57 protein-coding genes are annotated in these 56,345 nt (G+C 60.5%); 22 read left to right on the top strand and 35 right to left on the bottom strand.

Annotated elements, in window-relative coordinates:
- The first annotated feature begins 89 nt into the window (after positions 1-89).
- From AC1D06_RS13530 to AC1D06_RS13520, 3 genes are all read left to right on the top strand, one after another.
- Positions 90-1,343 (top strand): aromatic ring-hydroxylating oxygenase subunit alpha, encoded by a 1,254-nt coding sequence (locus AC1D06_RS13530; protein WP_477986608.1) that lies wholly within the window; start codon positions 90-92, stop codon positions 1,341-1,343.
- Entirely contained in the window at positions 1,333-2,415 is a 1,083-nt protein-coding gene (locus AC1D06_RS13525; protein WP_477986606.1) for an FAD-binding oxidoreductase, read from the top strand. The genes AC1D06_RS13530 and AC1D06_RS13525 overlap by 11 nt, the downstream gene beginning before the upstream one ends.
- Before the next feature lie 94 nt (positions 2,416-2,509).
- A complete protein-coding gene (locus AC1D06_RS13520) occupies positions 2,510-2,677 on the top strand; it encodes a hypothetical protein (RefSeq protein ID WP_477986605.1) in 168 nt (55 codons plus the stop codon).
- 129 nt (positions 2,678-2,806) lie between these two features.
- Here the strand turns inward: AC1D06_RS13520 and AC1D06_RS13515 are convergent, their stop codons facing one another.
- The 6 genes from AC1D06_RS13515 to AC1D06_RS13490 form a co-directional block, all read right to left on the bottom strand.
- Positions 2,807-5,713, bottom strand: a complete 2,907-nt coding sequence (locus AC1D06_RS13515; RefSeq protein WP_477986604.1) for a M10 family metallopeptidase C-terminal domain-containing protein — start codon at positions 5,711-5,713, stop codon at positions 2,807-2,809.
- 311 nt (positions 5,714-6,024) lie between these two features.
- Positions 6,025-9,273 carry an efflux RND transporter permease subunit gene (locus AC1D06_RS13510; protein ID WP_477986660.1) on the bottom strand — a complete coding sequence of 1,083 codons (3,249 nt, stop codon included), beginning with the start codon at positions 9,271-9,273 and terminating at the stop codon, positions 6,025-6,027.
- Between the two features lie 17 nt (positions 9,274-9,290).
- On the bottom strand, positions 9,291-10,262 hold the full coding sequence (locus AC1D06_RS13505; protein ID WP_477879223.1) for an efflux RND transporter periplasmic adaptor subunit: 972 nt from the start codon (positions 10,260-10,262) through the stop codon (positions 9,291-9,293).
- A gap of 96 nt (positions 10,263-10,358) precedes the next feature.
- Positions 10,359-10,559, bottom strand: coding sequence for a YgaP family membrane protein (locus tag AC1D06_RS13500; protein WP_477879222.1), 201 nt, complete (start codon positions 10,557-10,559; stop codon positions 10,359-10,361).
- 136 nt (positions 10,560-10,695) lie between these two features.
- Complete coding sequence (locus AC1D06_RS13495) at positions 10,696-11,013, bottom strand: ArsR/SmtB family transcription factor (protein WP_477986603.1); 318 nt, start codon at positions 11,011-11,013, stop codon at positions 10,696-10,698.
- A 170-nt stretch (positions 11,014-11,183) separates the two neighbouring features.
- Complete coding sequence (locus AC1D06_RS13490; protein WP_477879220.1) at positions 11,184-11,381, bottom strand: hypothetical protein; 198 nt, start codon at positions 11,379-11,381, stop codon at positions 11,184-11,186.
- A gap of 222 nt (positions 11,382-11,603) precedes the next feature.
- Between AC1D06_RS13490 and AC1D06_RS13485 the strand changes: the two genes are divergently transcribed.
- From AC1D06_RS13485 to AC1D06_RS13470, 4 genes are all read left to right on the top strand, one after another.
- Complete coding sequence (locus AC1D06_RS13485) at positions 11,604-11,810, top strand: hypothetical protein (RefSeq protein WP_477879219.1); 207 nt, start codon at positions 11,604-11,606, stop codon at positions 11,808-11,810.
- A 296-nt stretch (positions 11,811-12,106) separates the two neighbouring features.
- The gene (locus AC1D06_RS13480; RefSeq protein ID WP_477879218.1) at positions 12,107-12,604 is read left to right on the top strand and encodes a metallophosphoesterase family protein; all 498 of its coding nucleotides are present in this window, start codon (positions 12,107-12,109) and stop codon (positions 12,602-12,604) included.
- A gap of 167 nt (positions 12,605-12,771) precedes the next feature.
- Positions 12,772-12,957 carry a hypothetical protein gene (locus tag AC1D06_RS13475; RefSeq protein ID WP_477879217.1) on the top strand — a complete coding sequence of 62 codons (186 nt, stop codon included), beginning with the start codon at positions 12,772-12,774 and terminating at the stop codon, positions 12,955-12,957.
- A 293-nt stretch (positions 12,958-13,250) separates the two neighbouring features.
- Positions 13,251-14,516, top strand: a complete 1,266-nt coding sequence (locus tag AC1D06_RS13470) for a D-arabinono-1,4-lactone oxidase (RefSeq protein ID WP_477986602.1) — start codon at positions 13,251-13,253, stop codon at positions 14,514-14,516.
- 16 nt (positions 14,517-14,532) lie between these two features.
- On the opposite strand, the gene AC1D06_RS13465 is transcribed toward AC1D06_RS13470, so the two are convergent.
- The 8 genes from AC1D06_RS13465 to AC1D06_RS13430 all read right to left on the bottom strand — a co-directional run bounded on the left by AC1D06_RS13465 (position 14,533) and on the right by AC1D06_RS13430 (position 20,695).
- A complete protein-coding gene (locus AC1D06_RS13465; protein ID WP_477879215.1) occupies positions 14,533-14,751 on the bottom strand; it encodes a hypothetical protein in 219 nt (72 codons plus the stop codon).
- A gap of 163 nt (positions 14,752-14,914) precedes the next feature.
- Positions 14,915-15,175, bottom strand: a complete 261-nt coding sequence (locus AC1D06_RS13460; protein ID WP_477879214.1) for a hypothetical protein — start codon at positions 15,173-15,175, stop codon at positions 14,915-14,917.
- A gap of 190 nt (positions 15,176-15,365) precedes the next feature.
- Positions 15,366-15,608: a hypothetical protein gene (locus AC1D06_RS13455; RefSeq protein ID WP_477879213.1), complete on the bottom strand. Its 243-nt coding sequence runs from the start codon at positions 15,606-15,608 to the stop codon at positions 15,366-15,368.
- 88 nt (positions 15,609-15,696) lie between these two features.
- Complete coding sequence (locus AC1D06_RS13450; RefSeq protein WP_477879212.1) at positions 15,697-16,845, bottom strand: hypothetical protein; 1,149 nt, start codon at positions 16,843-16,845, stop codon at positions 15,697-15,699.
- Between the two features lie 157 nt (positions 16,846-17,002).
- Complete coding sequence (locus AC1D06_RS13445) at positions 17,003-18,196, bottom strand: alpha-D-ribose 1-methylphosphonate 5-triphosphate diphosphatase (RefSeq protein WP_477986601.1); 1,194 nt, start codon at positions 18,194-18,196, stop codon at positions 17,003-17,005.
- 118 nt (positions 18,197-18,314) lie between these two features.
- Positions 18,315-18,722: a (R)-mandelonitrile lyase gene (locus tag AC1D06_RS13440; RefSeq protein ID WP_477879210.1), complete on the bottom strand. Its 408-nt coding sequence runs from the start codon at positions 18,720-18,722 to the stop codon at positions 18,315-18,317.
- Positions 18,723-18,753: 31 nt separating this feature from the next.
- The gene (locus AC1D06_RS13435) at positions 18,754-19,572 is read right to left on the bottom strand and encodes an alpha/beta hydrolase (protein ID WP_477986599.1); all 819 of its coding nucleotides are present in this window, start codon (positions 19,570-19,572) and stop codon (positions 18,754-18,756) included.
- A 160-nt stretch (positions 19,573-19,732) separates the two neighbouring features.
- Positions 19,733-20,695: a flagellin N-terminal helical domain-containing protein gene (locus AC1D06_RS13430; protein WP_477986597.1), complete on the bottom strand. Its 963-nt coding sequence runs from the start codon at positions 20,693-20,695 to the stop codon at positions 19,733-19,735.
- A gap of 925 nt (positions 20,696-21,620) precedes the next feature.
- Here AC1D06_RS13430 and mgtE point away from each other — a divergent pair.
- Positions 21,621-22,991: a magnesium transporter gene (gene mgtE / locus AC1D06_RS13425; protein WP_477986596.1), complete on the top strand. Its 1,371-nt coding sequence runs from the start codon at positions 21,621-21,623 to the stop codon at positions 22,989-22,991.
- Positions 22,992-23,022: 31 nt separating this feature from the next.
- Here mgtE and AC1D06_RS13420 read toward each other — a convergent pair whose 3' ends face one another.
- Positions 23,023-24,270: a class I SAM-dependent methyltransferase gene (locus AC1D06_RS13420; protein WP_477986595.1), complete on the bottom strand. Its 1,248-nt coding sequence runs from the start codon at positions 24,268-24,270 to the stop codon at positions 23,023-23,025.
- A 161-nt stretch (positions 24,271-24,431) separates the two neighbouring features.
- On the opposite strand from AC1D06_RS13420, the gene AC1D06_RS13415 reads away from it, so the two are divergent.
- The 4 genes from AC1D06_RS13415 (at position 24,432) to AC1D06_RS13400 (ending at position 27,894) form a co-directional block, all read left to right on the top strand.
- Complete coding sequence (locus AC1D06_RS13415) at positions 24,432-24,713, top strand: hypothetical protein (protein WP_477879205.1); 282 nt, start codon at positions 24,432-24,434, stop codon at positions 24,711-24,713.
- A 53-nt stretch (positions 24,714-24,766) separates the two neighbouring features.
- Positions 24,767-26,026, top strand: a complete 1,260-nt coding sequence (locus AC1D06_RS13410; protein WP_477986594.1) for a TIGR03862 family flavoprotein — start codon at positions 24,767-24,769, stop codon at positions 26,024-26,026.
- 65 nt (positions 26,027-26,091) lie between these two features.
- A complete protein-coding gene (locus AC1D06_RS13405; protein ID WP_477986593.1) occupies positions 26,092-27,177 on the top strand; it encodes an LLM class flavin-dependent oxidoreductase in 1,086 nt (361 codons plus the stop codon).
- Between the two features lie 72 nt (positions 27,178-27,249).
- Positions 27,250-27,894: a GntR family transcriptional regulator gene (locus AC1D06_RS13400; protein ID WP_477986659.1), complete on the top strand. Its 645-nt coding sequence runs from the start codon at positions 27,250-27,252 to the stop codon at positions 27,892-27,894.
- A 34-nt stretch (positions 27,895-27,928) separates the two neighbouring features.
- Here AC1D06_RS13400 and AC1D06_RS13395 read toward each other — a convergent pair whose 3' ends face one another.
- Positions 27,929-28,414 carry a hypothetical protein gene (locus AC1D06_RS13395; protein ID WP_477986592.1) on the bottom strand — a complete coding sequence of 162 codons (486 nt, stop codon included), beginning with the start codon at positions 28,412-28,414 and terminating at the stop codon, positions 27,929-27,931.
- Positions 28,415-28,744: 330 nt separating this feature from the next.
- Between AC1D06_RS13395 and AC1D06_RS13390 the strand changes: the two genes are divergently transcribed.
- The 4 genes from AC1D06_RS13390 to AC1D06_RS13375 all read left to right on the top strand — a co-directional run bounded on the left by AC1D06_RS13390 (position 28,745) and on the right by AC1D06_RS13375 (position 32,455).
- Positions 28,745-30,040: a cysteine desulfurase-like protein gene (locus tag AC1D06_RS13390; RefSeq protein ID WP_477986591.1), complete on the top strand. Its 1,296-nt coding sequence runs from the start codon at positions 28,745-28,747 to the stop codon at positions 30,038-30,040.
- A 191-nt stretch (positions 30,041-30,231) separates the two neighbouring features.
- Positions 30,232-31,029, top strand: coding sequence for an ABC transporter substrate-binding protein (locus tag AC1D06_RS13385; RefSeq protein ID WP_477879199.1), 798 nt, complete (start codon positions 30,232-30,234; stop codon positions 31,027-31,029).
- 291 nt (positions 31,030-31,320) lie between these two features.
- The gene (locus tag AC1D06_RS13380) at positions 31,321-31,995 is read left to right on the top strand and encodes an amino acid ABC transporter permease (RefSeq protein ID WP_477986590.1); all 675 of its coding nucleotides are present in this window, start codon (positions 31,321-31,323) and stop codon (positions 31,993-31,995) included.
- Between the two features lie 253 nt (positions 31,996-32,248).
- The gene (locus tag AC1D06_RS13375; protein WP_477879197.1) at positions 32,249-32,455 is read left to right on the top strand and encodes a hypothetical protein; all 207 of its coding nucleotides are present in this window, start codon (positions 32,249-32,251) and stop codon (positions 32,453-32,455) included.
- Here AC1D06_RS13375 and AC1D06_RS13370 read toward each other — a convergent pair.
- A complete protein-coding gene (locus AC1D06_RS13370; RefSeq protein WP_477879196.1) occupies positions 32,452-32,832 on the bottom strand; it encodes a DUF427 domain-containing protein in 381 nt (126 codons plus the stop codon). The genes AC1D06_RS13375 and AC1D06_RS13370 overlap by 4 nt on opposite strands.
- Positions 32,833-32,962: 130 nt before the next feature.
- On the opposite strand from AC1D06_RS13370, the gene ggt reads away from it, so the two are divergent.
- A complete protein-coding gene (gene ggt / locus AC1D06_RS13365; RefSeq protein WP_477986589.1) occupies positions 32,963-34,705 on the top strand; it encodes a gamma-glutamyltransferase in 1,743 nt (580 codons plus the stop codon).
- Positions 34,706-34,744: 39 nt separating this feature from the next.
- Here the strand turns inward: ggt and AC1D06_RS13360 are convergent, their stop codons facing one another.
- The 4 genes from AC1D06_RS13360 to AC1D06_RS13345 form a co-directional block, all read right to left on the bottom strand.
- A complete protein-coding gene (locus AC1D06_RS13360) occupies positions 34,745-34,969 on the bottom strand; it encodes a hypothetical protein (protein WP_477879194.1) in 225 nt (74 codons plus the stop codon).
- Positions 34,970-35,350: 381 nt separating this feature from the next.
- Complete coding sequence (locus AC1D06_RS13355; protein WP_477986658.1) at positions 35,351-36,139, bottom strand: ATP-binding cassette domain-containing protein; 789 nt, start codon at positions 36,137-36,139, stop codon at positions 35,351-35,353.
- Between the two features lie 21 nt (positions 36,140-36,160).
- The gene (locus AC1D06_RS13350; RefSeq protein ID WP_477879193.1) at positions 36,161-37,477 is read right to left on the bottom strand and encodes a sugar ABC transporter permease; all 1,317 of its coding nucleotides are present in this window, start codon (positions 37,475-37,477) and stop codon (positions 36,161-36,163) included.
- 199 nt (positions 37,478-37,676) lie between these two features.
- Positions 37,677-38,717, bottom strand: coding sequence for a substrate-binding domain-containing protein (locus AC1D06_RS13345; protein ID WP_477879192.1), 1,041 nt, complete (start codon positions 38,715-38,717; stop codon positions 37,677-37,679).
- Positions 38,718-38,967: 250 nt separating this feature from the next.
- On the opposite strand from AC1D06_RS13345, the gene AC1D06_RS13340 reads away from it, so the two are divergent.
- Both AC1D06_RS13340 and AC1D06_RS13335 read left to right on the top strand, forming a co-directional pair.
- Positions 38,968-40,206, top strand: a complete 1,239-nt coding sequence (locus AC1D06_RS13340) for an ROK family transcriptional regulator (RefSeq protein ID WP_477879191.1) — start codon at positions 38,968-38,970, stop codon at positions 40,204-40,206.
- Positions 40,207-40,216: 10 nt separating this feature from the next.
- Entirely contained in the window at positions 40,217-40,927 is a 711-nt protein-coding gene (locus AC1D06_RS13335) for an MBL fold metallo-hydrolase (RefSeq protein ID WP_477879190.1), read from the top strand.
- Between the two features lie 184 nt (positions 40,928-41,111).
- On the opposite strand, the gene araD is transcribed toward AC1D06_RS13335, so the two are convergent.
- The 5 genes from araD to chvE all read right to left on the bottom strand — a co-directional run bounded on the left by araD (position 41,112) and on the right by chvE (position 47,903).
- A complete protein-coding gene (gene araD / locus AC1D06_RS13330) occupies positions 41,112-42,851 on the bottom strand; it encodes an L-arabinonate dehydratase (protein ID WP_477986587.1) in 1,740 nt (579 codons plus the stop codon).
- A 39-nt stretch (positions 42,852-42,890) separates the two neighbouring features.
- The gene (gene araD1 / locus AC1D06_RS13325; protein WP_477986586.1) at positions 42,891-43,892 is read right to left on the bottom strand and encodes an AraD1 family protein; all 1,002 of its coding nucleotides are present in this window, start codon (positions 43,890-43,892) and stop codon (positions 42,891-42,893) included.
- Between the two features lie 84 nt (positions 43,893-43,976).
- A complete protein-coding gene (mmsB, locus tag AC1D06_RS13320) occupies positions 43,977-45,179 on the bottom strand; it encodes a multiple monosaccharide ABC transporter permease (RefSeq protein WP_477879187.1) in 1,203 nt (400 codons plus the stop codon).
- The gene (mmsA, locus tag AC1D06_RS13315; protein WP_477986585.1) at positions 45,179-46,714 is read right to left on the bottom strand and encodes a multiple monosaccharide ABC transporter ATP-binding protein; all 1,536 of its coding nucleotides are present in this window, start codon (positions 46,712-46,714) and stop codon (positions 45,179-45,181) included. Before mmsA ends, mmsB begins: the two co-directional genes overlap by 1 nt.
- Before the next feature lie 118 nt (positions 46,715-46,832).
- On the bottom strand, positions 46,833-47,903 hold the full coding sequence (gene chvE, locus AC1D06_RS13310) for a multiple monosaccharide ABC transporter substrate-binding protein (RefSeq protein ID WP_477879185.1): 1,071 nt from the start codon (positions 47,901-47,903) through the stop codon (positions 46,833-46,835).
- A 245-nt stretch (positions 47,904-48,148) separates the two neighbouring features.
- On the opposite strand from chvE, the gene AC1D06_RS13305 reads away from it, so the two are divergent.
- Positions 48,149-49,162: a LysR substrate-binding domain-containing protein gene (locus tag AC1D06_RS13305; RefSeq protein ID WP_477879184.1), complete on the top strand. Its 1,014-nt coding sequence runs from the start codon at positions 48,149-48,151 to the stop codon at positions 49,160-49,162.
- An 87-nt stretch (positions 49,163-49,249) separates the two neighbouring features.
- Entirely contained in the window at positions 49,250-49,681 is a 432-nt protein-coding gene (locus tag AC1D06_RS13300; RefSeq protein ID WP_477879183.1) for a hypothetical protein, read from the top strand.
- On the opposite strand, the gene AC1D06_RS13295 is transcribed toward AC1D06_RS13300, so the two are convergent.
- Positions 49,678-49,998: a hypothetical protein gene (locus tag AC1D06_RS13295; RefSeq protein ID WP_477986584.1), complete on the bottom strand. Its 321-nt coding sequence runs from the start codon at positions 49,996-49,998 to the stop codon at positions 49,678-49,680. The genes AC1D06_RS13300 and AC1D06_RS13295 overlap by 4 nt on opposite strands.
- A 212-nt stretch (positions 49,999-50,210) precedes the next feature.
- Between AC1D06_RS13295 and iolG the strand changes: the two genes are divergently transcribed.
- Positions 50,211-51,200 (top strand): inositol 2-dehydrogenase, encoded by a 990-nt coding sequence (gene iolG, locus AC1D06_RS13290; RefSeq protein WP_477879181.1) that lies wholly within the window; start codon positions 50,211-50,213, stop codon positions 51,198-51,200.
- A gap of 48 nt (positions 51,201-51,248) precedes the next feature.
- On the opposite strand, the gene AC1D06_RS13285 is transcribed toward iolG, so the two are convergent.
- From AC1D06_RS13285 to AC1D06_RS13250, 8 genes are all read right to left on the bottom strand, one after another.
- Complete coding sequence (locus tag AC1D06_RS13285; protein ID WP_477986657.1) at positions 51,249-52,148, bottom strand: metallophosphoesterase; 900 nt, start codon at positions 52,146-52,148, stop codon at positions 51,249-51,251.
- 135 nt (positions 52,149-52,283) lie between these two features.
- Positions 52,284-53,153 (bottom strand): metallophosphoesterase, encoded by an 870-nt coding sequence (locus AC1D06_RS13280; protein WP_477986583.1) that lies wholly within the window; start codon positions 53,151-53,153, stop codon positions 52,284-52,286.
- The gene (gene ruvB, locus AC1D06_RS13275) at positions 53,154-54,194 is read right to left on the bottom strand and encodes a Holliday junction branch migration DNA helicase RuvB (protein WP_477986582.1); all 1,041 of its coding nucleotides are present in this window, start codon (positions 54,192-54,194) and stop codon (positions 53,154-53,156) included.
- Complete coding sequence (locus AC1D06_RS13270) at positions 54,191-54,589, bottom strand: PIN domain-containing protein (protein ID WP_477879178.1); 399 nt, start codon at positions 54,587-54,589, stop codon at positions 54,191-54,193. The genes ruvB and AC1D06_RS13270 overlap by 4 nt, the downstream gene beginning before the upstream one ends.
- Positions 54,586-54,870, bottom strand: a complete 285-nt coding sequence (locus tag AC1D06_RS13265; protein WP_477879177.1) for an AbrB/MazE/SpoVT family DNA-binding domain-containing protein — start codon at positions 54,868-54,870, stop codon at positions 54,586-54,588. Before AC1D06_RS13265 ends, AC1D06_RS13270 begins: the two co-directional genes overlap by 4 nt.
- A 61-nt stretch (positions 54,871-54,931) precedes the next feature.
- Positions 54,932-55,549 carry a Holliday junction branch migration protein RuvA gene (gene ruvA / locus AC1D06_RS13260; RefSeq protein WP_477986581.1) on the bottom strand — a complete coding sequence of 206 codons (618 nt, stop codon included), beginning with the start codon at positions 55,547-55,549 and terminating at the stop codon, positions 54,932-54,934.
- A gap of 10 nt (positions 55,550-55,559) precedes the next feature.
- The gene (locus tag AC1D06_RS13255) at positions 55,560-55,967 is read right to left on the bottom strand and encodes a type II toxin-antitoxin system VapC family toxin (RefSeq protein ID WP_477879175.1); all 408 of its coding nucleotides are present in this window, start codon (positions 55,965-55,967) and stop codon (positions 55,560-55,562) included.
- A 3-nt stretch (positions 55,968-55,970) separates the two neighbouring features.
- A complete protein-coding gene (locus tag AC1D06_RS13250; RefSeq protein ID WP_477879174.1) occupies positions 55,971-56,222 on the bottom strand; it encodes an AbrB/MazE/SpoVT family DNA-binding domain-containing protein in 252 nt (83 codons plus the stop codon).
- Positions 56,223-56,345: the final 123 nt, after the last annotated feature.

Genomic DNA, 56,345 nt, shown 5'->3' with positions numbered 1-56,345 from the left:
TTGTAATGCCAATGAGTATAATTTATGCCGTTGAAAGGAATGGAATTTCCGAGCATGCTCCGGCAGAACGCATAATCTATGGTGCCGTCATGCTCAACAAGCTCCAGTCATCCATCACCTCGCTGCTCGACTCCCGGCTGGAGGGCCATTCCCTGCCGGCCGGCCTTTACACCCGCGAAGACGTGCTGCAGGCGGACCTGGATGTCATGTTCGCCAGGCATTGGATCCAGGTGGGCCTGGAATGCGACGTGCCGGAGCCGGGCGATGCGGTGGTCATCGATATCGGCAAAACCAGCCTCATCCTTCTGCGCGACGACGACAGCCAGATTCGCGTCGTGCACAATGTCTGCCGCCATCGCGGTTCGCGCCTGGTCGATTCCGGCCCCACGGTTCTTTCCAAACTGGTATGCCCCTACCATCAGTGGACTTACGAGCTGTCGGGCGAACTCAGCTACGCGCCCCACATGGGCAAGGACTTCGACAAGGGCTGCAAGAACCTCAAGCCGGTGCATTTCAGGTCGATCGGCGGCCTGATCTTCGTCTGTCTCTCAGACAACCCGCCGAAGGATATTGCCACGCTCGCAGAGGTGATGGAGCCGCGCCTCGCGCCTTATGGCCTGCGCGACGCCAAGGTCGCGCATCAGGTCGATGTCGTCGAGAAGGGCAATTGGAAGCTCGCCGTCGAAAACAATCGTGAATGCTACCACTGCTCGGCAAACCATCCCGAACTCTGCGTCTCCTTCGTCGATCTCGACTTCGGCTATGATCCGGAAAATCTCAGCGAAGAAGACCGGCAGGAAGCCGAACGGCATTTCGCCATGTACAGCGATCGCACCGAAAAGTGGGAGGCCGAAGGCTATCCCTCGGCCACGATCCAGCACACGCGCGATTGCGTCACGAATTTCAGGACGCAGCGCCTGATCATCGCCGGCGCGGGAGAGTCCCAGACCGAAGACGCCACCGCGGCGTGCTCGAAACTGCTCGGCACGATGACCCGCAAGGACCTCGGCGACATGCATCTCTGGGGACACAATGCCTGGAGCCATTTCATGGGCGACCATGCCGTCGTCTCCACGATCATTCCGCTGTCGCCCGACACCACGCTGGTGCGCACCAAATGGCTGGTGCACAAGGATGCCATCGAAGGCGTCCACTATGACCTGGAAAAGCTGACCAGCGTCTGGATCGCGACCACCGACCAGGATTCCGAACTGGTCGGCCGTTCGCATGCCGGCATCCAGGATCCGGCATATGAACCCGGCCCCTATTCGCGTTTCACCGAAGGCGCGCTGGACGATTTCGCAACCTGGTATGTCGAAAGGATGCGTGCACATGGCTACTGAATTGCTCGACAGGCCGGCACGGTCCGCAGCAGGCGGTTTCTGGAATCCGGAGACCGACGACCAGCTTGTCTGCGTCGACGTCCATGACGAAACCCATGATGTCAAAAGCCTGACATTCGTTTCGCCGGAGCGGAAAAACATCGCCTTCAGCGCCGGGCAGTATTTCATGTTCGAACTGGGCGTCGACGGCGAGGCGGACGGGCGCTGCTACAGCATTTCGTCCTCGCCGTTCCGCACCAACGCCATCACCATCACGGTCAAGCGCGTTGCCGGAGGCAAGGTCTCGAACTGGCTTCATGACAATCTCAGGCCCGGCATGACGGTGAAGGCATCCGGCCCGCTGGGCGCATTTGCGCGGCCGGCGGCGAAGAAATACCTCTTCCTCTCCGGCGGCAGCGGCATCACGCCGGTCATGTCGATGGCGCGGGAACTGGCGGATGCCGGCGAAGCCGCCGACGTGGTTTTCCTGCATGCGGGACGCAGCCCCGGGGATCTGATCTTCCGCGCCGAGCTGGCCAACATCGCCAACCGCCTCAAGGGTTTCCGGCTGCATATGCTGCCGGAGGATGTCTCGACCGAACGCTCATGGCCGGGCATTTCCGGCAGGATATCGAAAGAGTTTCTGGCACTGGCCGTGCCTGACATCGCCGAACGCGTGGTGATGTGCTGCGGGCCTGCGCCGTTCATGGCGGCAGCACGCAGGCTCAGCGCCGAAATGGGTGTTCCGGCCGGACACTATCTCGAGGAGAGTTTTGACGCTGCCGTCATCGAAGACGCGCCGGCTCCGGCGACGGAGGCGGTCGAAGCGAAATCCTTCAGCGTTCAGTTTGCCAAACAGGCAAAGTCGATCAACGTGCGCGCCGACCAGACCGTGCTGTCCTGCGCCAAGAAATCCGGCGTCAGGCTCCCATCGTCATGCGCCAGCGRCATCTGCGGCACATGCAAATCAAAGCTCGTCAGCGGCAGCGTCGACATGAAGCATGGCGGCGGGATCAGGCAGCGTGAGATCGATGCCGGCTTCTTCCTGCCATGCTGTTCGAAGCCTTTGAGCGACCTGGTGGTGGATCGCTGAACGCGACAGGCCTCCGACTTCGCCGTGGAACATTAACGAAACGGGTGCGTTTCCTTCCGGTCGCTCGACCATGTTCCAGACGACGGAAAGCAAGATGCAAGACCTCGATAGCGAACCCGCTGTGAAAGCGCCCCGTCCCGACGAGCGCCGTGAAATCACCGACGCCGCGTTCCGGCAGATCAGGYAAGCCCAGACGGAGGCACGTCAGGCGAAATCCGAGCGCCTGCGCCAAGCAAGAATGGCGGCGGCAGTCGATTCGTGACGCCGTGTCGGATCATTTATTCGATGGCAGGCGAATGCCTGAAGCCACGATGGTGATGGCGGATGCCGCAGTTCCGGCTAAGCAAAGGACTCCAAGCGGATGGTTCGTTGGCTTGCCGCCGAAAGTCCGCTAGCCGACGATGGAAAAACTGGCCGCTGTGAGCGCAAGGTTCTGGCTGATCGTGGCGAACAGGACCTGTGCCTGGCCGCCGGTGCCGTCGGCATCATAATAAATCCTGCCGGTCGACGCGTCATAGATCACACGGTCGTCGCCATCATGCGCAGCGGTTCCGGCGAAGAAAGCCGAACCGGCGAGCGCACCGACTTGGCCGGCTGCGGTGAAGACAGTCTTGTCCAGCCCGATCGTATCGTCGGCGATGGCGAAGTCGGTGATCCCGTCGGCATTGGCAATGTCGAGCACCGCGTTGAAGACGAAAAGATCCTTGCCGTCTCCCCCATGCAGCTCGTCCGTTCCTCCGCCGCCGATCAGCTTGTCGTCGCCGGATTTGCCGTAGAGGCGGTTGTTGCCGGAATTACCGATCAGCGTATTGTTGTCGATACTGCCGAAGAGATCGAAATTGATGCTGCCCAACAGCACGCCGATCTCGACATTGCTTGGCATGATATAGCTGTCCGGCGCGCCGTCGACATGGAGCGTCGTTATCTCGATCCTGTCCTTGTTGCCGCCGCCGGCGTCTTCCGAAAGCAGATCGTAGGCGCCGCCCGACGAACGGTCTATCAGTTGGTATGTGTCGTTGCCGGCGCCGCCGAACAGGAAATCCTGGCCATTGCCGCCATTGAGCGTGTCGTTGCCGTCTTCCCCGAACAGCGAGTTGTCGCCGAAATCGTCGAACATCAGGTTGTTCATGCTGTTGCCATGCAGCGAAAAGCCCGATGCATCATGGCCGATGATGGCGCCGCGCTCGACATTGTCCGTCATCGTATAGTCGCGCACGTCGCCGTGGGTGTCCCGCACCAGGACGATATCGTCGCCGGCATTCTTGTTCTCCAGCACGGTGTCGTAGGCGCCGTTCGTCACGTCGAAGAGATTGTAGACGTCATTGCCGGATCTGCCGTCGAGCGTATCGTTGCCAGTGCTTCCATAGAGCGTGTCATTGCCGCTCCAGCCGATGATCAGGTTGTCGAGCTCATTGCCGTTGCCGGTGAAGTCGGAGAAATTGTTGGGGCCGACAAAGTTCAGTTCCTCGATGCCGGCGCCAAGCGTATAGCTGGTCAGCGCCACATTGATGCGGTCGGCACCACCGCCGCTGTCTATGACCACGTCGCCGGGATTGTCGACCCGGTAGGTGTCGTTGCCGCGCTTGCCGATCATCGTGTCTGCGCCGCCGAGGCCATCGATGACGTCGTCGCCGTTCCAGCCCAGGATGGTGTTGTCGAGATCGTTGCCTGTGCCGGTGAAGCCGGATGTCGACGGACCTTGGTAATAGAGATTCTCGACATTGGCCGACAATGTATAGCGCGCCAGCGTCACCTCGACCGTGTCCTTGATATTGTCCAAGGTGGCGCTTGCGACCTCCTTGACGATGTCGTCGGCACTGTCGACGAAATAGGTATCATTGCCGGTGCCGCCAACCATCCGGTCCGCGCCCTTGCCGCCGTCGATAACGTCGTCCAGGTTGCTGCCGTAGATCGTGTCGTCGCCGCTGCCGCCGACCGCTCTATCGAGGTCGCAGGCAAGGAAGATGTTGTTGGTCAGGCCATCGGCGCTGGAAAAGGTGCCGGTGACCATGCTGATCGTCGACGGCGTGTTCCAGCCCGAAAGGTCCAACGTGTTGTTGCTTCCGGTGCCCCAGATCGTCACCACCGGGTCTTTGTTGATGTCGAAATTGAAGAACAGGCCGACATCGCCGGTGATATTGCAGTTGAAGCCATAGACATGGTTGCCGCCGACCAGCGGTCCCGTGGTCGGCGCCCCGTAAAGGCGCTGGATCGCYAGGATGTCGAGCAACATCGGCGTGGTGGGTGCCACGACATAATCAGTGTTGTCGACCGCATCGTGACGAGTGCCCCATTGCGTGTCAGTCACCGGATAATCATCGAAGAAAAATGCGCTTTCATCATCCGGCTGGACATAGGACATAATGCTCCAGAGCCGGCTGTCGAGCCGGCCGAACTGCTGCTTGGCCGGGTCGTCGTTCTTGAGGGAGGCATCGTAGGGACCGGTATGGCCGAGTCCGATCAGGTGACCCATTTCATGAATGATCGTATCAGCGCCATAGCCGGCGTCGCGCTGGAACAATGCGCCTGATCCGGGGTCGCCAAAAAAGCCGAAACCACCGCCCCTGGTGAAGTGCATGACACCGTCGGTCGCCTGGGGAAGGTCGAACGATCCGACGGTTGCCGAGGAATCGGCATGGACGGTCGTATTGCTCTTGCCGTCATTGCCACGCTCGATCGTGACGTCAGCGGAGGAGGCGTGTCTGGTCCGGGTGAAACTGATATTCGCCTCCGCGCTCCACAGCGCAAAGCATGCAGTGAAGGCATGCCGCTCCCCGGCAGTCCACTTGGCCGCCGGGGCGAAGTAGTAACGCACGGTCCCGCCGCCATCAGGCGTTTGGTGGCTACCCCATTTGAGCGCCCCCGTATGCTCCGCGTCATAGGTTGCGGGCTTGTCGAAGTGCCAGCCTCCATAGCTGATCGGAATCACTTTCTGAGCGAAATCGATCCCGCAGATGAAGCTGATTTCGTCCCGGTCGGAATCGGTGAAGTCCACCGGTGTGGGTGCGGTAGGCGCGGCCGCCGCGATCACGCCGCCGGCGGATGCGCCAGTTTTCACCAGACCCGGCTGCATCCCACCCTCGTCAATCCTCGACCCAGCCTCACCAAGCGCGAGGTCGATCAGACCGGGATAGAACGCCGGTTCGGCAGTCCATGATTGCGATTGCGGCAGAGCCGCGAACGCCCATCGTTCAGCCGAGCCCCCAAGACGAACATCACCCCAGGCACTGTCGAGAGGGTCAAGCCATCCGATATCGAGACCATCCAGGTTTCCTCGGGAATCCGACTGAATGCGCATCATCCGCCTCCCATCCGATAAGGGCAAACAATTGGCGTGGCCGGTCGCTGTCTTGCGCCCGAACCGAAGCCAAAGAATACGGCGATACTGCTGTTTGTATTATTAGTTAATAATATGCTGCATATTGGAAACCGATGCAACGCCGATTTACATGGGCGCGCGATTTGCCAGCCTGCATGAGAGCCCGGAAACGCTCCAGGTTGCAGTCAGGGTTCGTAATTAGACTACGGGTAACTATCGCTACATCGCCGTATGCTCGATGACCCGATCCGGACGTGAGCACATGTTCCGCCGTCTCGTCGATCATCCCGTCATGTCCTCAGCACCCGGTAGATGGCCGGGATGACCAGCACGGTGAGCAGGGTCGAAGAGATCAGACCGAACAGCAGCGAGATCGCCAGCCCCTGGAAGATCGGATCGGTGAGGATCACAGCGGCGCCAATGATTGCCGCCAGTGCGGTCAGCAGGATCGGCTTGAAGCGGATCGCACCCGCCTCGATCAGCACGTCGGTGAACGGCCGGCCGGCCCTGTCAGCATGACGAATGAAGTCCACGAGCAGGATCGAATTGCGCACGATGATGCCGGCAAGCGCGATGAAGCCGATCATCGATGTCGCCGAAAACGGCGCGCCGAACAACCAGTGGCCCAGGAGAATGCCGATGAAGGTCAGCGGCACCGGCGTCAGGATGACGAGCGGCAGCTTGAACGAGCCGAACTGGGCGACGACCAGGATATAGATGCCGACGAGCGCGATCATGAAGGCGGCGCCCATGTCTCGGAAAGTCACCCAGGTCACCTCCCATTCACCGTCCCAGAGCAGGGTCGTATGCCGCTGGTCATCCGGCTGTCCGTGCAGCGCGATGACGGGCTTCTGCAGCCCCGTCCAATCCTGCCTGTCGATTGCCTGCTGGACGGCGAGCATGCCGTAGAGCGGCGCTTCATAGCTGCCGGCCAGTTCGGCGGTCACCATTTCGGCCGCATTGCCATTGTGCCGGAAGATCGGAAAAGACGTCTTTTCGTCGCTGACATGCACGACATCGCCGAGTTCGACGACACCGTTTGCGCCGGGCAGCACGTTGGCCGGGATCGGCGTCGTCAGAAAGCGTTCGTCCAGCGTCTTCTCGCCCTTCGCCCGTTCGAGGCGGATCGGGATGGGCGGACGGCCCATGCCGCGATGCGAATAACCAATGGTCTTGCCGTTTGAAAGCACCGCGATCGTATCGAAGACGTCGCTTTCCTCGACCTTGAAATAGTCCGCATCGTCGGTGGAGATGGTCAGCCGCTTTCGCGGCGCCTGCGTGCCATAGGAGTTATCGACATCGACGATGAAGGGCACGGAGCGGAAGGCAGCCTCGACCTTGTCGGCGACCTTGCGCCGCGTCTCGGCGTCGGGGCCATAGATTTCGGCAAGCAGCGTCGCCATGACCGGCGGTCCGGGTGGCGGCTCGACCACCTTGAGGCTGGTCCCGGCCGGGATCTTCACGGCCGCCAGCCGCTTGCGGATGTCGAGCGCGATCGCGTGGCTGCTGCGGCTACGCTCGCCCTTGGGCGTCAGATTGATCGCCACGTCGCCCATGTAGGGCGAGGCGCGAAGATAGGAATGGCGCACCAGGCCGTTGAAGTTGAAGGGTGCAGCCGTTCCGGCATCGGTCTGCACCGAGACGACTTCGGGCATGGCGAGCACGATGCGGGCGATCGATTGCGCCACCGCATCGGTCGCCTCGATGGATGCGCCTTCCGGCAAGTCGATCGTCACGGACAGCTCCGACTTGTTGTCGAACGGCAGCAATTTGACCGTGACGTCCTTGGTGTAGAACAGGCTGAGCGAGCCGAGCGTCAGCGCACCGACGACAAGCAGAAAAGTCCAGCTCGCCGCCTTTGACGAGAGGATCGGCCGGGCAACCGCTGAATAGACGCGGCCGAGCATGCCGCCCCCATGGCCGTCGTCATGAGCATGGGCGGGTGCCCTGCCCGCAACCTTCAGCATCAGCCAGGGCGTCACCATCACGGCGACGAAGAACGAGAAGATCATCGCCGCCGAGGCATTGGCCGGAATAGGGCTCATATAGGGTCCCATCATGCCGGAGACGAACAGCATCGGCAGCAGTGCCGCGACGACGGTCAGCGTCGCCACGATGGTCGGATTGCCGACTTCGGCGACGGCCTCGATAGCGGTGCGCCGGCGTGACTTGCCCTCGCTCATACCCCAGTGGCGGGCAATGTTCTCGATCACCACGATCGCGTCATCGACGAGAATGCCGATCGAGAAGATCAGCGCGAAAAGCGAAACGCGGTTGAGCGTATAGCCCATCAGCCGCGAGGCGAACAGCGTCAGCAGGATCGTCACCGGGATGACGACGGCAACGACGAAGGCCTCGCGCCGGCCGATGGCGATCCAGACGAGCGCGATGATGGAGAGCGTCGCAAGCCCGAGATGGTAGAGCAGCTCGTTGGCTTTCTCATTGGCCGTTTCGCCATAGTTACGCGTCACTTCGACCTGGATATCGGCAGGAATGAGATTGCCTTTCAGCATCTCGACGCGGTGCAGGATCGTCTCGGCAACGGTGACGGCATTGGAGCCGGCCCGTTTGGCGATCGCCAGCGTCACCGACGGCACGCGCTCCACGGAGGCGCCGCTCTTGCGAACGGTCGCCACCAGCGCATCATTCGTGTCCGTCGCGAAGGACACGTCTGCGACATCGCGGACATAGACCGGACGGCCGTCGCGCGACGTCAGCAACAGATTGCCGATGGCGTCGGGCGATGAAAGGGTCTCGCCCGCCATGACGTCGATCTGGTTGCCTTGGTCGCGCACCGTACCGGCCGGGACCGCGCTGTTGGCGCCCTGGACCTTGGCGGCCAATTGCTGCAGCGTGATGCCATAGAGCGCCAGTTTTTCCGGCTGCGGCGAAATCCGGATGATCTCATCGGTTTCGCCGACGAGATAGGTCAGGCCGACATCGTCGACTTTGGCCATTTCCGTGCGCAGTTCACGGACGACGCGCGTCAGGTCGTTGGCGGTGATGCGGCTCGCGGCGGTCGGCTTAGGCGACAATGTCAGGGAGACGATCGCGACATCGTCGATCCCCCTGCCGACGATCATCGGCTCGGCTATGCCGACCGGGATGCGGTCCATATTGGCGAGCACCTTGTCGCGCACCCTGAGAATGGCCGCATCCGCCGACGTGCCCACCATGAACCGGGCCGTGACCATGACGCGGTTGTCCGCCGACTGCGAATAGATATGCTCGACGCCGCCAATGCTCTTGACGATGGTTTCGAGCGGCTCGGTGACAAGCTTCACCGCATCGTCCGCCCTCAACCCTGGAGCCTGCACGATGATGTCGACCATCGGCACGGAAATCTGCGGCTCTTCCTCGCGCGGCAGCGTCAACAGCGCCACGAGGCCAAAGGCGAAGGCCGCCAGGAGGAAGAGCGGCGTCAGCGGCGATTTGATGAAAATGCGCGTCAGGTTGCCGGCTATGCCCAGATTGGTCAGCCCTGCGTCTTCTTCGACCGGCGGCACTGGCGGATTTGGTGACCTGTCGGGATTTTGCATCGTCTCGTCGTCAACGGTCACGGCACCACCACGATATCGCCGGGTTCGAGGCCGGTGAGGATTTCAATGCCGGGCCTGCCGTCGATCTCGATGGCGTCGCCTGCGACGACGGCGCGCTCCACCGGCTTTCCGTTCTCGACCACCGTAACGAAATCGATCCCGGACCGCGTCGCCACCGCCGAACGCGGAACGACCAGCGCCCGGCGCGAGCCGACGGGAAGCTCGACGAGCACGCGGGCATCGACAAAACTCGTGTCGAGATTGCCGACCTCGACATCGGCGATCACCCGGCCGTTCTCGATCCGGGGATAGATTTTTGCCAGCGTGCCGGCGAGCGATTTGCCACCGGCGCTGATCCGGATTGCCGCGCCTTGCCTGAGCGAAGCGGCATGCCGTTCGGGGATGGCCAGCCTCAAAAAGAAACCGCCGCCGCCGATATCGGCGATCGCTTCTCCAGGCAGCACGACCGCATCCTTGGTGACCGGGACCTTGAGGACACGCCCGCCGCTCGGGGCAAGCACGCTGCCCTCCGCCTCCTGCTGCACAAGCACGGAGCGCTGCGCCTGGGTCGCGGCGATCTGGTTGCGCACGATATCGGCCTCGGTTCGCAACTGGTCGAGCCGCGCGACGGTGGTCGCACCGCTCTTGATCAGCGTCTGGGCGCGGTCGAGTTCAGTCTCGGCATTCTTCAACGAAGCTTGTAGGCCAAGCAATTGGGCATCGATCGCCTTGATCTGGAAGTCGATCTTGTCGTCCTTGACCACGGCGACGACGGCTCCCGACTTGACCATATCGCCCTCCGTGACGCGGAGTTCGATGATTGTGCCGCCGATGCGGGCGCGGGCCAGCACGCTGTCGCGCGCTTCGACCTGACCGTAGACGGCCTTCCATTCGGGGATGGTCGTCGACGTCAAGGTCAGGTTCGCAGCATGGGCGGAGATCGGCATGCCTGTCAGAACCAGCATGCCCCAGACGGAAAGGCGCATCATCGCGTCACCTCGATTAAGGCATGTCTCGCGAAAAAGACATGCGCAGACAAAGAGCTCTGAAGCGTATCGCGTGAACCCTTATTCACCCGACACGCTTCAGAATGCCGTGCCCGATCGTAGGCCGATTTTCCGCAACAGCATTGCGGCAGGACAAAAGCCTGTGAACGCGGACTGGATAAGATTGGCGCCGACGAATACCGTCAGCCAGACAAAGCCTGGATGCACGAAGTGGGTCAGCAGCACGGATACCAGCACCATGGCGCCGGCGAAGGCGAGGACTGCGCGATCGATTGTCATAGGACGCTCCTTAATACATAATTTCGTACCTACGATAATATGAATATTTTGGATGTGGATTGTCAAGGTCTGGCACACTGGTTCCCGATTTTTTGTTATGTCGAAGCCTGCGACCCGATCGCGAGGCGCTGCCAGCCTAAGATATACAATCTTCTGTGCGGCAGAAATTGTTGTAGAGCGTGTTCACCACCGCACGTGCCGGCTCGCTCTCGATCCGGTACCAGATCGTCTGGCCGTCACGGCGAGCAGCAATGATCTTGTCACGCCGCAACAACGCCAGATGCTGCGACACAGTCGAATCGCGGATGCCGAGGAAGTCCGCCAATTGGCCGACGGAATGTTCTCCATCGGCAAGGCGGCAGAGGATAAGCAGCCGATAGCGGTTGGAAAGCGACTTCAACAATTCGCACGCCATTTCGGCGCCGGCTTTCATGGCTTCAGAATCAATCTTCATAGATACGAATATACATAAGGATCTTGACGTTTCAAGGTGACGAGCCCTCGCGATCGTATCTCAACATTGAAGATCGAATAGAGGAAAGCCCGGCAGCGCTGGACTGCCGGGCGGCATGTGTCGAGCATGTGCCGGTCGCCGGCGGCCCCCGGCGGCAAACACCCATTCGGCTACTTCGTGCAGTTGGCCTTGATGTCCTTTGCCTTTATCCCGCTGGACTTGGCGCAGTCGTTTCTCTTTGCAACCTTGCCGACATGGCTCTTATTGCTGCTGGTGCCGCCACTGTCGGCGGCAAAGGCGATGCTGGCGCCGGCGATGGACGCGATGGCGAAGGCGGATGCGAGTGTGGTTCTGAGGATTTTGGACATGCGGTATTCCTCTCTGTTGCTCTCCGCCGAAAGAAACGAAATCGGTGCGGAAATGTTGCCTGGTGCGTCAAAATGGCCAGGGCCGGCGCTCAACACAGGCAGACGCGCGAATGTGCGATATCGGACCAATATTAAGTATTGCTAATATAAAAGGATTCCACCAAGGCAGTAGGATGGCGTAATCTGATCCGGCTCAATGCCGCGTTCTTTTTGGAGAAGTGCATGAAACTGGTGCGTCGTCCATCTGATGGCTCCGATCATTTGGAAGATTTACGAACGCAATTGTACGCCGTGATATCGGAACTGATCGCACAGGCGAACGAGGCGGGTTTTTCGACGCGCGAAACTGTCGATGTCCTGGCCAAGCTGATCCGCCAGCAACAACAGTCCTTGACGGAAGATTCCGATCCCGCCGACGCCCCCGAATAGGGACGAGTTCACGGGCTGTCGGGTATGTTTTCCCCATGGCGATCGAGGCTTTATCCGATCATCGACTTTGGCCGGCGAAATGGCCGGGAATTTTTGCCTATTGCGGCAAGCCGGCTGGGTGCGGCATCGTGTCTCCGGGCAATCTCTCTGGTTTCACTCCCCCAGTCTGGCCGCACCTCATCCGCGGCCTGTTTCGGCCGCTTCGTGCGGCCTTCTTTTTTCTTGGGGCCGGACAGGTTGGCCAAGCCCATGTTACAGCAGCCGTCGCGTCAAACAGCCGACAGGCAGCGATTGAGATGATTTATTTCACCAGTGACACGCATTTCGGCGACGCCCGCGTGCTGCGCATCGATCGCAGGCCGTTCGCCAGCATGGTCGAGCACGATGCTGCGCTGATCGACAACTGGAACAGGATCGTCAAGCCGCATGACGAGGTCTGGCATCTCGGCGATTTTTCAGCCAAGCGACCTGGTCTGGCGGAAGGGTTGCTTGCGCAACTCAACGGGACGAAACATCTGATCATCGGCAACAACGATCCCGTTGCGACGACCGCGGCCGCCGGTTGGGCGAGCGTGCAGCACTATGTCGAACTGACGGTCGACGGACAGTTGCTCATTCTCTGCCATTATCCCTTCCGCACCTGGAACCAGATGGGCAAGCGCTCGATCAACCTGCACGGCCATTCGCATGGCCGGCTGAAACCGATGCCGAGGCAGTTCGACGTCGGCATCGATCCCCAGGGCCTGCAACCGCGGACGCTCTCGGAGATCTTGACGCCGCACCGCGGCAGGTAAATCGGATTGCTCGGCCCGAAGGCGGCGAACAAGCTGACCGGGCCGTTTTGTTGCTCTCCTGTCACGCAAGCATAGCTCAGCCGGACGCCATTACAATTTCGCACAATATTGCCTTGATATTGACGCGGTCACCCCGTTAAGGCGCACAAAAAATTCTGGAGTGACCCGTGCCGTTCCTGACCTTCAAATTCTTCTTCGCCGTGCTGCCGCTGCTGATCCTGGGCTATATCCTCGGGACGCTGTTGATCGCCACCGTCCAGGGTTGGCACGTCAACCCGCTCATCCTGGTGCTGAACGCCGTCGGCATTCTCATCGGCATCTGGAATTTCCGGGAAAAGTATTTCTTCAGCTAAAGCGTTGACGAAGCTTCGGCTTCCGGCTTGCCTCCATGGAATTTGGCGAGCCGAGACGACCTGCGCCGCCCTCTCGCGATGTCGTCCGCGACCGACACCATATCTCTGGCTGTTGTTCCGCTCTTCGTCACGCAGCACGACAGGCCGGATCGGAAAAAAGAGCGACGCATCCGTTCTCAATTGAACAACAACGGCTATCATCGCCCGCAGCAAGGGTGCTAACGGTTCCAAGCGACGCTCGCCAAACGGCTGCCTTACCGATCCTGATGATGCTTCCTTCACGAGATATCCGAATGACCGACATTCCAGACAGCAACTGGGCAAAGAGCTTTCGCTACGGCTTCCGCGCCGGCCTCTTCCCGGCATCAATCGACGAACTGGCGGAAACGGTTGCCGTTGCGGATCGCATCAAAGTGCTGGGATCGCGGCATTCCTTCAATGCCATCGCAGACGGCGATGTGGCCGTCATCCTCAGCCGGATTCCGCTGGCACCAGCGATCGAGGATGATGGTCGGAAGGTTTCCATCGCCGGTCACGCCACCTATGGCGATCTTGCCGCCTTTCTCTCGGTCCACGGTCTCGCCGTTCATAATCTTGCTTCGCTGCCGCATATTTCCATCGCCGGTGCGATCGCGACGGCCACCCATGGATCAGGCGAACGCAACGGCAATCTGGCGACGGCAGTCAGCAGCATCGAGATCATGGCCGCCGATGGGCACATCGTCAAATTCAGCCGCGGCGAGCCTGATTTCGATGGTGCCGTGGTGCATCTCGGTGCCCTGGGCGTGGTCACCCGGGTGACGCTTGACGTTCAGCCCGCCTTCGAAATCCAGCAGAACGTCTATGAAGGGCTGAGCTGGGAGAGTCTGTATCAGAACCTCGACGACATCATGCGCGCCGGATACAGCGTCAGCATCTTCACCCTCTGGGGCGATCCGGCCGGGCAGGTCTGGGTGAAGCGGGCCGCCTCTTCGGATGATGTGCCGGCAGTGCTGCATGGCGCCACGCTTGCCGTCGTCAAAAGGCATCCGATCCCGGACATGGATCCGACGCACGCGACCGACCAGATGGGCGCTTCCGGTGCGTGGTCGGACAGGCTGCCGCATTTCAAGATGGGTTTCACGCCGAGCAATGGCGATGAGATCCAATCCGAGTTTCATGTTCCGCGCAGACATGCTGCCGCTGCGATCAAGGCGGTTGCCTCCATCCGCGGCAGTTTCCGCTCGCTGGTGCAGACCACCGAATTCAGGGCCGTCGCGGCCGACACGCTTTGGCTCAGCCCGCAATATAAGAGCGACACGCTCTCGATGCATTTCACCTGGTTCAAGCACGCGGAAGCCGTGGACGCCGCAGTGAGGCGCATCGAAGAGGCTCTTTCGCCATTCGATGCACGACCGCACTGGGGCAAGGTCTTCTCCCGCGGCCATGTCGGCCCGCGTTACGCCATGTTGCCAGCCTTCAAAGCAATCCGCGACCGGATGGACCCTAAGCGCAAATTCTCCAATGAATGGCTGGAAGACGTCGTCTTCGGGGAAACGACGGCGCCCCTGGCCTCCTGATCGACGCCTTCAGAATCTACCGGCTGTCGCCGCTGATCGACGGAAGATGCGATTCTACCTCTTTGCGCTTCTTGGACGGAAGCGAGGCGATATTGGCGTTCCAATAGGTCTCCGCCTCTTCCGGCTCGTCCTGCCAGAGGCGGGTGGACATGGCGTTGTCGTCGGCCGCAGATTTCCGCTTACCGCCAAGCCGAAGATACTTCCTGGCAAGATTCGCCGTTTCGGTGCGTTGCATGACAATCTCCCAATCGCTCCTGGCTTTCTCGAGTAACCAACAGGCGGCGGGTTTGAAAGTTCCGGGCCTTCCCGCTTGAGACGAGAATTCGCCGGACGGACACCAGAACGAGAGTAAAAAACCCGGCGTCACCGCCGGGTTTTTCGTCAGATATCTCTCGCTATCAGCAGCGATGGCGGCGCCACCGCGGGCCGCACCATGCCCAGCCACGACGCGGTGCAATAACAACCGGGCCGAATGCCACCGGCGGATACCAATAGCCGCCATAGAAGCGCCAACCGGGACGACGTGCGCGATAGCCACGATAGCCACGATAGTAACCGTAGCGAATCACCACGCGTGCCTGCTGCACGTCGGTCGACTGCTTGACCACCGGGTTGGTCACGGGCATGGCTTCGGCCGGCGCAAGGGCTGCAACACCCATCAAACCGCCCAAGGCGAGAGCTATAATTGAGTTTTTCTTCATAGACTTGACCTCTGTTTTCCCCCTTGCCGAATGCTACATTAACTCAAAAGATGGCAAAATGTTCACTGGGAGAAAAAAATTTGTCGGGCCGGTGTTAAATCGATTCAGTGCGGGCGAACGAGCCTTTCGCTCGCCCGCAACCATAAATTTAGTAGGCCCGTTCGACATGCCGATAATGGCGATGCTTGATCACACGGCGGTGATCGTTGTCGACGGCCGAACCAATCGTATAACCGGCCGCTCCGCCGATCACGGCACCCACAGGGCCGCCGACAATAGCGCCGGCAACTGCACCACCGGCAAGTCCAGTCACCTTGGCGCTGGCCGCCTCGGCAACAGGCGCCGTCGCAACGAGCGCCACCACGGTGGCGGCAACGAACATCTTCTTCATTTCGAGCTCCTTTCCTGAGATAGCACTAATGCTCGGCAAACGCGTGATTCAGGCGTTTGTTCCGTCGATCAATGCCTGCGGAAAGGACCTAATGTGCGACCGGCGTCAGCCAACCGGCAAAGCTGCCATCCTCGTGAAAGCCGAGATATCTGTCCGGGGAGGCGCGATAAAGGCGATAGCATTGGTCATCGACGCAAGCCTGATTCGCATGCGCGGTCGCCGGGCTTTCGAAATCGCCATCGGCAGCGGCGATCTCAACCTTGCTGTCACCGAAGCGCAGCACCTGGACATTGATATCCGGCGTCGTCATGACGAATTGAGTGCCATCAATCTCTTTCTGGTCGGCTGGCGCGAAAGCCTTGTCGGCCTGGACATCCTTTTCCGTCAGCTTGCCCGCAGCGACCGCCGGCGGGGTCTGCTCGCCACAGCGTGTGGTCTTCGGCGCTTGCAGGAAATTGCCGATACAGCCGGCATAACGATCGGCGAATGGCGGCAGCCAGCCGGCACCATGACCGGCAAGGCCCTCCGGACGGTCGATCAGCAGGAGCGGCGTGGCGTTGCGCGCCAGAAAGGCATCGGTGACGTCGCCGCGCTGGCCGGGATCGAAATCGTCACCGTTGAAGAAGACTGCAACGGTCGGCGTCCTGACCGACTTGATATGGCGGACATATTCGGTGAGGTTCTGCAGATAGTAAGGATTGTCCGAGCCCTTCCAGACTTTCGATCCATAGGCCGCGGGTGCCACCAGCATCAGCCCGTCGAGCTTGGCGGCGGCATCCTTGACTTCGGCGACATTGATCGACACCCAGCCACCCCAGGACTGTCCGGCAAGCACGATGCGTTTATAGCCTTTGGCCTTGAGCGCCTCGACGCGCGCCTTCACATAGGCCACGGCGCGCGGCACCGACGTCGCTATCTCCTTCTCGGAATTGGGATATTTCGCGTTCACCACATCCCAGCCGAACGTGCCGTTCAGTGCTGCGAGATAGGGATAGGTCGGCTTGAAATCATCCGGCGCCCGCTCTGTCGGGTCAAGCCCGTCGATGAAATAAATGACGCCGAATGCCTCTTGCGGGCCGCGATTGTGAATGCCGAGCGCCATAAATTCGGTGAGCGTCACCGGCTTCAGCATGGTCACGGCTGCTGCGCCGACCTGGCCGTTCGCCGACGCCGGAGAATGAAGAAACTGAGATGCCAGCAATCCAATGAGAGCCGCGCCGAATCGACCGAAGCGCATTCATCCCCCGCCACTGCAGTTCAGAATTCACCGATGGCCGTCCCGCTCCGCGGCTCAGCCATCGATGCATCAAGGCGTTTATCCGCCCTGTCGTCCGGCCCCGCGCCGGTACATGCAGCTTTGCTTAAGGACTGTTTGTGGCCTCAATGCGTCGCGGTCAGAGATACGGTCGTCCGCCGACCCAGACACCACGGATGATCGGCATGCCGTCGATCATCCGCACCCGCACCAGATCGGCCCGCAAGCCATCCGCAAGCCGGCCGCGGTCGCTCATGCCCAGCGCATCGGCCGGCTTCGCCGTCACCATGGCCACGGTCTCGTTGAGCGGCAGGCCCTTGTCCGCAAGGATAAACGGCGCGTGCAGCAGGCTGGACGGCACGTAATCCGAGGTCAAGACGTCGAGCAGCCCTGCTTCGGCCAGCGTCGTGGCGCTGACATTGCCGGAATGCGAGCGGCCGAGCACAACATTCGGGGCGCCCATGACGATCTTCATGCCGAGATCATGCGCGTGCTGCGCCGCCTCGATCGTGGTCGGGAATTCGCTGATCGTGATGCCATGGGCGAAGGAATCATCGACATCGGCGATCGTCGTGTCGTCATGGCTGGCGATCGGGATGTTGCGGGTCGTGCCTGCCTCATGCACCATCCGGCGATATTGCGGCACGAACTCTTCCTGCTTGCGCCGGCGCTCGACCATGTAGTCCTCGAACTCTGCGTCGGTCCAGGCCGTGCCGTTCTTAGTGCGGCGGTATTCGCGGAAAAGATCGAGGTTCCACCACTGCCGCTGACCGGGCGTATGGTCCATGACGCTGAGCAGTTTCAACAGCGGATTGTCGAGATGATCTGTGACGATCGCCGCCAGCGCCGGATCGGACAGTTCGCAGCGGAAATGGAAATAATGATTGGCGCGCATCAGCCCTTCGTCGACCGCCCGGCTGATCGCCTCGATCGCATCCTTGAGCAGCCGGCTGCGGCGGCCGGTGCCGTCATATTCGCCGAGCGACAGCGAATCGAACACCGTGGTGATGCCCGACGCCAGCACCTGCGCGTCATGCGAAAGCACCGCCATCAGCGATGCTTCCCACTGCACGCCCGGGCGCGGGAAGAAGTAATGCTCGACATTGTCGGTATGCAGGTCGATCAGCCCCGGCAGCAGATAATCCCCGCCGCAATCGACCACGACGTTGGAACCCGCATCCGGTGCGGCGCCAATGCCGGAGATCAGGCCGTCGCGGACCGAAAGGGTGCCTTCCTCGACACGGTCCTCTAGCACCAGCTTTGCATTGGCCAGGGAAACGGCGCGGGGAAAAAGCCTGTTTTCCTGCGGCGCGATATCGGTCACCACATTCATGATTTTATCCTATCGGGAGTCGTCCGGACAATCGTGTGCATTCCGGATAGAACTTGATCTTTGCACATTTATGACAGTCGGCAGACCTTTGTAGCCACCCAAGGAAGGGCACGACCAATCATCCGGCGGTGGAAGCACCATAATCTGCATCGCTGACCGGCTCCATCCAGTCGGCGGCGCGCCCATCGACGGTCTCCTGGATAGCGATATGGGTCATTGCTGTGGTCGGGCCAGCCCCATGCCAATGCTTTTCGCCCGGTGCAAACCAGATCGTATCGCCGGCGCGGATCACCTCAACCGGCCCGCCCCAGACCTGCGCCAGGCCTGAGCCGGCGGTGACGAACAGTGTCTGACCGAGCGGATGCGTGTGCCATGTCGTCCGGGCGCCGGGTTCGAACGTGACGCTGACGACCTGCACCCGGGCCGGAGCCGGTGCCTGCATGATCGGATCCTGGCGCACCGATCCGGTAAAATAGTCCGGTGACGGCGTGACCGACGGCCGCGAGCCGCAACGTTTGATCTCCATGGCGATCCTCCTGCTTGGAACCGAAAAACTTTTAATGTGCGGCGATCAATCGCGCCAGCCGTTGGCCGGTTTCGCTTCCGACAATGCCGAGATCGCGTACGCTGCTCTGATGATTCTCGCCGGGGACTTGAAATTCGGTCACCGAGAGGCCCTGAGCTCGAAGCGTTGATGCAAAGCGATCGGCCTGTTCGAGGAAGGGCGGCGTTTCGTCCTCGCCGACGACTACATCGACGGCAACGGCCGGATCGAACCGATGCGTCAGCGGCGAAAAATTCGCGACTTCCTCCTCCGTGATGCCGATCTCGGCCTGCAGGAAGGAGGATTGCAACGGTTCGAGATTGTAAAGCCCGCCAAGAAGCAGCGCCGCCCGGACTTGCGATGGCGTCTCCGCCGCGTCGAACAGGAAAGTCGAGAGATGCGCCCCTGCCGAATGGCCGCTCACCGTCAGCCGCGACGGGTCGCCGCCGTGCTCGGCAATATGGTCGAGCACCCAGCGCTTGGCGCGCCGCACCTGGTCGACGATATGGCCCATCCGCACCGTCGGCATCAGTGCATAATCGATGATGACGGCGATTGCGCCAGCGGCAGTGATCGTGTCGGCGACATAGGAGTGATCGCGCTTGGAAAATGCCCGCCAGTAACCGCCATGGATGAACAAATGCACCGGCAGCCCCTGCCCCCGGTCCGCCGGAAAGAACAGATCGACGGTTTCCGTCGGGTCCGTACCATAGGCGATATTCACGGCCATCGGCAGGCGCAGCCGCGCCGCCTCACTGCGCTCAAGCATATCGCGCAGAATGTCCTCGAAGTCCGCGACATGCGCGCGAATCCGGAATGGATCGCTCTCCAAGACTTCCCTCCCCTGTTACAGCTCTGCGGCAACCCAGGCCAAGCGGTCCGAGACAACAGAGATGATAGCCTTCGAATTCGTGGAAGCAAGAAGAGGCAGTCGGAATACCAAAAGGCCGCCCGGTTTCCCGGACGGCCAATTCTCAGATCCGCGTTTCCGATTAACGGAAGAGCGACAGGATGTTTTCGGAGTTCGAGTTGGCGATCGACAGCGCCTGGATGCCGAGCTGCTGCTGGGTCTGCAGGGCCTTGAGCTTGGTCGATTCCTCATTCATGTCGGCATCGACGAGGCGGCCAACGCCCTTGTCGATCGTGTCCATGAGGTTTTTGACGAAGTCGTTCTGCATGGTGATGCGGGAGTTGGCCGCACCGAGATTGGCGGCGGTGTCCGTCATCGTGCTGAGCATGGAGTCGACCGCGGAGATCATGCCGTCGATGTCCTGGTTGGTGGTCGACGCATCCAGCTTGATTTCGGTGCCGCTCGGGCCTGTCGCGGCACTGACGTTGAGCAGGTAGTATGTATTGGTCACGTTGCCGGTGCTGGTGACAACCGTCGTGGAATGGTCGGCGGTCAGCAGGCCGAGCGAGGAGTCGCTGCTGTCGATCAGCGTCGACGTGGCAGTGTCGAACTTGAGCACGCCGACCGAGACGGCACCCGTGTCGGAGCGGTTGAACGAGCCGACCATTTCAACGGTGGTGTTGGCGGTCGTGTCGGCGTTGTACAGCCAGTTCTGGCCGGAGAACGAGGCAGATTCGGAAATCGAGCTCAGCTGGCTCTTCAGTTCGGTCAGTTCGGCATTGACCTTGGCCTTGTCCACGCCCGGTTCGCGGGCAGCGACGAGCTTGGTCTTGATGGTGGTCATGACGTCGATGGCCGAGTTCAGGCCGGTATAGGCGGTGTCCGTCTTGGCGGCGCCGAGACCGAGAGCGTCCTGGACAGTGCTCATCGCCGACTTGTCGGACTTCATGGTCGTGGCGATCGACCAGTAGGCAGCATTGTCGGCCGCCGATTCGACGCGATAACCGGACGAGATGTGGTTCTGCGTCGTGGCCATCTGCTCGTCCATGGAACGCAGCGTCTTCAGGGCGGCGATGGCGGAGACGTTGGTGATGATGCTAGACATGGGAAGTCCCTTTTTACGAGTTACCAGGTTGGGACACGCCGGGTTCGAAAATCTTACCGGTCACAGCGTAGTGGCGTCATGCCCGTCGGTTTGCTTCTCGCTTGAAACCTTAACGTCGTGTGAGGAGAAGTATTTACCCTATCCCTTGCTAAAGAATTAAGGTTAAGCCGCCAGCAAAAGTAACCGCTTGTTATGGTTAATTATCGGTTATTATGGCATGCCTTCATATTTATCTGCCTAAATATTCCGTAAATTTTCTATTTAACTTAGATTTATGCAATTAATTATTCTAAATATTTATGTTTAACATGGTTAATCTCCATTCACCATTGAATTGCTTTTCGTTCATCGGGATCAGGTCGCGTCACAATTCAAGGAATACGCTGTCGATTTCTGCACAATACAATCGATAAGGCATGACGAGGCAAGACAGACAATGACGAAGATCTATCACGCGCAATGTCCGTGCGCTGTGCTCCGCATCGAAGCCTGCGGTGATCCCGTGCCTAATCATATCTGCACTTGCAACCGCTGCCGGTGCGCATCCGGAAGCGGGGCTTGCGGAAGAGACCGAACGCATCTCCAGAAACGAAGTATGTCGTCCGAAAGCGGTTCCTGTTTCGGGATAAGGTCATGCGAAAAACGAAGGGATCAAGCGCGTCACTTGAACCGAAAAAGTTGCCACGGGCTTTGGCTTCGGAGCTCGTTTCAAAAGTCCTGCAAGTGCGACGAGTTGAAGCATTGACTGGAGTGTAGAAACCCTACAGTGAGCCGGTGTTGCGCAGCACTGCGACCAACAAGGAACCCAACATCATGCCAAGCGACAGTTACAGTCGATTGACTTCGCCGCTTCCTCCTTTCGTGTAGGGCTGCCCCAGGGTTGCTCATCCCGGATGGCTGGCGGCGGCCAATCCAGGTGAACACGATGGAAAACACCACCGAACTTGCAGAGCCCTTTGACGTTCAGGCGACTGCCGAGCGTATTCCGAACGAGCACGTCGCCGACAGCGTCGAGATCCTCAACGAATTGGACCAGGATGAGGCCGTGGCGGTCCTGGCCTTGCTGCCGCTTGACCGGGCCGTCGACATTTTCGACCAACCCGGACTGAATGAGCCGCACGAGCTTCTGCAACTGCTTCCGCATGCCCAGGCGGTGGCACTTCTGGAGCATATGTCGGCCGACCAGAGGTCCGATATATTCCGGCGCATAGACGAGCCGGCGCGCGAGAGCCTGCTCACGGGCCTGAGCATCGACAGCCAGGCGTCTGTTCGCCAGTTGCTGGCCTATCCCCGTCGCACCGCCGGCAGCATCATGACCACGGAATTCGTCAGCGTGCCGTCGAACTGGACGGTGGCGCAAACCTTGCACCACATTCGCGTCGTGGAGCGCACCCGGGAAACCGTCTATTCCATCTACGTGCTTGACCCAAAGACAAAAGCCCTGCTCAAGGCGGTGACCTTGCGCCAGCTCGTCGTCAGCGATCCTGCCGCAATGATCCTGTCGGTTGCTCTGCCACGAAAGCCGTTGCTGGTTCACCCTCTCACGGACAGAGAGGAAGTGGCGCGGCTCATCTCCAAATATGACCTTCTGGCCGTGCCGGTGGTCGATGACAGGCACCATGTGCTCGGGATCGTCACTGTCGACGACATTATCGACGCCATCGTGGCCGAAGGCACGGAGGATGCCCAGAAGTTCGGCGGTATGGAAGCCCTTGACCAGCCTTATATGGACATCGGCCTTGTTCAAATGTTGCGCAAGCGGGCCGGCTGGCTTGCAGTTCTGTTTCTCGGAGAAATGCTGACGGCCAACGCCATGCAGTTTTTCGAGGGAGAGCTGGAAAAAGCGATCATACTGACGTTGTTTATCCCGCTGATCATGAGTTCGGGGGGCAATTCGGGTTCTCAAGCCACCTCGCTCATCATCCGCGCCTTGGCCCTGAGGGAAATTCAGCTGGGAGACTGGTGGAGAATTGCGCTCAGGGAATTACCCACAGGGATCGCCTTGGGAGCCGTACTCGGTGTGCTGGCGATCATTCGGATCACCGCGTGGCAGATGTTCGGCCTGTATGATTACGGCCCACATTGGGTTCTCTTGGCCGTCACCATCGGGGCTGCGCTGATTGGCATTGTGACATTCGGATCGCTGTCCGGCTCGATGCTGCCTTTTATCCTCAAGCGGCTCGGCTTCGACCCGGCCAGCGCATCCGCCCCTTTCGTCGCGACGCTGGTGGATGTGACGGGTCTGGTGATCTATTTCTCCGTGGCCTTGCTGTTTTTGCGGGGCACGCTTTTGTGATGAGCAACCCAAGTCGCCTCAACCTGTGATCTCAGATCGACAGGTTGAGCGACTTTTCCCGGTCGATATAGGCGCGCTGCTGATCGGTGATATAGTCCCGCACGATCGGCGCCGCGTCGCGCTTGCGCGACAGCTGCATGTGGAAAACGAGCTGGCTGCCGGTGCGGAACATCATCTCGGCACTGATCAGGTAGAATTCCCACATCCGCGCAAAACGTTCGTCATACATCTCGACCACCTTGGCGCGGTTGGCCTCGAAGCGGCTGTGCCAGTGGGCGAGCGTGGTGGCATAGTGGACGCGCAGAAATTCCAGGTCCGTGACCCAGAGCTGGTTCTGCTCGACGACATTGAACACTTCCGACAGAGCCGGCGAATAGGCGCCCGGGAAAATATATTTCCGCAGCCATGCGCTCGCCATGCCGGGCGGGCTCATATGGCCGATCGAATGCAGCACCGCAATGCCGTCATCATGCATCAGCGCATTGAGCTTCTTGAAGAACTCGTCGTAGTGATGCACCCCGACATGCTCGAACATGCCGACCGAGACGATCCGATCGAACTTTTCCGAGACATCGCGATAATCGCGCAGTTCGAAGCGGACCCGGTCGGCCAAGCCAGCCTTCTTCGCCCGCTCCGTCGCCAGCGCCTGCTGCTCTTTGGAGAGCGTCACGCCAAGCACCTGCACACCCTCTTCGAGCGAAGCGAGGTAGAGCGCCAGATCGCCCCAGCCGCAGCCGATATCGAGCACCTTCATGCCAGGCTTGAGCTGCAGCTTGCTGGCCAGCAGACGCAGCTTGTTGCGCTGCGCATCTTCGAGCGTTTCCTCCGGGTCACGGAAATAGGCGCAGGAATAGAGCATGTTCTTGTCGAGGAAGAGCTTGTAGAAATCGTTGCCGAGATCGTAGTGATGCGCAACATTCTGCTGTGCCTGACCCCTGCGGTTGGACTGCTGCTGTTTGCGGAAGCGCATGCGGATGGCACGCAGGACTTTCTGGATCGGATAGGAGCCGAGCGACAGACGGTTGACCGAGAAGAGCGTCAGAAAGTCCCTGAGCGTCGAGCCCTCCTCGAAGCGCATCGTGCCGTTCATATAGGCCTCGCCGGCCGCAAGTTCGGAATTGAACACCAGCGAGCGATAGAGCTTCCTGTCGGTCAGGTGCATCGTCACCTTCGGACCATCCGGCGTGCCGGCAAACACGTGCCGCTTGCCGTCGGCATCGATCACCGTCAATTGGCCTTTCTTGATGAAGGCTTTCATCATATGGGAGAGGAGATACATGTCCGGCCCTTCATTCATGAATATGAGCATGAGCTTTAGGGGCGCATAAAGACGATGACAACATCATTTTGCCGCATCGCAGCCATCACAGTTGCGTGACGGAACCGCCGCCGGACCGAAGTCGTTCAAGCGCCGGGGATGAACTGAGATAAGGGACTATGATGCCACAATCGCCATTCGGACTGTTCGCCGACATGACCCGCCTTGCCTTCGAAGCGAACTTCGTCATCGGGCTCAGGATGATGAAACTCGCGACCGGCGGCCCGGCCGCGACCATCGAGGCGCAGCGCATGGTGGTCGAAAAGATCACCACCGCCCATGCGCTGGCCTTCGAAAATGTGCTGGCGCTCGCCACCGGCAAGTCTCTGCATTCGGTCGGCAAACATTCGGTGGCGAAATACCGCAGGGCCGTGAAGGCCAATCACCGGCGGCTCAGCCGCTGAAGCCGATGAAATAGCCTGTTGCAATCCGTCCTGCCGCACGCCAAGACACCGGCATGACGACAAAAGACATTGCAATCATCGGCGGCGGGCCGACAGGGCTGATGGCGGCGGAGGTGCTCTCCGCGTCCGGCCATCGCGTCACGGTCTACGAAGCCATGCCGACCGTCGGGCGCAAATTCCTGCTCGCCGGCAAATCCGGCCTCAACCTCACCCATTCCGAGGATTTTTCCCGTTTCACCGCCCGCTTCGGCGCGGCATCCAAACGGCTGCGTCCGGCCCTCGACGCCTTTACGCCGGATGACCTCAGGACCTGGGCCGACGAACTTGGTGCAAAAACCTTCGTCGGCACATCCGGCCGCGTTTTCCCCGAAGTGATGAAGGCGTCGCCGCTGCTGCGCGCCTGGCTGGGGCGACTGGAAGCACAGGGCGTGACAATCTTCAGGCGCTATCGCTGGATCGGCTTCGACGGCAATGCCCATGTCTTCGAGACGCCGGAAGGCCGCAAGACCGTCGAGCCCGACGCTACCGTTCTCGCCCTCGGCGGCGCAAGCTGGCCGCGGCTGGGTTCGGACGCTGCCTGGTTGCCATGGCTGCGGGACAAGGGCGTCGACATCCGTGATTTTCAGCCTGCCAATTGCGGCTTCGACATCGCCTGGAGCGATCTTTTCCGCGAGCGCTTTGCCGGCACTCCGGTCAAATCCGTGGCCGCGACCTCCCCCACGGGCACCATACCAGGCGAGTTCGTCATTTCGAAACACGGCATCGAAGGCAGCCTCGTTTATGCCCATTCGGCAAGCTTGCGCGACCGGCTGGCGAGCGAAGGCCGAGCCGAATTGCTCCTTGATCTCGCGCCGGGCCGCAGCGAAGAACGCCTCATGCGCGATCTCGCCAAACAGCCCGCCAAGGAGAGCTTTTCCAACCGCCTGCGTAAAGGGGCCGGACTGGATGGAGTGAAAGCAGCGCTCGTCCGCGAGGCCGGCTCCCTCGACGATCCCGATCGGTTATCCGATCCCGGTCGGTTGTCCGATCCCGGTCGGTTGTCCGAACCCGCCTGGCTCGCTCATCGGATCAAGGCACTGCCCCTCCCCCTGCTCCGGCCGCGTCCGATCGCGGAAGCCATTTCATCAGCCGGCGGAATTACCTGGAGCGCTATCGACCAAAACTATATGCTGACCGCCCTGCCCGGCACCTTCGTGGCCGGCGAGATGCTCGATTGGGAAGCCCCGACGGGCGGTTACCTGCTGACTGCCTGCCTCGCCACCGGACGGGCCGCAGCGCATGGCCTCCAGACTTGGCTCGGCCGAAAGATTTAAGCTTGAAATAATCTGCCGTTGGACTAGCCTGTGCTCAAATGATCAAAAGCGCCCGGGAGAGCGACATGACACATCCGCTGAAAGGTCCCAACAAGCTCAAGCTCGGCGTCTTCTCCACCAATGCCGATGGCGGGCTGGCCATCACCGATGTGCCGGAACGCTGGAAAGCCACCTGGGACGACAATGTCACCGCCGCCCAGATCGCCGACCGTGCCGGGTTCGAATTCTTCCTGCCGATCGCCCGCTGGGCCGGCTTCGGCGGCAAGAACCATGTGCGCGAATGGTCGTTCGAGACCTTTACCTGGGCTTCGGCCTTGGCCGCCGTCACCGAGCGCATCGGCATTTTCATGACCGTGCATGTGCCGCTCGTCCATCCGCTCTATGCGGCGAAATCGCTGGCGACCGTCGACCATGTCAGCCATGGCCGCGCCGGCCTCAACATCGTCTGCGGCTGGAATCCGAAGGAATTCGGCATGTTCGGCACGCCGCTGGTCGAGAAAGGCTATGAGCAGGCAGCGGAATGGATCCGCGTCATCGAGCAAGCCTATCATTCCGACGAGCCCTTCGATTTCAACGGCGTTTATTACACGCTGAAAAACGCCATCAGCCGACCATCAAGCGTCCAGGTGCCGCGCCCGGTGACCATGAACGCCGCCTTCGGCAGCCCCGGCCGCGATTTCGCCGCCGCCCATTGCGACTATCTGTTCACCACCTTCACCGAGATCGAAGGTTCGGAAAAGCATGTCGAAGACATCTCCGCCCGCGCCGACAAGGTTGGCCGCCCGGTGGGCGTCTATACGGTGAGCCACGTCGTCTGCCGCCCGACCCAGGCAGAGGCCGAGGATTACTACGAACGCTATGCTGTGGCGCTGGCGGACACCGGCGCGGTCGATATCCACATGGCCGGCAAGAAGGAATTTTCCCAGTCCCACGATCCGGTCTCCTACGACCGCTATCGCAAGCGCTTCGCCGGCGGCGCCGGCAGCTATCCGCTGGTCGGCACGCCCCAGAAAATCGTCGAGGAAATACGGGCAATCTCGGATAAAGGCTATTCCGGCATCGCACTGTCCTTCGTCAATTACACGCACGAACTCCCCTATTTCTGCGATAGCGTGCTGCCATTGATGCGCAAAGCCGGCCTCCGCCACTGAAAGCGCTAATGAACGAAACGAAAGGATGAGCGGCTGGTGAAAGAGGCAGGATTGACGAAGGTCTCGTCGCGCATGACGGTTCAAGACAGCGTCTATGAGCAGCTGCGCCACGCGCTGATGTGGGGCATGTTCGAACCGCAACAGGTCGTCACCATCGCCTCGCTGGCCGCGGAATTCGGCACCAGCCATATGCCGGTGCGCGAGGCGCTACGCCGCCTCGCCGCCGAAAACGGCCTGGAAATCGCACGCAACGGCTCTGCCCGCGTGCCGCCCGTCTCGCGTGCCCGGCTCGACGATCTCTGCCTTGCCCGCATTTCTCTCGAAGGCCTGGCAACCGAGCTCGCCGCGCCGCGGCTGAAACCGGCAGACATCAGCCGCTGTCTCGCAATCGCCGAGGAACATGAAGCTCTGGGCAAGACCGGCAAGGTCTACGACATGCTGCGCAAGAACCAGGAATTCCATTTCTCGATCTACGACATGTCCGGGTCGGAGGTCCTGCCGCAACTCATCGAGACGCTCTGGCTGCGCTTCGGCCCCTATATGCGCATGCTGTCGAATCTCGTCGCGCAGCAATGGGACGCGGGCGAAATCCATCCTTATTCGGGCTACCATTACGATATGATCGAGGCGTTTCGTGCCGGCGATGCGAAGCAGGCCGGCGCACTGATGGTCAAGGATATCCAGGCAACGCAGAAGCTGCTGCAGGCGATGTGCTGAAAGACGGACGCGAATCACCCGATCCGGGAAGGCATCACTTCCCGCACAGTTCCGACAACTTGGCCTGCGCCAACTCTTGAGCGAGACGTTGGAAGCCCGGCTGCCCTGCCAGCAGCTTTCCTGCGTCGCCGCCAAGATCCAGTTTGGCTTCCGTCACCGTGCAGGTGCCGATGTCCACGGCCATATCCGCCTTGACCGACGCCTTCGCGGTGATCCGAATAAGGCCTTTCGATTTGCACGACAGTGAAGCTTCGATATGGAAGCGCACGCCGCCGGGCGCGTCGCAGACATCGAAGTCGGAAATCGACAGCTTGTCCGTCCGGTTAGGGCCGGCCGGCAGCGCCTCGCACAGCTTGGCTTTGGCAAGAGACGCCTGCACATCCGTCCATTTGGGGCTTTTCAACACAGACCAGCATCCGGCAGACGCGGGAGAGCCGAAAAGCACACCGGCCAGCATCAGAATGACGGCGGACGCGATGAGCCTCGGACGGCGTGAAACCTTGAGAACCCGTTCAGACATGCCTTCCTCCATTTCCGCATCCGCCCACCCAAGAGACACCGACCAGCCTCCTTACGGCGCAACGTCACTTTCCCGGCCAGCCGAGGGCCGCCGTTGCAGATGTCTTTTGCATGACCTTAATGGCAGCGCCGTGTCCCGCGATCAATCCGGATTTCCAAGGGGCCAACGTCGCGAAGGCAGGACGTCGCCAGTTTCCTGCCCGCAACAACACGTGATCCTCCCAGCCCGAGAATTTAGTTGAACTTTCAAATATCTTGTGATCAAATAATCAAAATAAAAATTCAAGGCCACTCTGCGCTGCCAGAATTGCCGCCACGACAGGGAACGATCATGACCACATCGGCCACCGCATCCGGGACTCCGGGCAGCAATCAATTCCCGGTCGACGAGATCAGGGCGCTGTTTCCGGCGATCAAAAAGGCCGGCGATTTCATCTTCCTCGAAAATGCCGGTGGCGCCCAGGTGCCCCAGACCGTCATAGACGCGGTCAGCCAGCATCTCGTCGATTTCAACGTCCAGCGCATGGCGAAATATGAGCACAGCCAGGGCGTCGACAAGAATCTGGCCGAGGCGCGCGAAAGCGTCGCCATGCTGGTCAATGCCTATCGCCCCGAGGAAATCTCCTTCGGTCTCAACGCAACCTCGTTCATCCGCCTCGTCAGTCTCGGCATCGCAAAGCTGCTCGACGAGCGCGACGAGATCATCGTCACCGACATGGACCATGACGCCAATATCGCCACCTGGATGGCGCTGGAGGCCAACGGCGCCAAAATCGTCTGGTGGAAGATGAACGAGGACGGCACGCTCCATACCGAAGACCTGAAGCCGCTGTTGAGCGACCGCACCCGTCTCGTCGCTTGCACGGTGACCGCCCATTCGATCGGCACCATCGTCGACGTCGCCGCCGTCGGCAAGCTGGCGCACGCTGCTGGCGCCGAAGTCTTCCTCGATTGCGTCCATTATGGCCCGCATGGCCTGATCGACGTACAGGCCTGGGATTGCGACTATCTCGTCTGCTCCGGCTACAAGAATTTCTCGCCGCATATGGGCTTCCTCTGGGGCCGCTACGACGCGCTCGTCAAGCTGCCGACCTTCAAGGAGGATTTCATCCCCGACGTACCGCCCTACAAGATCGAGGTCGGCACTTTCACCTATGAGAATGTCGCTGGCATGAATGCCGCCGTGCACTATCTCGAAGACCTCGGCCGCCGCTTCCTCGCGGGCTCCGGCCATTCGCGCCGCGAAGCGCTGGCCGCCGCGATGGGCGCGATCCGCGACTATGAGCAAGGCTTGTCGCGCGAGATGATCCGCGTGCTGAAAAAGCACGGCGCCAGGATCTACGGCATTTCCGACGAGGCAAAACTCGGCGGCCGCGTGCCGACCATCTGCTTCTCGCTGCCCGGCGTGACGCCGCAATATGTGGCCGAGGAAATGGGCAAGCGCCGCATCGGCATCCGTGATGGCCACATGTTCGCCCCGCGGCTGATGAAGCGACTTGGCCTGACCATGGAGACTGGCTGCATCCGCGTGTCGCTGGTGCATTACAACAAGGTCGAGGAGATCAGCCGTTTCGATGATGAACTCGGCGACATCCTCGCCAATGCGGGCCTGAAGAAGAGCGCTTGACAGCGCGCTTCCGGCCCCGTGGATTTGAGAGACGCGGACGACAACCTGCAGCTTTAGTGGGTTGAGGGTCTTCCGCGACAGGGTGGGAAAAACTTCGCCGGCCGATCTGGCCGGCACAGGAATGACGGTCCGCGCAACGCGGAACGGCAGTTGCCGCCGGATATGGCGGTCATAACCAGAGGGAGAAAAGAATGAATCTGACCCGTCGCAACATCATCGCTTTGGCTGCCGCCATCGGCATGTCCAGCGTCGCATTTACCGCTTTCGCGGCTGACGTGCTGAATGTCGGATCCTATCCGAACAACCCGCCCTTCGAATACAAGGATGCCGACGGCACGTTCAAGGGTTTTGAGGTCGATATCGTCAACGAAGCCGCCAAGCGCATCGGCATGACCACCAACGTCGCCGATTATGGCTTCCAGGCGCTGTTCGCCGCCACCTCGTCCGGCCGCATCGACGTGGCGATCTCCTCGATCACCATCACCAAGGAACGCCTGAAGTCGCAATCCTTCACCCAGCCCTATTACGACTCCGACATGGGTATCGCCACCAAGGCCGACAGCCCGCTGAAGAGCCTCGAAGACCTGAAGGGCAAGACCATCGGCGTGCTTTCCGGCTCGACCGGCGAAAAGTGGACCAAGGACAACAAGGACAAATACGGCTTCGCCGACATCAAGGGCTATAACTCGCAGCAGGAATGCATGCTCGACCTCAACGCCGGCCGCGTCGATGCGGCCATTTCCGACGTCCCAGGCATGCAATACCTGTTCCTGAAGATGACGGGCCTGGCGGTCAAGGATCACATCAAGACCGGCGAACAGTACGGCCTGATGATGACCAAGGACCACAAGCTGCTGCAGAAGCTTTCCGACGCTATCGGCGCGATGAAGAAGGACGGCACGATGGCCAAGATCCACAAGACGTGGTTCGGCGACGACGCCCCGGCCGGCTCTTCGACGGTGACGGAAGCGCCGATCCCGACGCCCTGAACGACAAGCAGTCGTATTTGGGCCAACGCCCCTCCCCAACCCCTCCCCACAAAGGGGAGGGGCGCCAGAGCCAAACCACAGTGCGGCAATTGGGGCGGGATGGCGCCGCAAGTCTTCTCCCTCTGTGGGCAGGGCTATAGCATATGGCGCAAGGGGAGATGGCCGCCCTTCGACAAGAGCTCAGGAGCCCAGCAGGGTTTCCGAGGCACGGCCTCGCCCAAGCAACGCATTCTAAACGTCACCTATCCGCACTAAGCTGGTGCGTTCTTAAGCCCCTACCGAGGTGCGGCCATGTCGTTTGTCGACACTTTCTTCAATACCGAAGTCCTCTGGGCTTCCCTCCCTGCTCTGCTGCGTGGGCTGCTCAACACGTTGCTGCTCGGTATCGCCTGTATCGCCATCGGCGTCACCGCCGGCATGTTCGTCAGCATCATCAGGCTCTATGCGCCGAAGCCGGTCCGTATCCTTTCGATTATCTACATCGATATCTTCCGCGCTACCCCGGTCCTGGTGGTGCTGATCCTCGTTTACTACGCCCTGCCCTTCATCGGCATCAACCTGTCGTCCTGGACATGCGTGATCCTGTCCTTCTCGCTGGTCATGGCGGCCTATTCGGCGGAAGTCTTCCGCTCCGGCATAGAGAGCGTGCCGAAGGGCCAGTTCGAAGCCGCCGCCGCCCTTGGCATTCCCTTCATGATCACACTGCGCAAGGTGGTTCTACCGCAGGCGATCCGCATCGTCATCCCGCCGACCACGTCCAACTGCGTGTCGCTGTTCAAGGACACATCGCTCGCCTCGACCGTGGCGCTGCCGGAGCTGCTCAAGGAAGCGCAGGACGCGCAGGCCTTTTATGCAAACCCGTCGCCGCTGATCGGCATGGCGGTGATCTACATTCTCTTCCTCTGGCCCATGGTGCGACTGGTCAGCCTGCTGGAAAGACGCTTCGCCGCGGAGAAGCATCGCTGATCGCTGATGAGACAAGCACGTCGCCATGCTGCAACTCACCGTCTTCATCGGCGGTGAAAAAGGCGAGCCCGATCAGCGCCGTAATTGCGACAACCAAAGTGCCTGACAGTGAACCAGACGTCGCATTGCGGTGTGCACTCCATGTTGGGCAATTCCGGATTTTCCCGCATAAGCGCACAATCCGCTTTGGTTCTCGCCTGCGAGGGAACCCTGCCTCTTCCGGATAGTTCTACGGTTTGCAAGGAACCGTCAGATGCCCGCGCTGATCAGATTTATGATTTCGAATTTCACGACGGGCTTTCTGCTCGGCGCCGCGACGGCGCTGGCGCTCATGCTTGCGCGCCAGTTGCCATCCTCGAACCACGAACCCCTCGCCATCTGGCTTCAGGTCTTCGCGCTGGGTGCTCCCTTCGGATTGGGATTTCTCGGCACTGCGCTATTGCTCGATGCCGAGGATTAGAGATCCCGCGCCTCGATGCTGTCGACCCGGTTGGGATAGAAAGCCAGGTAATCTCTGATCTCGTGGACCGCGTCATACGGACGCTCATAGGTCCAGATCGCGTTTGCCGAGCGCTCGCCGCCCAGCGGAATGCTGTAATAGGACGCATCACCCTTATAGGGGCAATAACTCTCGTGCGTGCTGCGCTGGAGCAGCGACATGTCGACATCCTTGCGCGGGATATAGCTCACCGGTGGATAGTTCGCTTCCTGCAACGTCAGCGACTCATTGGTTTCGGCAATCGTCTTGCCGTTCAGGCGGACGACGACTTTCGCAGGATTGGGCTCGATGGTGATCGGATGGTCGGGACCGGGAATCTTGATCGGCTTGGCGGACATGTGCGTATCTCCGTAGCGAAATTACACGCCAGACATAGGTAATCATGCCCTCTGTTCAAGGCAGCTTTCCGCTGGACAGATGCCGTATGGGCATTATTTTGGACATCGCCGTCCAATCGGGAGAATAGCCATGATCCGGCACATCAAGTCGACCTGCACCACCGTCCTTTCTCTTTCACTCCTCATCCTGACCGCCATCCCGACACACGCCGCCTCCCCCGCTCCCGTCGAGGCCGAGCATGGCATGGTGGTGACCGCGCAACGGCTCGCCTCGCAGGCCGGGATCGACGTTTTAAAGAACGGCGGCAATGCTGTGGATGCGGCAGTGGCGGTCGGCTATACGCTCGCCGTCGTCTACCCGGATGCCGGCAATATCGGCGGCGGCGGCTTCATGACCGTCCGGCTGAAGGACGGCCGCACCACTTTCCTCGATTTCCGCGAACGGGCGCCGCTCGCTGCCACCAAGACCATGTATCTCGACAAATCAGGCAATGTGGTGAAGGGGCTCAGCACCGACACGATGCTCGCCGTCGGCGTGCCGGGTTCGGTCATGGGCCTGGAAACCGCACGCGAAAAATACGGCACCAAGTCGCGTGCCGAACTGATGGCCACCGCCATCCGCTATGCCCGCGATGGCTTCCGCCTCGAACAGGGCGATGTCGCCTCGCTCGCCGGCGGTGCGGTGCGTCTCGCCAAGGACAAGGCCGCCGCTGGCATCTTCTTCAAGGACGGCAAGCCCTATCAGATCGGTGATGTCCTCAAGCAGCCGGACCTGGCAAAGAGCCTGGAAGCGATCGCCAAGGACGGACCGGACGCCTTCTACAAAGGCTGGATCGCCGACGACATCGTCAAGACGAGCGAAAACATGCACGGCCTGCTCGCCAAGGCCGATTTCGAGCAATACAGGGTGCGGGAACTCAAGCCGGTAAGCTGCAATTACCGCGGCTACGAGATCATCTCCTCGCCGCCGCCGAGCTCGGGCGGGGTGATCATCTGCGAAATCCTCAACATAATCGAAGGCTATCCGCTGGAAAAATACGGCCCGGCCTCGGCCGAGACCGTGCACTACATGATCGAGGCGATGCGGCATGCCTATGTCGACCGCAACGCCGCGCTCGGCGACCCCGATTTCATCAACAACCCGGTCTCGACCCTGCTCGACAAGGCCTATGCGAAAAGAATTCGCGACACGATCAGCCCCGACAAGGCCGGCAGCTCGCCGAAGCTGAAGCCGCTTGGCCTCGCCGAAAGCGTCGAAACGACGCATTATTCGATCGTCGACAAGGACGGCAATGCCGTGGCCGTCACCTATACGCTGAACGGCTCCTTCGGCACCGGCATCGTGGCGGCGGGCACCGGGATCCTGCTCAACAATGAGATGGACGATTTCACCTCCAAGCCGGGCGTCGCCAATCTCTACGGGCTGGTGCAGGGCGAAGCCAATGCGATCGCGCCGAAGAAGACGCCGCTGTCGTCGATGAGCCCCACCATCATCACCAAGGACGGCAAGCTGTTCATGGTGATCGGCAGCCCCGGCGGTGCCCGCATCATCACCATCACGTTGGAAGCGATCATCAATGTCGTCGACTTCGGCATGAACATCCAAGAAGCCATCGACGCACCGCGCATCCATCACCAATGGCTGCCGGAAAAGGTGGCGATGGAGCCTTTCGCGCTGTCACCCGACACGCTCAAAGCCTTGTCCGCCATGGGCCACACTGTCCAGGTCGACATGAACTGGCCGATCTGGGGCCAGGCCGCCGGGATCCTGGTCGGCGGCAAGGACCTTGCCGAGATCAGGGACGGCAAGGGCGCAAGACTGAACGGCGCGATGGATAGCCGCGCCTATTCCGGCGCGGCAATCGGTTATTGATGGGGGCCATCAAGGAAGTCTCAGAGCAATGTTGTCTGCTCAGGCCGAGTGCAAGCGCCTGTAAGTGACATAGGCGGCCATGATGAAAATCAGACCGGCATTGAAACAGGCAATGGCAACAAGGAGATTGATCCAGAGCGCCCCATGGGCAAACAACGCCACGAGGAACACGACTGCGATCAGGAAGGCGACCAGGATGACGGCAAGCATCGACCGCAGCAGCGCTGTGGTGAGTCCGATCAAGAAGGATGTAGCCACAACCATCATTGGCTCCTGAGCAATTGTTTCGCCAACCTTGCGCCGGAAGCTTTGAAAATTCTTTGATCTATATCGGGATGATTTTAGTGAAACGATCATTTGCCGCATTTCACTCCCCCACTCCGTCCACCGCCGCATAAAGGATGCAGCAATGGGGGCGTATTTCAAACTATTTTTGGGATGATTTACCCAGTGGATTGAATCCAAACAGTAAAAACTACTGGCCGTGGCGGTGCTTTGTCTTGAAAAATTCACATCTGTCAGTCCAAAGCCGGAATCACCGCATGTGATTCGCATGCGTGAACCCTTCACATGGTTAATAGTATCATGACAAAAGGCGCGTCGGGTCTGACGCGCCTTCGGTTTGGCTGAAGCGACTCGCAATGCTCAGGCGGCGATGGCGCCCGGACCGGGCTGCGCCGCCGGCGGGCATTTGCCGAGGATGATCATGCCCAGCACTTCATCCTTGGTCACATGCTCGGTGCGGGCATGGCCGACGACGCGGCCGTTCTTCATCACCGAGACGCGGTCGGCAAGGTCGAAGACATCATGGATGTCGTGGCTGATCAGGAAGATGCCGATGCCGTCTTTCTTCAACTCCTTGATCAGTTCGCCAACCTGCGCCGTCTCCTGCGGGCCGAGCGCCRCTGTCGGCTCGTCCATGATCAGGATGCGGGCGTTGAACAGGATGGCGCGGGCAATCGCCACCGATTGCCGCTGGCCGCCGGAGAGCGCCTTGACCGGCTCCTTGAAGCGCCGGAAGTTCGGGTTGAGGCGCCCCATCACCTTGCGCGCCTCGGCCTCCATGGCGACGTCGTCGAGCGTCCCCCATTTGGTCAGGATCTCGCGGCCGAGGAAGAGGTTGGCGGCCGCGTCGACATTGTCGGCAAGACCGAGCGTCTGGTAGATGGTCTCGATGCCATAGGCCTTGGCGTCGCGCGGATTGTGAATCGCCGCTACCTCGCCATTGATCAGGATATCGCCATGGTCGCGGTGATAGGCGCCGGACAGCGCCTTGATCAGCGTCGACTTGCCGGCGCCGTTGTGGCCGAGCAGCGCCACCACCTCGCCGGGGAACAGGTCCACGGAAGCGTGATCGACGGCGCGGATACCGCCGAAGGCGATCGAGACGTCCTTCATCTCGACGAGCGGTGTGCCGGAGGGCCTCTGGTACATTGCAGTCATTTGAGATCCTCCTTACTTGGCGTGGCGGCGATAGAGATTGTCGACATAGACGGCGAAGACGAGCACGGCGCCAACGACCAGGCTCTGGATCGAGACGTCGAAGCCGATCAGTGACATGCCGGAATAGAGCGACTGCATCACCAGGGCGCCGATCAGTGCGCCGTAGATCGTGCCGGAGCCGCCTGCCAGGGACGTGCCGCCGATAACCGCCGCGGCGATGACATAGAGTTCGTCAAGCCGGCCAAGATCGGCCGTCGATGCACGCAGGCGCGCCGACGAAATGCAGGCCGAAATACCGACCAGCAGCCCCATCACCGAGAAGATCAGCATGGTCAGACGCTTGGTGTTGATACCGGCGAGATCGGCAGCCTCGGGATTGCCGCCTGTTGCGAAGACATAGCGGCCGAATTTCGTGCGTGTTGTGACAAAGGTCATGATCATGACGACGGCCAGAGCGATCAGAACCGGGATCGCCCAGCCATGACCGATATCCACCAGCGTCGCGGGATCGATATTGTGCTCCTTGGCATATTCGCGAACGATGCCCTTCGGCCAGTAATAGTGGTTCACAGTCCAGGTCGCCGCCAGAATAACGACAGCGCTTGCAATGCCGATCAGATACTCGGCCCAGATCGGCCGCATCGGAAAGCCGAAGCGCGAGCGCTGCCGCCGCGCCGACACGAGGCTGAACGCCACGCCGATACAGGCGATCACGGCGAGGACCCAGCTTGCGGAGGCTCCGATCGAGCCATAAGGGCCGCCGCCGATCAGCGAGAATGTCGGGTCAAGCGGCGAGATCGTCTCGCCGCGCGCCAGAAGCCACGCGACGCCGCGCCACACCAGCATGCCGCCAAGCGTTACGATGAAGGAGGGAATCTCGAGATAGGCGATCAGGAAGCCGTGAAAAGTGCCGATCAGCGTGCCGATAATCAGGCCGACGATGACGGTGATGATCCAGGTCGTCGGATTGTCGAGCCCAAGATATTTCGGCAGGACCCAGACCTGCAGTATCCCCATGATCATCGCCGTCGCGCCAAGCATGGAACCGACCGACAGGTCGATGTTGCGCGTGACGATGATCAACACCATGCCCGTCGCCATGACGGTGATCGAAGAGGTCTGGACCGAGAGGTTCCAGAGATTGCGGTAGGTGATAAAGGCGCCGAAGCCGTTAAAGATATAGCCGTAGAGGTCAAAGCCGAGCCAGATGACGATCAGCGCTGCGATCATGCCCAGCATGCGCATATCGACTTCCGTCGCCCTCAGAAATGTCTTGATTGGACCTTCACTCACAAGCGTCGGGCCGCTCGTTACCTGCACTTGGGCCATTGGATCGCCTCCCCAAACCCCGAGACGTCAGTCTCTCTGTCGAAATTGTCCGCCGGACCCCGTGATTTGTCCAGCATACTTATTGTTAGCACGAAGAACTTTCCGTGATCCGCCACCACTGGTTCTCCCGGCCTCATTCCTTGAAAAATGCGCCGCCTTTTCTCAAAGGCGGCGCACGATATTACCGTCGTTCCAGCAATTACTTGCAGGCGTCGACCGAACCGGCTGGCACGCTGGCGCAGACAGTGGCCTTGTCGACCCACTTGGCGTCGATGACGTCCTTCAGGTTGGCCTTGGTGATCGGATCCGGCGTCAGCAGGACCGCGTTCATCTCGACATGGCGGGCGCCATCCTTGAACTTGGTGACGTTCGGGATCTGGTCCATCGTCTTGCCGTCGGCGAGCATCAGGGCTGCTTCAGCGGCGAGCTTGCCGAGCTGGCGCGAGTCCTTCCAGATCGACACGGTCTGGGTGCCGAGCGCGACGCGGTTCAGAGCGGCCTTGTCGCCGTCCTGGCCGGTGACCGGGGTGGTACCCTGGAGACCCTGGGCCTGGAGGGCCGCAACGACGCCGCCGGCCATGCCGTCGTTTTCAGACAGAACCGCATCGACCTTGTTGTCGTTGGCGGTCAGGATCTGTTCCATGTTCTTCTGGGCATTTTCCGGCTTCCAACCATCAGACGAAGCCTCGCCGACGATCTTGATCTTGCCGCTGTCGATGGAGGGCTTCAGCACTTCCATCATGCCGTTGTAGAGGAAGGTGGCGTTCGGATCGCCCGGGTCGCCCTTGATGATGGCGAAGCTGCCGGAATCCTTGACCTTGAGCACTTCCTTGGCCATCAGGCGGCCAACGCCCACGTTGTCGAAGGTCATGTAGAGAACGGCGGGATGCTCGATCTGCACGTCATAGGCGATCATCGGGATGCCTTCGGAGGCAGCCTTCTCGACGGCCGGCATGATGGCTTCCGAGTCCCAGGGGCAAATCAGGAGAACGTCGGCACCCTGCGACATCAGCGATTCGATGTCGGTCAGTTGCTTGGCGGCCGAACCCTGCGCATCGGCAGAGATATACTTGTCGCCATTGTCTTCGACGATCTTCTTGATAACGGCTTCGTCAGTCTTCCAACGCTCTTCCTGGAAAATCTTCCAGGAGACGGCAATCGTCTTGCCCTTGGCCAGAACCGGCCCGGCAAGCGACAACGCAAATACGGCGCTCGCAAGCGCAATCGCAAGTTTCTTCATCTTGTCCTCCCGATGCGGATCGCATCAACAAAATTGCGGTCCCTGTCCCCGATGCCCACTCCTGACGCACACACCGGGCGAAACCCTTGTGAGCCTCTTTTTTTCGAGGTTCGAAAAAAGGAGTGACTCACATCGTGTTCCATGTCAAGAATGATTTACAAATCGATTAGAGTACGTGAGTTTGCTGTTGCGGCGCACTGTTTGACGCTATTGCGACGCGGAAATAATCGTACAAATGGGAGGAACCTGCTTGTCCCTGTTCGTACGTCAGGACGACGTCCGGCGTCAAAACCAATTCGGCGTGCTGATGGCGCTTCGGCGCCAGGGTTCGTTGTCGCGTACCGATCTCAGCGCGCTGACCGGGCTGTCGGCCTCCACCGTGACTGTCATTACCAACAGCCTGCTCGAACGCGGCGCGTTGGTGGCCGAGACGGTCGGCGATTTTGCCGGCGCTCGCCGCGGCCGGCCGCAGGTCAGGCTGTCGCCCAATCCGACGCATGCCACAGTGGCGGCGATCTTCCTCGGCCTGGATACGGTCGAGATCAGACTGGCCGATTATGCCGGCTCGGCGATCGGTCAGGTGACCGTGCACACCCCCACGCACCACATGAGCGCGGACGAACTCTGCGCCGCCGTGGTCGCGCCGCTCAGACGCCTGCTCGAGGCCCAGCCTGCCAATCGCGCCCCGCTCAGCCGTATCGCCATCGGCGCTGAAGGCATTGTCGACGCCGGGGGGCAGACGCTGCTGTCCTCGCCGGTGACGGTGACCTCCAATGTCGATCTTGGTGCAGCGCTACAGAAGGAATTTGGCGCCAGCGTCGAGATCGCCAACGAAAGCAACATGATCGCCGAAGCGCTGCGCTGGAAGGCGCCGGATCGCTACGGCTCCGATTTCGCCACCGTTCTGCTCTCCGTCGGCGTCGGCATGGGACTCTATCTGAACGGCAAATTGTTTTCCGGCGTCCGCTCGTCGGCCGTGGAGTTCGGCCACACATGCTATCGGCTTGACGGTGCGATCTGCCGCTGCGGCCGGCGCGGCTGTATCGAGGCCTATGCCGGCGTCAACGCCATATGGCGGGCCGCGTCCTGCATCGACGAAGACATATTGGTCGAGGACGAACTGCCGGACAATGCGCTGGCGCTGCTCGCTGCCAAGGCGCGCGCCGGCGACGGGCCGGAACGGCGCGCCTTCCGCGAAGCCGGCCGCGCCATCGGCACCGGTCTCTCGAACCTCTTCACCATGTTCGACCAATTGCCCCTCGCCTTTACCGGGCCGGGCGTCGCCTTTCTCGATCTGATGATGGACAGCATCAAGGACGAACTCTCCAAGACCAGCTTCGGGCTGCCGGTGGTGATGAGCATCATCGACAGCTATCTCGACTATCGCGCGCTGATCCGCGAGGGCGCGCTGATGCGGGCGCTGGTCTTCCTCGACCAGACCATGCCGGCGCAGGGCGAGACGCGCGAGCCGGCTGCATCCATGCCGTGAGGAGTGCATGATGCCCTGGTTTCAAACGGAACCGGTCAATCCCGGGGTCCAGCGCTTCATCGAGAAGCCCGTCCACAGCTTCTACCGCGCCAATCTCTACCGGATCAAAGGCCGCGATTTCGATATCCAGCTCGACTTCGGCGTCAGCATCAAGAGCCTGACGGAGGTGTCGCCGGCGGACGGCCATCCGGTGCTCGCCATCGCCTCGCATGCCCATGTCGACCATATCGGCAGCTTTCACGATTATGCCCGCCGCGCCGGCCATCGCCTGGAGGCCGACACATTCGCCAATCTCGATGATGACGGCACGGTCGAATCCTGGTTCCGCCGGCAGCCAGGCGCCGTCGACACCCTCCCCTATCCCAGCTGGACCATGGACGACTTTCGCATCGTCCCGGCACCGTTGACAGAATTCCTCGACGAGGGTGACGTGGTCGATCTGGGCGATCGGAAATTCACCGTCCTGCACCTGCCCGGCCACTCGCCCGGATCGATCGCACTGCTCGACGAACACAATGGCGAATTCTTCAGCGCCGACGCCATGTATGACGGTGGCATCGTCGACGACGTGCCAACGTCTAACGTCGCGTCCTATCTCGGGACCATGAAAAGGTTAGTGGAACTGGACATTGCGGTCGGCTACGGCGGCCACGGCCCGGATTTCGACAGGAAGCGGATGCGGGAAATCGCCGAAGCCTATATCGCCTCGCGCGGCGGCTGACGACTTCCCCGGCCCAACACGCAAAAAAGGCCAGGCATTTGCCTGACCTCCCTGGCTCCCGATCCATCCGCGCCAGTTCATCCGTGGTCGCCAAGATCGGAATGGTTAAAAGATAACTGCCAATTGTTACCGATTTATTACCAGTTTTAGGAAATTTGAAGGCGAGCAACCATCGAGCTTCCGCTCAATGGCTGTCCTTGCCAACGGCATTCCCACGACATCCCTTCAGGAAGTCAAGGTCGGCGCCCGTATCTGCCCCTTGAACGTGCTGCTGATGCAGCCAGGCATAGCCTGATGCCGGTATCTCATGGGTTGGCTCCCATGCAGCAAGCCGGCGCGCCAGTTCCTCGTCGGGAATGTCGAGATGCAGGCGCCGGTTCGGGACGTCGAGTTCGATCATATCGCCGTTCTGCACCACCGCCAGCGGTCCACCGACCGCCGCTTCCGGCGAGGTGTGCAGCACGACAGTGCCATAGGCGGTGCCCGACATGCGCGCATCCGAGAGGCGCACCATATCGGTGATGCCCTTCTTCAGCACTTTCGGCGGCAAGCCCATATTGCCGACCTCGGCCATCCCGGGATAACCCTTCGGGCCGCAGTTCTTCAGCACCATGACGCAAGTCTCGTCGATATCGAGATTGTCGTCGTTGATCTTGGCCTTGTAGTCGTCGATGTCCTCGAAAACCACGGCCCGGCCGCGATGCGTCAGCAGATGCGGTGACGCGGCGGACGGCTTCAGCACCGCTCCCTTCGGCGCGAGATTGCCGCGCACGACGACGATGCCGCCCGACTGCGTCAGCGCCTTCTCGGCCGGCAGGATCACATCCTCGTTCCAGTTGACGACGTCCTTGACCTCGTCCCAGATCGTCTCACCGGACACGGTCTGCGCATCCCTGTGCAACAGGCCCGCCTCGCCCAGGCGCTTGAGCACGACCGGCAGGCCACCAGCGTAGAAGAATTCTTCCATCAGGTACTTGCCCGAAGGCATCAGGTTGACGATCGTGGGGATATCGCGGCCGCAGCGGTCCCAGTCATCGAGCGTCAGGTCGACGCCGACACGGCCGGCGATGGCCATCAGATGGATGACCGCATTGGTCGAGCCGCCGATCGCCGCATTGGTGCGGATGGCATTCTCGAAGGCCTGTTTGGTCATGATGTCGGAGGGCTTCAGGTCGTCCTTGACCATCTGCACGATGCGGCGACCCGTCAGCTGCGCCATGACCTTGCGGCGCGAGTCGACGCCTGGGATCGCGGCATTGCCGGACAGCGCCATGCCCAGCGCCTCGGCCATGGACGCCATGGTCGAGGCGGTGCCCATCGTATTGCAGGTGCCGGAGGAGCGGCTCATCGACGCTTCAGCCTCGAGGAACTCGGCCTGCGTCATCTCGCCGGCCTTCACCATTTCGGAGAATTTCCACAGATGCGTGCCGGAACCGACGCGTTCACCGCGGAAATAACCGTTCAGCATCGGTCCGCCGGTCACGACGATCGAAGGCAGGTCGCAGGAAGCCGCGCCCATGATCAGCGATGGCGTGGTCTTGTCGCAGCCGACCATCAGCACGCAGCCGTCGATCGGCTGACCGCGGATCGCCTCTTCCACCGCAAGCGCCGCGAGATTGCGGTACATCATCGCGGTCGGTCGGAAGGTGTTTTCGGATGCCGAGAAGACCGGGACTTCGACCGGGAAGCCACCCGCCTCCCAGACACCCGCCTTCACTTTTTCAGCGAGTTCGCGCAGATGTCCGTTGCACGGCGTCAGGTCCGACCAGGTATTGAGGATACCGATCACCGGGCGACCGTCGAACAGATCGTTCGGGTAGCCTTGGTTCTTCAGCCAACCGCGGTGGTAGATCACGTCACGGCTCGTTCCGCCGTACCACTCCTGAGACCGGAGCTTGCGCGGCCAATCAGCTTTCTTTGTCATTTGGAATTTCCCTTGGCCGGCTGTGTCCCGACCTCAACATCAGAGCATGCCGACGGATACTGTTTCCTCACGGGCGATCTGCAGCGAATTGCGCAGCGGATAGCCGAATTCCGGCACTTCGATTTCGAAAATATCGCCTTCCTGCGGCTTGATGCCCTCGGCGAAGGAGAGTGTCGCGGTGCCGAACATATGCACGTGCACATCGCCCGGCTCGCGGAAGAGCTTGTACTTGAAATGGTGATATTCGAGGTTGGCGAATGTATGCGACATGTTCGCTTCGCCCGACAGGAACGGCTTTTCGAAGATCACCTGGCCGTTGCGGCGGATGCGTGACCAGCCCTGGATATCGTCCAGCGGCTCGCCAACCCAGATTTCCGGGCCGAAGCTCGCCTGGCGCAGCTTCGAATGGGCGAGATAGAGATAGTTGATCCGCTCCGTCACGTGATCGGAGAATTCGTTCGACAGCGCGAAGCCGACGCGGAACGGCTGGCCGTGGTTGTTGATCACATAGATGCCGGCGATCTCCGGCTCTTCGCCGCCGTCCAGGGCGAACGAGGGCGAGGTGAGCGGCTGGCCGCTGGCTATGGCCTGCGTGCCGTTGCCCTTATAGAACCATTCGGGCTGCACGCCCTTCTCGCCAGCCTTGGGCTTGCCGCCTTCGAGGCCCATGCGGAACATCTTCATCGAATCGGTGAGGTTCTCCTCCGCCGTCTCGGCCGTCTTCTTGTGCATGGAATCGCGCGCAGCCGCCGAACCAAGATGTGTCAGCCCCGTACCGGTGAGATGCAGATGCGACGGATCGGGATGCTCGATCGGCACCAGGAAGCGGCCTTCCGCATGCACCCGCATCAGGTCGATCGAATAGTCGCCGAAGCCATGATGCGAGATGACCTCCATCAGCGACCGGCCGCTATCGGCCGCTTCCATGGCCAGCGCATAGACGCTCGACGCATCCTTGACGACGCGCGCCTCTTCGTCGACCGTGTTTCGGACGACGACGGCAGCGCTACCAAAGCCGTTGTTGATTTGCGATATCAGCATTTCCTACTCCTTTTACGGATGGCCGCATGGCGTGAATTCCGCGCTAACGGCGGTCAGCCATGTGGTGGAGCGAGGCCGATGGCCTCAGCCCTTCCTCTTGTTGTAAACGTCGAAATAGACAGCGGCGAGCAGCACCAGGCCCTTGACCAGTTGCTGGTAATCGATGCCCAGGCCCATGATCGACATGCCGTTGTTCATCACACCCATGATGAAGGCGCCGATCACCGCGCCGGTGATCTTGCCGACGCCGCCGGACGCCGAGGCGCCGCCGATGAAGCAGGCTGCAATGACGTCGAGTTCGTTGCCAACACCGGCCTTCGGCGTCGCCGAATTCAGACGTGCGGCAATGATCATGCCGGCGAGCGCGGCGAGCACGCCCATGTTGACGAAGACATAGAAGGTCAGCCGCTCGGTGTTGATGCCGGAGAGCTTTGCCGCCTTCTCGTTGCCGCCCATGGCAAAGATGCGCCGGCCGATCGTCGTCCGCGTCGTAACGAAGGCATAGAGCGCGATCAACAGGCCCATGACGACGAGCACGTTCGGCAGGCCGCGATAGGTGGCGAGCTGGAAACCGAGGAAGATCGCCACGATGCTGGTGATCCCCATCTGGATGGCGAAGAAAACGAAAGGTTCATTCTCGGTGCCGTGCGCTTCGTTGCGCTGACGTGCGCGCAGCCCGTTGAAGACCGCCAGCGCCACCAGCACCAGCACCACGATCAGCGCCAGATAGTTCTTGATCAGGCCGGTCTCGCTGACCGGCAGGAAATCCGGGATGAAGCCGGTCGACAGCAGCTGGAAGTCTTTGGGGAACGGACCGAGAGAACGGTTTTCCAGCACCAGATAGGTCAAGCCACGGAAGACCAGCATGCCGGCCAGCGTGACGATGAAGGCCGGTATCTTCTGGTAGGCGATCCAGTATCCCTGTGCGGCACCGACGGCGCCGCCGATGATCAGGCATATCGGCACGACCAGAGCGAAATGCCAGCCCCATTTGACGAACATCACCGCCGATATACCGCCTGTCAGCGCCACGATCGACCCAACCGACAGGTCGATATGGCCGGAGACGATGATCAGCAGCATGCCCAGCGCCATGATGATGATGAACGAGTTCTGCAGCACCAGGTTGGTGATGTTGACCGGCTTGAACAGCACGCCATGGGTGACGAACTGGAAGAACACCATGATGACGACGAGCGCGACCAGGAGCCCATATTCGCGGATGTTCTTGCGCAGATAGTCGCCGATCGAGGGGACATTGCTGGTGGTGGTGGTTTCGGAGACCATTAGTGTTTCTCCCCCGAGCGCATGATGGCGCGCATGATGGATTCCTGGCTTGCTTCCTTCTTCGAAAGTTCGGCGACGATGCGACCTTCGTTCATCACGTAGATGCGGTCGCAGGTGCCGAGCAATTCGGGCATTTCCGACGAGATCATCAGAATGCCTTTGCCTTCGGAAGCCAACTGGTTGATGATGGTGTAGATTTCATACTTTGCGCCGACGTCGATGCCACGCGTCGGCTCATCGAGGATCAGCACGTCGGGCTGGGTGAACAGCCATTTCGACAACACGACCTTCTGCTGGTTGCCGCCCGAGAGGTTGACTGCCTCCTGATAGATCGACGAGGAGCGTATTCTGAGCCTGGCGCGATAGTCGTTGGCGACCTTGGCTTCGGCATGGTTGTCGATGATGCTGGCCCGCGCCACCGCCTGCAGATTGGCGAGCGTGGTGTTCTGCATGATGTTGTTGATCAACACCAAGCCGAGCTGCTTGCGGTCCTCGGTGACATAGGCAAGGCCAGCATCGATCGCCTTCGGGATCGTGCTGACATCAACCGACTTGCCGCGCATCTTGACTTCGCCGGTGATCTTGTGACCCCACGCGCGGCCAAAAATGCTCATCGCCGTTTCGGTGCGGCCCGCGCCCATCAGCCCGGCAATGCCGACGACCTCGCCGGCGCGGACATTGAAGGCGACATTGTGGAGGAATTGCCGGTCGCGATGGTTCTGGTGGAAGACGTTCCAGTCGCGCACATCGAGCAGCACGTCGCCGATGGGCACATCGCGCGGCGGATAGCGATCATGCAACTCGCGGCCGACCATGCCGCGAATGATCCGGTCCTCGCTGATTTCCTCGGTCGCTGCATTCAGCGTCTCGACCGTGCCGCCGTCGCGCAGGATGGTGATCTGGTCGGCGACCTTCTTCACCTCGTTGAGCTTGTGGGAAATGATGATCGAGGTCAGGCCCTGCTTGCGGAATTCCATCAGCAGGTTGAGCAGCGCGTCGGAGTCGTTTTCGTTGAGCGAAGCGGTCGGCTCATCGAGGATCAGCAGCCTGACCTTCTTGGACAGCGCCTTGGCGATTTCGACGAGTTGTTGCTTGCCGACACCGATATCGGTGATCAGCGTGCGCGGCTGTTCTTTCAGGCCGACCTTGCGCAGCAATTCCTGCGTGCGCGCGAATGTCTGCGGCCAGTCGATGACGCCACCGCTCGCCACTTCGTTACCGAGGAAGATGTTCTCGGCGATCGACAGCAGCGGCACCAGCGCCAGCTCCTGGTGAATGATGATGATGCCCAGATGCTCGCTGTCGGAGATCGTGGAGAAATGGCGGACTTCGCCATCGTAAAAGATGTCGCCTTCATAGGTGCCATAGGGATATACACCGGACAGCACCTTCATCAGCGTCGACTTGCCGGCGCCGTTTTCGCCCACAAGGGCGTGGATCTCGCCTTCGCGCACCTTGAAGCTGACGTTGTTGAGCGCCTTGACGCCTGGAAACGTCTTGGTGATGCCGCGCATTTCGAGAAGAATTTTATCCATACTTGGTATTCCATCGCCGGCAGGCCCACGACGGACCCGTCAGGGACTATAGAAAGTCACGCGAGAACTGAGAAGGGGGTCCGCCAACCGGCGGACCCCCGGATTTTACCTTACCGGATCACTTCGTGACCTGGTCTTCGGTGTAATACTTCGAACCGACCAGAATGTCCTTCCAGTTGCTCTTGTCGACGGCAACCGGGGTCAGGAGGTAGGACGGAACGACCTTGACGCCGTTGTCATAGGTCTTGGTGTCGTTGACCGTCGGCGCCTTGCCGGACATGATGTCGTTGACCATGTCAACGGTGGTCTTGGCGAGTACGCGGGTGTCCTTGAAGACAGTCGAATACTGTTCGCCGGCAAGGATCGACTTGACCGACGGCAGTTCCGAGTCCTGGCCGGTAACGATCGGCATCTTCAGGTCGCCAGAGCCGTAGCCGACACCCTTGAGGGCCGAAAGAATACCGATGGAAAGGCCGTCATAGGGCGACAGAACCGCGTTGACATGCGCATCGGTATAGGTCGAGGAAAGCAGGTTTTCCATGCGAGCCTGTGCGACAGCACCGTCCCAGCGCAGGGTACCAACCTGGTCCATGCCCATCTGACCGGACTTGATGACGATTTCCTTCTTGTCGATCATCGGCTGCAGAACAGACATGGCGCCATCATAGAAGAAGAAGGCGTTGTTATCATCAGGCGAACCGCCGAACAACTCGACGTTCCACGGCTTGACGTCGGGGAATCTCTCCTTCAGGCCCTGAACGAGCGAATTGGCCTGCAGCACACCGACCTTGAAGTTGTCGAAGGTGGCATAGTAGTCGACATTGCCCGAGTCGCGGATCAGGCGGTCATAGGCGATGACCTTGACGCCGGCGTCATGGGCCTTCTGCAGGATGTCGGAAAGCGTCGTGCCGTCGATGGCGGCAACCACGAGAACCTTGGCACCCTTGGTGACCATGTTTTCGATCTGCGACAGCTGGTTCGGAATATCGTCGTCAGCATATTGCAGGTCGGTTTCGTAGCCGGCAGCCTTGAACAGCTTTTCCATGGTTTCGCCGTCGGAGATCCAACGGGTCGAGGTCTTGGTCGGCATGGAAATACCGATTTCGCCCTTGTCGGCGGCGAAGGACGGAGCAGCAAAGGCCGCGACCGAGATTGCGGCTGCGGCGAGCAGCGAGGTGATGAGTTTCATTAGTCTCTCCCTTAGTTATGGCAGGCGGAACACCGGGAGGAGAATGACAGCTTTCGAAGGCTGGTCCCCCGCCTTTTTCAAGGGCTTGCGGCCAAGCGCGACGACGCTCCTCCACATTCCCTCCCATGCGTTCTGTCGTTACCTGCCTATAAACCTGTATACCTGTCAAATAGAATAACTTGCGACTTCTATACCAGATCCGGTATAATATCCAAAAAGTCATACTTTTCAAAAGGAAGAGCGACATGGACCTTCGCGAAAAAAATTCCGACAACCTCATTTTGACGCGGCAAGGGCAATATCTGTCTGAAAATGAGGGCGATTCTCTAATCAAGGCGGGACTCAAACTCAGCCATCTCAGATTGATTTCGGCGCTCTCCCACCACGGCCAGGTGAGTTCGGCGGCCCAAGCGCTCAACATTTCCCAGCCGGCCGCCTCACGCATGCTGAGCGAAGTGGAGTCGATTCTCAAGGCCCCGCTCTGCGAACGTGTCGCCAAGGGCATGGTCATGACCCGATTCGGAGAGGCCATGGCGCGGCGCGCCAGCTCCATCCTGCTCGAAATCCGCGAGGCCAATCGCGAGATCACCGAACTCAAGACCGGCTATGGCGGCTCGGTCAATATGGGCTCGGTAACGGCGCCGGCCATCAGTTTCGCCGTACCGGCGATCCGCAAGATCCGCAGCCTTTATCCGTCGATCCAGGTCAACTGCCAGATCGAGACGAGCAACATCCTGACCCGTGACCTGATGTCGGCGCGCTACGATTTCGTCATCGGCCGCATTCCCGACGAGCTCAATCCGCGCCAGTTCCATGCACAGCAACTCGGTGTCGAGAAAGCCTGCCTGATCGTCCGTGCCGGCCATCCACTCCTCGACGGCACGCCGCGCCGGCTCGATGAGCTCAACCGCTACGATTGGGTGTTCCAGCCGCAGGGCGCCATGCTGAGCCGCGCCCTGGAGACAATGTTCATCGAGGCGGATGTGCCACTGCCCGACAACATCGTCACCACCTCGTCGGTTTTGCTGACCATGGCGCTGATCGCCGGAAGCGACGCGATCGCGCCGATTGCCGAGGAGGTCGCCACCTTCATCGCCAGCCAGCCAAGCCGCATGGGCGAGATCGCCATCCTGAAAACCGATTTCGACATCGTGCTGGCGCCCTATAGCCTGATCACCGCCCGCGGCCGGGCGTTGCCGCCCTCAGCCAAGCTGCTGCATGACCTGATATTGCAAGAGTGTGGGCGCGGACGCGGCTGACGGCATCCCTGAAATGCTCACGCCACAGTCAAGCCTCGCTCAATTGACATTTGCTCCATTGCGCCGCCACCAAAGCACGGGAACCGAATGCCTGTTTTCGGAAAATCGCTGTTCGAAACGGTCCTCGACGGGCTGGACGATCCTGCTGCCGAGGAAGAGCAGGACGCGCCTGCGCCGGTGCGCGGCTTCCACGCCAGCTTCGTCGGCCGTGAATGGAGCGCCGATCCGGATATCGAAGCGCGGTCATCGAAGTTCGACGAATTCCTGGCCGAGCCGTCTCCTATCGAGCCGATTCTGCCAGTCATGCCGGATTGGATCGGGCGTACGAGCGAAGCGGAGATCGCCGAGGACCTCGCACTTTCGGCCTGCCGCAGCGAACAGCAACTGCGCGAACGGCGCCGGCTCTTCGCACTCGAAAACCATCCCGACCGGGTGCCGCCGGAATTCCGCGACCAGGCGACGCGCAGGATGATGATCGCCAATCAGATGATCGACGCGGCGCTGAAGAAACTGCACTAGCCGACCGGTTTCCCGTCGCCTTCACCGTCCGGCTTGGAGGCCATTGCTTCCGGCTCGATATCGGCTTCGTCATTCTCGGCAACGGCAGGAACAGCGGGCATATCTTCCGGCGTCTTATAAGTCCAGAAAAGCGTATAGACACAGTAGACCGCGCAGGCGAGCGAGATCACCGACCAGAACGGCTCGTGATGCCACCCTTCCAGGGCCGCCCAGGCGATCGCCGCCAGGCAGATGACGAGCCGCCGGCCAAGCGGCTTGTAGAAGGGCGAGCTGGTGTCGATCAGGTAAATCGGTGTTTTGTTCTTTTTGTCTGCCATCACATTCCGTCCAAAGTCCCTCCGAAATGGCATTTTTGCCCAGGCCTGACAAGCAGGTGTGATCGGTGCGGCTGAAATGAAACATCGGTGTCGATTGCGGAGATACGGAATAAACATTCCATATTTTGAGAATTGATCATTCCGTTCCGTTTTGCTAGACCGTGGCGACGATATGCGCCGGCCGCAGTCCGGCAAAGAGGAGAGAGAAACAGATGACGGTAAGATTTGGGGTTCTGGGCGCGGGACGCATCGGCAAGGTGCATGCGAAAGCCGTCAGCGGCAATGCGGACGCGAAACTTGTCGCCGTCGCCGACGCCATGGCGGATGCGGCCTCGGCGCTTGCTGCGCAATACGGCGCCGAAGTGCGCTCGATCAGCCAGATCGAGGCTGCCAACGACATCGATGCGGTGGTGATCTGCACGCCGACCGACACGCATGCCGACCTGATCGAGCGCTTTGCCAAGGCCGGCAAGGCAATCTTCTGCGAAAAGCCCGTCGACCTCGACGCCGAGCGGGTGAAAGCCTGCCTGAAGGTCGTGGAAGAAACCAACGCCAAGCTGATGGTCGGCTTCAACCGTCGTTTCGACCCGCATTTCATGGCCGTGCGCAAGGCGATCGACGCCGGCAAGATCGGCGCCGTCGAGATGGTCACCATCACCTCGCGCGACCCCGGCGCGCCGCCGGTCGATTATATCAAGCGTTCGGGCGGCATTTTCCGCGACATGACCATCCATGATTTTGACATGGCCCGCTTCCTGCTGGGCGAAGAGGTCACCTCGGTCAGCGCCCATGCCGCCGTGCTGGTCGATCCGGCCATCGGCGAAGCCGGCGACTATGATTCGGTCACCGTCATTCTCGAAACCAAGTCCGGCAAGCAGGCGGTGATCTCCAATTCCCGCCGCGCCACCTATGGCTATGACCAGCGCATCGAAGTGCATGGCTCCAAGGGCGTCGCCTCGGCCGAGAACCAGCGGCCGGTGTCGATCGAGATCGCCAATGGCGACGGCTATACCCGCCCGCCGCTGCACGATTTCTTCATGACCCGCTACACCGAAGCCTATGCCAACGAGATCGCCGGCTTCATCTCTGCTGTTGAGAAGGGCACGCCGATCAGCCCGAGCGGCACGGACGGCCTGATCGCGCTTCAGCTCGCGGACGCCGCAGTGCAAAGCGTCAAGACCGGCAAGCGCATCAGCGTCTAAGATGGTTGCGCCACCAAGATCCGGGCGGCTTCGGCCGCCCTTTTCTTTTCAGCTCAGTTCGATCTCCACGATCTCCGGCCAGGCGCCCAGTCGGATCGGCAGGATGGAGCAGCCGAGCCCGCGCGACACGATCATATGCCTGTCGTTTTCAACGAAATGCCCACCCGGATAGCGCCGGCCGGATCGGGATGGCGAAAGCGGTATCCAGCCGAAAATATTGATCTGGCCGCCATGCGTGTGGCCTGACAAGGTCAGTGCAACCCGCGGCGTAACTGCCTTGAATATGTCGGGCTCATGCGCCATCAGGATAAGCGGGCTCGTATCGCTGACCTGCGCCAGGGTCGACGGCAGATCATTGATGCCAATGAAAGAGTGCCGGCCGAAACGCTTTCCCGGACGCATTGCCATCTGATCGCCGAGCCCGGCCAGCCAGAAAGGATGCCCGTCCTTTTCCAGTCGCACGGCCTCGTTGACATAGACGGGGATGCCGACATTGCGGAGCGCCTTTTCCCCGAACGTCTCCAGCTGCGGATCGCGCTGATAGGCTACGTCTTCCCAATAGTCATGATTGCCCAGGATCGCATGTACACCGAGCGGCGCTTTCAGACGGGCCATCGCTTTGGACCAGTCCCGCGAGTGGACATGGGCGAGCACTGCATTCATGCCGGTTGCATAGTCACCGAGCAGAAGGATGATATCGGGGCTCAGCGCATTGGCCTGATCGCAGATTGTCTCGATCCGATCCGCCGTCATCCAGGGATCGCAGGCATGGAAATCGGCGAGCGCCACGACCTTGAGCTTCAGCCCGGGCGTCCAATTCGGTGGCGTGAGCCGATAAGATGTGATGCGCGGTTCCGCCATTGCCTCGGCTATCGGATATCCGGCAAGGGCTGCGGCTGCAATCACGCCTTTCGCGACAAGCTTCAGGAAGCCTCTTCTCGTGATCACCCGGTCATCATCCTGAAACAGTGCAAGCTCAGCCGCCGCCAGATGGGCCAGCGGATAAGGCCTGATGCTTCCACGCATTTGCGTTCAAAACACGGCCGCACAACCCGCGTTGAAAAAATCACTGCCGAGGGAGATTCAACCGAGATCGATTTCCAGGATTTCCGGCCAGGCGCCCAGCCGGATCGGCAGACCGGAGCAGCCAAGCCCGCGCGAGATGATGATGTGGCGGCCCTCTTCGACAATATGACCGCCGACATAGCGGCTGCCATAGCGCGATGGTACGGCGGGTGTCCAACCGAACAGGTTGACCTGCCCACCATGCGTATGCCCCGACAGCGTCAGCGATATGCGACCAGGAACTTCGGGAAAGATATCGGGCTCGTGGGCCATCAAGATGACCGGAGCCTTGTCTTCGACTTTCCGAAGCGTGGCCGGGAGGTTGTCGATACCATGGTCCAACAGCGCCAACTGGTCGCCGAGACCGAGAAGCCAAAATGGCTGCCCGTTCTTCTCCAATCGGACGGCATCATTGATGTAGACAGGAATCCCCACATTGCGCAGCGCCTTCTCGCTGAACGTCTGTGACGTACGCCGGCGCTGAAAATCGAGATCATCCCAATAATCGTGATTTCCCAGCACCGCATGGACGCCAAGCGGTGCGCTGAGGCCGGTCAGCGCCCGCGACCAGGCCTCCGGCTCGACATCGCCCGCCAGCCGCATGGCGGCGGCAAAGTCGCCGAGCAGCAGGATAATATCCGGTTGGAGTGCATTCGCCTGGTCGCAGATCGCCTTGATCCGCTCCGCCGTCATCCAGGGATCACAGGCATGAAAATCGGCGAGCACCGCGATCTTCAGCTTCAGGCCGGGCGCCCAGCCGGGCGGCGTCAATTGGTATCGGGTGATCCGCGGCGTCGCCCCGGCCTCATAGAGCGGATAGCCGAACACGGCAGCAGCAGCCACGGCACCGCGCAGGACAAGCTTCAAAAAGCCTCTTCTCGTCAGCAATCAGTCGTCATCCTGGAACAGCGCGAATTGAGTCGCCGCCAGGTTAGCCGGCGGGGCGAGGCCCAGATGCTTCCACGCATTTGCGGTCAAAACACGGCCGCGCGGCGTGCGCTGGATAAATCCCTGCTGGATGAGATAGGGCTCGATAATATCCTCGATCGCGTCGCGCGGCTCCGACAGCCCCGCCGAGATCGTCTCGATGCCCACCGGCCCTCCGCCGAAATTCATTGCGATCATGGTCAGATAACGCCGGTCGAGCTGGTCGAAGCCCATATGGTCGACATCGAGCCGGGTCAGCGCCATGTCGGCGATCTCGCGCGTCACTGATTGCGACTTCGCCACCTCGGCGAAATCGCGCACGCGTCTCAATAGCCGGCCGGCAATGCGCGGCGTGCCACGGGCGCGGCGGGCGATCTCGCGCGCGCCCTCTTCCGTCATGCCGAGCCCCATCAGCCGCGCCCCACGCCGGACGATCAGTTCCAGTTCCTCGACGGTGTAGAAATTCAGCCGCACCGGAATGCCGAACCGGTCGCGCAGCGGATTGGTCAGCAGGCCGAGGCGCGTCGTTGCCGCGACAAGCGTGAATTTCGACAGGTCGATCTTCACCGACCGCGCCGCCGGCCCCTCGCCAATGATGAGATCGAGCTGAAAATCCTCCATCGCCGGATAGAGGATTTCCTCGACAGCCGGATTGAGCCGATGGATTTCGTCGATGAACAGCACATCGCGCTCTTCGAGATTGGTCAGCAGTGCGGCGAGATCGCCCGCCTTGGCGATGACCGGGCCGGAGGTCGAACGAAAATTGACCCCAAGCTCCTTGGCCATGATCTGCGCCAGCGTCGTCTTGCCGAGCCCGGGCGGGCCGACGAACAGCACATGATCGAGCGCCTCGCCGCGATTCTTCGCCGCTTCGATGAAGATCTTGAGATTGGCCCGTGCCTCGGCCTGCCCTGTAAATTCGTCAAGCGACTGCGGCCGCAGCGCCGTATCGATATCGTCGCCGCGCCGTTCGGGCGTAAGCAATGTATTGGCGCCGGTCATTGCAGCAGTTCCATTTGCGGGACAGACAGCACTGCTTTCCGGTCGAATGTGACGACCCTTTCACATCCTGCTCTTGCGCAAGACCAGGCAATCAGATGATCCGCAAGGTCTCCCTCTGGCTTTTCCTCCCCGTTGATCAGCGCGTCCAATTCTTCCATATTCTCAATGATGAATCCGTCCGCCGCGAGCAAGGCTCGCAACATGTCGAAAATGACTGGCATGGAATAGTTCAATCGCCGATGCAGCACCCAAACGGTCTCCGCCAACGCCACCGCACCCAGATAGACCGGATCATCCGCTGTTCGTTCGGCCATGAAGGCGCGTGCGATGGCATTCTGCTTGACGTCATCATCGACCAGGAAGCGCACGAGAACATTCGTGTCGATGCCTATCATTTATTCTGCCCCGACCATTCTTCCGTGATGCGCCGATCATCCGCGGCCGCAGCGTCCATCACAGCGTCGTTCATTTCTTCTATTGTCAGAGAAATATTGCTCGGTGGTGAACCCAACATGCCTGCCAATTCCGAAAGCCGCCTGTTCTTCGGCATGGCCATGACCGCGCCATTCCGCTCCGTGACATAGAAACGCGTACCTGGCGCGAGATTCAAGCTCTCGCGGACTTCCTTGGGGATGGTAAGCTGTCCCTTGGAAGTCAATGTCGTGAATGCGCCCATATCTTACTTTTTCCAATTCGTCTTACGTATTTACTTTAGTAAGAAATCCACTCAAAGACAATCACCGCGCCAGTTCCTTCAAACCCAGCCGGATCAGCCGGGCGCTGTCCGCCCCCTCGCCGCCGTTCTTGAGCGCCGCAGCAACGGCGCTCGCCGCCTGGTCGCGCGAATAACCGAGATTGGTGAGCGCCGACACCGCATCGGAAACAGGCGCAGGCGCAACACCCTCGCCGAGCTCCTGCTTCAGGCCAATACTGATCGAGGCCTCGCCGGCGAAGGCCGGGGCCTTGCTCTTGAGCTCAGTCAGGATACGGATCGCCACCTTTGGCCCCACACCCGGAGCACGGCTGATCGTCGTCTTGTCCTGTAAGGCTATCGCATTGGCAAGCTCGGCCGGCGTCAAGGTCGACAGCACGCCAAGCGCCACCTTAGAACCCACGCCCTGGACGATCTGCAGCAGCCGGAACCATTCGCGCTCCAGCGCGGTGGTAAAGCCGAACAGCCGGAACTGGTCCTCGCGCACATAAGTCTCGATGAACAACACCACCGCCTCGCCCACGCCCCCGAGCTTCGACAGCGTCCGCGACGAGCAATGGGCGACATAGCAAACGCCATGCACGTCGACGAGGACGTAATCCTCGCCGATTTCCTCGACCGTGCCTTTGAGTTTTCCGATCATGGTGCTGCTTTCAGGGATGGGTTTCGGGAGTGATCAATTCGACGGACGGAAAATAGCTGCGGTAACCCTTGGGGTCGCGCGTCAGGATCGAGTAGCCGCGCACCACCGCATGCGCACCAATCAGGAAATCGGGCAGAACCCGTTCGCGGTCACCGCCGGATTGCCGATATTTTCGGAATGCGGCACCCGCCGCAAAAGCGGCCGTCCAGGGCAGATTCTCTCTGTGGAAGTCACCTTCCGGCAGCAAGTAATCCACCTGCTCCGGCGAGGCATAACGCACGGCAAATTCCGCATAAATAACTGGATTGATCACCAATGCGCCCGCCGATTCCGCAAGCTGTCGACGCGACCAATCCAGCCAGACCTGATCCCGCACCGCGATATCCACGAGGACATTGGTATCGACCAGAACAGCCATGGCTCACCTGTCCCGCGTCATCGACATCAGCGCATCGGCATCGATATCCTGATCGCCTGTGCCCTCCAATCGCTTCAGCGTATCGAGGAACGCATCAAGACGTGCCTTGTCGGCGGTTTCCTGCACCCCATCCTTCGGCGTCACGACAAGCTTGCCTGCTTCGATGGAAAAAACGACCTCGCTATTCGGCTTGATGCCGGTGAGCTCGCGAAGATCGCGTGGAATGGTGACCTGACCTTTGGACGTGACGCGCATGACTTGATCCCTTCAATGTAAGAAATATTCTTACCGGCAGAACAAGTCAAGAACAAATCAGCCGCCGAGCGCCTTCAGCCGGCTGCTGGCGCCGCCTGTATGGTGCGCATGGCAGATGGCGAT

It is taken from the genome of Rhizobium sp. P2_G2, from assembly GCF_056403555.1.
Note: the sequence above shows the minus strand (reverse complement) of the source record. Positions and strands in the feature narration are given on the sequence as shown.

What these genes read in the sequence shown, in the direction of transcription:
- AC1D06_RS13530 (WP_477986608.1), top strand. Translation starts at nt 90, where the DNA reads ATGCTCAACAAGCTCCAGTCATCCATCACCTCGCTGCTCGACTCCCGG.
- AC1D06_RS13510 (WP_477986660.1), bottom strand. Translation starts at nt 9,273, where the DNA reads ATGCAAAATCCCGACAGGTCACCAAATCCGCCAGTGCCGCCGGTCGAA.
- AC1D06_RS13505 (WP_477879223.1), bottom strand. Translation starts at nt 10,262, where the DNA reads ATGATGCGCCTTTCCGTCTGGGGCATGCTGGTTCTGACAGGCATGCCG.
- AC1D06_RS13500 (WP_477879222.1), bottom strand. Translation starts at nt 10,559, where the DNA reads ATGACAATCGATCGCGCAGTCCTCGCCTTCGCCGGCGCCATGGTGCTG.
- AC1D06_RS13495 (WP_477986603.1), bottom strand. Translation starts at nt 11,013, where the DNA reads ATGAAGATTGATTCTGAAGCCATGAAAGCCGGCGCCGAAATGGCGTGC.
- AC1D06_RS13490 (WP_477879220.1), bottom strand. Translation starts at nt 11,381, where the DNA reads ATGTCCAAAATCCTCAGAACCACACTCGCATCCGCCTTCGCCATCGCG.
- AC1D06_RS13485 (WP_477879219.1), top strand. Translation starts at nt 11,604, where the DNA reads ATGAAACTGGTGCGTCGTCCATCTGATGGCTCCGATCATTTGGAAGAT.
- AC1D06_RS13480 (WP_477879218.1), top strand. Translation starts at nt 12,107, where the DNA reads ATGATTTATTTCACCAGTGACACGCATTTCGGCGACGCCCGCGTGCTG.
- AC1D06_RS13470 (WP_477986602.1), top strand. Translation starts at nt 13,251, where the DNA reads ATGACCGACATTCCAGACAGCAACTGGGCAAAGAGCTTTCGCTACGGC.
- AC1D06_RS13465 (WP_477879215.1), bottom strand. Translation starts at nt 14,751, where the DNA reads ATGCAACGCACCGAAACGGCGAATCTTGCCAGGAAGTATCTTCGGCTT.
- AC1D06_RS13460 (WP_477879214.1), bottom strand. Translation starts at nt 15,175, where the DNA reads ATGGGTGTTGCAGCCCTTGCGCCGGCCGAAGCCATGCCCGTGACCAAC.
- AC1D06_RS13455 (WP_477879213.1), bottom strand. Translation starts at nt 15,608, where the DNA reads ATGAAGAAGATGTTCGTTGCCGCCACCGTGGTGGCGCTCGTTGCGACG.
- AC1D06_RS13450 (WP_477879212.1), bottom strand. Translation starts at nt 16,845, where the DNA reads ATGCGCTTCGGTCGATTCGGCGCGGCTCTCATTGGATTGCTGGCATCT.
- AC1D06_RS13445 (WP_477986601.1), bottom strand. Translation starts at nt 18,196, where the DNA reads ATGAATGTGGTGACCGATATCGCGCCGCAGGAAAACAGGCTTTTTCCC.
- AC1D06_RS13440 (WP_477879210.1), bottom strand. Translation starts at nt 18,722, where the DNA reads ATGGAGATCAAACGTTGCGGCTCGCGGCCGTCGGTCACGCCGTCACCG.
- AC1D06_RS13430 (WP_477986597.1), bottom strand. Translation starts at nt 20,695, where the DNA reads ATGTCTAGCATCATCACCAACGTCTCCGCCATCGCCGCCCTGAAGACG.
- mgtE (WP_477986596.1), top strand. Translation starts at nt 21,621, where the DNA reads ATGGAAAACACCACCGAACTTGCAGAGCCCTTTGACGTTCAGGCGACT.
- AC1D06_RS13420 (WP_477986595.1), bottom strand. Translation starts at nt 24,270, where the DNA reads ATGTATCTCCTCTCCCATATGATGAAAGCCTTCATCAAGAAAGGCCAA.
- AC1D06_RS13415 (WP_477879205.1), top strand. Translation starts at nt 24,432, where the DNA reads ATGCCACAATCGCCATTCGGACTGTTCGCCGACATGACCCGCCTTGCC.
- AC1D06_RS13410 (WP_477986594.1), top strand. Translation starts at nt 24,767, where the DNA reads ATGACGACAAAAGACATTGCAATCATCGGCGGCGGGCCGACAGGGCTG.
- AC1D06_RS13405 (WP_477986593.1), top strand. Translation starts at nt 26,092, where the DNA reads ATGACACATCCGCTGAAAGGTCCCAACAAGCTCAAGCTCGGCGTCTTC.
- AC1D06_RS13400 (WP_477986659.1), top strand. Translation starts at nt 27,250, where the DNA reads ATGACGGTTCAAGACAGCGTCTATGAGCAGCTGCGCCACGCGCTGATG.
- AC1D06_RS13395 (WP_477986592.1), bottom strand. Translation starts at nt 28,414, where the DNA reads ATGTCTGAACGGGTTCTCAAGGTTTCACGCCGTCCGAGGCTCATCGCG.
- AC1D06_RS13390 (WP_477986591.1), top strand. Translation starts at nt 28,745, where the DNA reads ATGACCACATCGGCCACCGCATCCGGGACTCCGGGCAGCAATCAATTC.
- AC1D06_RS13385 (WP_477879199.1), top strand. Translation starts at nt 30,232, where the DNA reads ATGAATCTGACCCGTCGCAACATCATCGCTTTGGCTGCCGCCATCGGC.
- AC1D06_RS13380 (WP_477986590.1), top strand. Translation starts at nt 31,321, where the DNA reads ATGTCGTTTGTCGACACTTTCTTCAATACCGAAGTCCTCTGGGCTTCC.
- AC1D06_RS13375 (WP_477879197.1), top strand. Translation starts at nt 32,249, where the DNA reads ATGCCCGCGCTGATCAGATTTATGATTTCGAATTTCACGACGGGCTTT.
- AC1D06_RS13370 (WP_477879196.1), bottom strand. Translation starts at nt 32,832, where the DNA reads ATGTCCGCCAAGCCGATCAAGATTCCCGGTCCCGACCATCCGATCACC.
- ggt (WP_477986589.1), top strand. Translation starts at nt 32,963, where the DNA reads ATGATCCGGCACATCAAGTCGACCTGCACCACCGTCCTTTCTCTTTCA.
- AC1D06_RS13360 (WP_477879194.1), bottom strand. Translation starts at nt 34,969, where the DNA reads ATGGTTGTGGCTACATCCTTCTTGATCGGACTCACCACAGCGCTGCTG.
- AC1D06_RS13350 (WP_477879193.1), bottom strand. Translation starts at nt 37,477, where the DNA reads ATGGCCCAAGTGCAGGTAACGAGCGGCCCGACGCTTGTGAGTGAAGGT.
- AC1D06_RS13345 (WP_477879192.1), bottom strand. Translation starts at nt 38,717, where the DNA reads ATGAAGAAACTTGCGATTGCGCTTGCGAGCGCCGTATTTGCGTTGTCG.
- AC1D06_RS13335 (WP_477879190.1), top strand. Translation starts at nt 40,217, where the DNA reads ATGCCCTGGTTTCAAACGGAACCGGTCAATCCCGGGGTCCAGCGCTTC.
- araD (WP_477986587.1), bottom strand. Translation starts at nt 42,851, where the DNA reads ATGACAAAGAAAGCTGATTGGCCGCGCAAGCTCCGGTCTCAGGAGTGG.
- araD1 (WP_477986586.1), bottom strand. Translation starts at nt 43,892, where the DNA reads ATGCTGATATCGCAAATCAACAACGGCTTTGGTAGCGCTGCCGTCGTC.
- mmsB (WP_477879187.1), bottom strand. Translation starts at nt 45,179, where the DNA reads ATGGTCTCCGAAACCACCACCACCAGCAATGTCCCCTCGATCGGCGAC.
- mmsA (WP_477986585.1), bottom strand. Translation starts at nt 46,714, where the DNA reads ATGGATAAAATTCTTCTCGAAATGCGCGGCATCACCAAGACGTTTCCA.
- chvE (WP_477879185.1), bottom strand. Translation starts at nt 47,903, where the DNA reads ATGAAACTCATCACCTCGCTGCTCGCCGCAGCCGCAATCTCGGTCGCG.
- AC1D06_RS13305 (WP_477879184.1), top strand. Translation starts at nt 48,149, where the DNA reads ATGGACCTTCGCGAAAAAAATTCCGACAACCTCATTTTGACGCGGCAA.
- AC1D06_RS13300 (WP_477879183.1), top strand. Translation starts at nt 49,250, where the DNA reads ATGCCTGTTTTCGGAAAATCGCTGTTCGAAACGGTCCTCGACGGGCTG.
- AC1D06_RS13295 (WP_477986584.1), bottom strand. Translation starts at nt 49,998, where the DNA reads ATGGCAGACAAAAAGAACAAAACACCGATTTACCTGATCGACACCAGC.
- iolG (WP_477879181.1), top strand. Translation starts at nt 50,211, where the DNA reads ATGACGGTAAGATTTGGGGTTCTGGGCGCGGGACGCATCGGCAAGGTG.
- ruvB (WP_477986582.1), bottom strand. Translation starts at nt 54,194, where the DNA reads ATGACCGGCGCCAATACATTGCTTACGCCCGAACGGCGCGGCGACGAT.
- AC1D06_RS13270 (WP_477879178.1), bottom strand. Translation starts at nt 54,589, where the DNA reads ATGATAGGCATCGACACGAATGTTCTCGTGCGCTTCCTGGTCGATGAT.
- AC1D06_RS13265 (WP_477879177.1), bottom strand. Translation starts at nt 54,870, where the DNA reads ATGGGCGCATTCACGACATTGACTTCCAAGGGACAGCTTACCATCCCC.
- ruvA (WP_477986581.1), bottom strand. Translation starts at nt 55,549, where the DNA reads ATGATCGGAAAACTCAAAGGCACGGTCGAGGAAATCGGCGAGGATTAC.
- AC1D06_RS13255 (WP_477879175.1), bottom strand. Translation starts at nt 55,967, where the DNA reads ATGGCTGTTCTGGTCGATACCAATGTCCTCGTGGATATCGCGGTGCGG.
- AC1D06_RS13250 (WP_477879174.1), bottom strand. Translation starts at nt 56,222, where the DNA reads ATGCGCGTCACGTCCAAAGGTCAGGTCACCATTCCACGCGATCTTCGC.